This window comes from Flavimobilis rhizosphaerae, assembly GCF_014852685.1.
Taxonomy (GTDB): Bacteria; Actinomycetota; Actinomycetes; order Actinomycetales; family Cellulomonadaceae; genus Flavimobilis; species Flavimobilis rhizosphaerae.
On the sequence record NZ_JACZDF010000001.1, the window covers coordinates 689,040 to 746,710 of the forward strand.

The following is a 57,671-nucleotide window of genomic DNA, read 5'->3' on the forward strand; positions in this document are numbered from 1 at the left end:
TGGCGACGGAGGGGACGACGACGATGAACTTGGTGAACCCGCACAGCTGGTTGAGCTCGTAGACGGTGCGGAGGTAGACGTACGTCTTCCCAGTGCCGGTCTCCATCTCGACGGTGAAGTTCGTCGATGTCAGTCCTGGCTCGGGAGCGAACCCGTTGGTCTCCTGAACTGCGTGGAGGTTCGCCAGCAGCGACTCGTCGTCAAGGACGAGACGGTTCGCCACCCCGGTGTCAGCGAGCCCTTGGAAGCCGCCGTGGAGCGACGGGTGCGCATAGACGTCGAACGCACCCGTCATGACGTCCTGCCCCGCGAACAGCCCCGTCACGGCATCGATCGCGGCACGCTGATAGTCGAGGTCCGCCTCGAAGGTGAACTTCATGACCTCAGATGCTCCGGAACGTCGTGAAGCCGGCCTGCTTGATTGCGGCCTCGAGATTCAGCTTCGCGGACGAGTTCGTGAACCCCGTGTCGCGCACGACGATCGTGACGTCCGAGTCGACAGGGTTCTCCTCGCGCCACTCGACCAGCGCGCGTGCGACCTCGATTGACCGCGCGGTAGTTACGTCTTCTCCGAAGTATGCGTAGAGCGTGCCCCGACCAAGGCAATAAAGCGTCGCCCCGGCAACCTCGCGTTCCTCGACCGGCGTTGTCAGTTCGATCCCGAGGCGTAGCATCACCTCCACCAGCAAATCGTCCGTTGACCGCCCGTCGACGAGGTTGTCCACGGCTCCCAAGAGATCGATCTCGCTCGTTCCATCCCACGGTCGGAGGTTGGAATCCGCGAGCCGGTACGATCGGAAACCGATATCGAGTGTTTCAGAGTGAGACGTGCTCTCTGAGGTGAGCGCCTTCCCTGCTCGTCGGTGCCGCTCTCGTGTGATGTCAGCGATTGTGTCGAACTGATCACTCTCCACTGGCTCGTCAAGCTGCACGAGGATGTGACGACGGCGTCCACCATCTGATGCGTTGAGTGACATCACGGCATGGGCGGTTGATCCCGAGCCCGCGAAGAAGTCGAGTACAAGTGCATCAGGATTTCCTGCGGAAACGAGTGAAAGCCATCGGGAGAGCACCCGATGGTCTTTCGGGGTGTCAAACGGTATACCCTCGTCAAACAGCTTCCGCATTGCAGTGCTTGCAGCCTTCCTGTCCTGTTCGAACACGGAGGTGGCAACCTGCTGGTCCATTTCGTCGAGATAGGAAATGCCGCGAGGGATCGTGCCCTCATCCTTGCCGAACCAGATCAATCCGTCGGCAATGCGGCGACGCATCTCCGGTTCCTGAAAAAGCCATCCACGATTCGGCTTCTTTACCGGGAGTTGCGTTTCGGGATGGAGTACGTCGTAGTCCGGGCCGCCGCCTCCCGGCCACGTAATGTTGCCGTACGTGTTCATTGGGCGTCCGGTGTCGGCCTGGAGCTGGTCATATCGAGCGACGGAGTCGGTAATGACTCCGGAGTCCTTGGCCTTCTTGAGCCAGCTCTTCCATGCCGCGTTCGCGTGAGCCGTGTCGCCGCCGGACTGCTCCCAAATCTCCGCGGCAGTCTCCAGCGATTCGTCGATGCCGGACTTTCGTTCGCGCCAGCGCGTTTCGAGGGCGGACAGATGCCCCTCGTTCTTGGCGTAGATCAACATGTAGTCCGCGCCATTTGAAATGTATCGAGAGTCATTCTTTCGACCCCCTTGCCAAACGACATTTGAGATAAAGTTCTCGGCGCCAAACACCCGGTCCAGAAGCAGTTTTAGGCGTGCGTGTTCGTTATCGTCAATCGCGGCGATAAAGACTCCGGTCTCCTTGAGTAGCGCGTGCGCAACAAGTAGCCTGGGGTACATCATCGAGAGCCATTTTGCGTGCCGCGCGGAGGCGAGACGCCTGTCTTGGGCTCGATCGGATCCGTCGCCGGTCTGCGTCGTGCCCATCTCGTCGCGGTGGCCCGCTACTGCTTCGTGCTCTTGGACCGTTGACATCCGCCTATCGTCATAGACGAAATCATGGCCGGTGTTGTACGGCGGGTCGATGTAGATGACGTCGACCTTGCTCGTGTATCCACGGCGCAGAAGACGGAGGACCTCGAGGTTGTCGCCTTCGATGATGATGTTCTTCGTCGAGTCCCAGTCGACCGACTCATCCGGACGGGGGAGCAGCGTGCCTGTTGCCGGCAGCGTCGACAGTCGGCGAGCTTCGGACATGCCTACCCAGCGGAGGCCCGACGGCTCGGAGCCAGCGGGCTCGGCGTCGTCGCCCAGGAGGTCGCGCAGCACATCGAGGTCGACCTTGCCGTCCGCGACGGCATCGGGAAAGAGGCTTGCCAGAAGCGCGATGTTGCCGTCAATCTCGCCGAGCGTTGTCGCCTCGCCCACAGGAGTGAACTCGATGCTGCCGTCTGACTGGGAGGTCGTCACTTGTCATCCTCGATTGGATCGATCGGTGGAACTGTCGGCGCTGGGGGCGCGGTGAGCCTGGCCTCGAGGGCGTCGATGCTCGTACGAAGGGTACGCGCGCGGGCGTTGAGGTCGATCCTTCGCTGCATCGACGGCTCCCGTGCGGCATCTCGCGCAACAGTGGTGAGCTCGTTCGTCGCCGCGGTGATCTGTCGTCGGAGCCCGATCGCTTCGGCCGCCGACAGTGAGAGCCTGGGGAACATCCCGTCCGCGGCGACTGCTCGAACGAGGTCGTCGTGAAGCGTCCCAAGGTCGGTGCGAGAGAGGCGCGCGATGTGGAGCGATCCTGTTGCGAAGCGTTCGGGTGACGCGATCAGGTGCTCCTCAACCACGGACCTCCCCGCGTCCGTCTGGCTCAGACGGGTCAGCGCTACCGACAGGCTTGCGGTGCCTGCATTCTCGTCATAGAGGCCGAGGATCGAGGGCCGTGGCATCGACCTGTGGAGCAGCTCGGCGACGCGAACCGTGTCACGCTTCTTGGCTCCGTCAACGACGTTGATCTCGATCACCGGGATCATGTCGACGCGTCGATCAGGAGTCTCGACCGCAGCTGCCCCGACTGTTGTCGGACTGAGAACTGCGGTGATCCTGGCGCTGGAGATGACTCTGCCAAGCAGTCGAGCGTCAGCGGGTGACGACCCCTCCCACTGTGCGGTGATGTCCTTCTTCGTCAGACGATGCGACTGGCGCGCGCGATCCGGCAGCCCGAGCAGGTCCGCCACGCGCATCGACTCGGTGCTCACGGGACGATCGCCAACCATGCGACCACGTCGACTGAACCAAGCCCTGCCACCGACGCGTCGGTGCCGAGACGAGACGGAGCGGGGGAGAACACTGACGCAGCCAACGTTTGGTCACTGTGACCGGACGTCGCCGTGACCGCTGCGTCGAGGAGTGCCCTGTAGTGGGACATGTCTCGGCCGTGACGTGTGGCCTTCTCGAAATCAGCGAGCGCTTCCGAGTCAGGGTCTGTGCGGTCGAGGCCATGGCGCCGCAGCACGTCGAGTGCCAACTTCGGTTCGTCGACCTCGTGGGCAAGCACACCGTCATCACCGACGTAGGCGAGCACGTAGGGTGCGAGCGGGTATCCGGACCCGAACGGCGGCGCGCCCTCCCTCAGGCGCAGAAGGAATACCGCTCCGGGCGTGAGGCCTTCACTCGCAAGGGTTGCATCAAACCGCGCCACGCCGAACAGTGCGAGCGGCCACTCGTCAATCCGCCGGAGCTCCGCCCGGGGTCGCGACGCGGCGTCCATGCGGAAGTCCGAGAGCGTGAGGTCCGTGATCGAGAGCCCGCCGGCGAGATCCTCCATCGTGGGAGAGGCGTTCTTCAGCTGCTCGAGCTGTCGCCGCCGGTAGTCGAGATCATTCATCTCGGAGGAGTCCAGGACGTTCTCCTCGCCCGTGGCCGAGACATCCAACAGCTTCATCCGGCTCGAGACACGCCCTTCGAGATTGATGTAGGCGTCGAGGTCCTCGGTCGGCCAGAAGTTCACGAGCTGCACGCTCGTGTTCTGCGAGCCGAGACGGTCGACGCGTCCGAAGCGCTGCACGATCCGCACTGGATTCCAGTGGATGTCGTAGTTGACGACCGTGTCGCAGTCCTGAAGGTTCTGGCCCTCAGAGATCGTGTCGGTTGCGATGATGAAGTCCACGACCTCGGCATCTTTGGAACCGCCCTTCGACAGCGGCGAGAACGCAGCGAGCACCGAGTGCATGTCGCGGCGCGCCAACGCAGCCGTCGTGCGGGTCGACTGTCCCGTGATGAGTGCGACGTGTACGCCCAGCTCAGCCACCGCCCACCCGGCGATGTGCTCGTACAGGTACTCGGCGGTGTCGCTGAACGCAGTGAACACCAGCGCCTTGTGATTGCCCGCGTTGAACGGGTTCTCGACCTTGGCCCGGAGGAATGTGCGCAGCTCGGCCAGCTTGGCATCGCGAGCCGCGTCGACCCGCGTCACGTCAGCCAGGAGAGTGGTGATCGTCGCGCGGTCGGCCTCGAGGTCTTGACGCCACCGCGTGCGGTCGACGTCCTTGAGGAAGACCTTGACGTTGCCGCCCACGATGTCGTCCAGCTCGGGGTCCTCCAGGCTGAGCAGCGTCGCTGCCCCGTCATCCGTGATCGAGAGCCCGTCGCCGCCGCTCGCCACGAAGACGTCAAGCGTCTCGATCGAGGCGTCGACGACGGACAGCACCTTGGCCAGAGTGAGGGCGAACGAGTGCACGGACGACTCGAGCCGCTTGAGCAGCCCGATCCGGAGCAGGTGGACCACGTTGTCCTCACGGTCCGTCTGCACCCACTTACGCTTGCCACCTGTGCGCAGCGAGCGGTCGTAGAGCTCCGCATACTGCGCGACGTGGGCTGCGTGGACGTAGCTCGTCGGCTTGTAGGCCGCGAGAGTGAGACGCAGGATCGACCGGTTGATCTGCTCGAGCGAGCTCATCGAACCGTCGAGGTCGATGCCGGGGGAGAGGTTGATGGGCGTCAGTCGCACCGGGAACTTCCCGGTGTCGGCCACGCCGTAGTACTTCTCGATGTGCTTGCGGGACCGCGCGATCGTCAGCAGGTCCAGGAGGCGGATGTAGTCCATCCCCAGGGTGCTCACCAGCGACCTCGCGGTGCGCTGAGCCTCAGGAGCCTTCTGCCAGGCGTTGAACCTCGACTGTGCCTGCCTCAGCGTCTGACCGATGTCCTTGATGCCCTCGTGCGAGAGCGCCCCGTCGTCGCCCTCGGTTGCGAACAGCACCTGGTTGCGCAGGTCGGCAAGCCGCGTGTTGACGGGTGTCGCCGACAGCATGAGGACCTTCGTGCGGACGCCAGCACGCACGACCTCGTCCATGAGCCGCTCGTAGCGCGTCGTCCGACCGTCAACCTGCGGGTTGTTGCGGAAGTTGTGCGACTCGTCAATGACGACGAGGTCGTAGTTGCCCCACGCGATGTGCGCCAGATCGATGTCGCCGCTCATCCCGTTTGCTCGCGAGAGGTCCGTGTGATTGAGGACGTCGAAGTTGAACCTGTCGGCCACGAGCGGGTTGCGCTCGTCATTGGCGCGGAACAGCGTCCAGTTCTCGCGCAGTCGCTTCGGCGCGAGAACGAGAACGCGGTCGTTCCGCAGCTCGTAGTACTTGATGACCGCGAGGGCCTCGAACGTCTTTCCGAGACCCACGCTGTCTGCGATGATGCAGCCGTTGTGGCGCTCGAGCTTCTCGATCGCGCCGAGAACTCCGTCACGCTGGAACTTGTAGAGCTTCTTCCACACCTCGGTGTCGAAGAACCCGGTCCGGCCGCGCGCCTCCGTCTCCTCGCCCGCCTCCTCGACGAAGTCGCTGAAGAGCGACGTGAGGATGCGCAGGTAGACGGACTCCGGGGACCTGTCTTGGTAGAGCGCCCGGGCAGCGTCGAGGAAGTCCTCCTGCGCCGGCACCGAGGCCGCGTGGTGCCACGTGCGCTCGAAGTGCTCGCCGATCTGCGCGACCTGATCGACGTCAGTGAACTCGAGAGGCAGGTGAAGACTCGACGACGCGACCAGGCCGAGGCTCTCGGCCTCGATGCCAGCGCCCTGGATCGCATAAGGAGACGGCCCGTGCACCGTCGTCGAGGTGTCCCTGGTGCGAAGGTTCAGCCGTCGAGCCTGAAGTCGCTGTTCGGCCCACTCGACGAACTCCCGAGCGACCCGGTGCTGGTCAAGTCGCGCACGCAGGAGGTTCTCGTCGTCAAGACCGTTGAGAGGAAGATTCTCGGTGTTCCGACCCCACAGCAAGAGTCGCATATCAACGTCGGCGAGCTCAGCCTTGAGCGCGTCGTGAACGAAGATCGAGAACGACTCCGAGAGCGAGTCAAGCGACGTCGCATCGCGCAGATGCCGACGCAGGCTATCGAGCGGCCGATCGTCGTCGAACGTCACGCAATGCCTCCCTGGACTCACATGCGCTCGTCGTGCCGTCCCCTGTGACGGCTTGAGCGCACCGCCAGACTACCGACATCTCACGCTCGCGAGGGAACCGCGAGACCGTCCGGCAACGCAGGACGATACGGTAGGCGCCAGCCCGCCGGACCTTCCGCGACGGAATGTCGCACTCCGCATTCGCCTCCAAGGAGCCCGCCCATGTCGACGTCGCCGGTCTGGGAGAACTACATGGCGCCCGTGCTGCGCGTGCTGTCGGACGGCGTCGTACGGAAGTCCCGTGACATCGTGGAGGACGCCGCAGACCTCCTCGGGGTGAGCGCAGAGCAGCGGGCCGCGCTCATCGACTCCGGCCTGCCGCGGTACCTCAACCGCGGAAACTGGGCCCTCTCCTACCTCAAGCGGGCCGGCGCCGTCGACAGGCCTGCACGCGGGCAGTACGTCATCACCCAGCAAGGCCGTGACCTGCTCGCAGCACTTCCTGGCGGCATCACCGAGCGTGACCTCCGGGCGGTGCCGGGCTACGTCTCTCCTCGGGGCAAGGGACGAACCACGACGACGCCCGAGGCCGCGCTCGCCGCTCCGGAGCCCACGGACGAGCCGACCCTCTCGCCGACCGAGCAGATCGAGGACGGCGTCGCGCGCCTCCAGGCGGCGGTCGCCGCGGACCTTCTCGACCGTCTGCACGCGCAGTCGCCCGCGTTTTTCGAGCAAGCCGTGCTCGACCTGCTCATGGCCATGGGCTACGGCGGGACCGAAGGCCGCGCCACCCGTACCCAGCTGTCGAACGACGGCGGCATCGACGGCATCATCGACCAGGATGCCCTCGGCCTGAGCCGTGTCTACGTCCAGGCGAAGCGCTACGGCCTGGGCTCCTCCGTCGGCAGCCCAGAGATCCAGGGTTTCGTCGGGGCACTCCACGGCAACCAGGCCAACCAGGGTGTCTTCATCACGACCGCGTCGTTCAGCAAGAAGGCGCGTGACTACGCCAGCAACGTTGCCACGCGCGTCGTCCTGATCGACGGCTCACGGCTCGCGGCGCTCATGATCCGGTACGGCGTCGGCGTCCAGGTGCGTCGCACCGTCAACATCGTCGAGATCGACGAGGACTTCTTCGAGCAGCCTTACTGACATCAGGCCGCCGCCAGGTGGCTCGCGTCGAGTTCAGCGCGGACCGGCGCGCGTACGGGGCGCTGCCGTCGTCGCACGCCCCGGAAACGCAAGAACCCCGGACTCCGCGAGGGGAGTCCGGGGCCTGAACGTGCCCTCGATAGGAGTCGAACCTACGACCTTCTGCTCCGGAGGCAGACGCTCTATCCACTGAGCTACGAGGGCGTGCGCACCGTGGTGCACGAGGGACGACATTAGCACCGCGTGCCGCGCGCGGTCACATCGGTCCGGGGTCAGCTCGTGAGGGCTTCGAGGTAGAGCTCGAGGTAGGCGTAGATCTCGCGGGCGGCGGCGTCCTCGTCGCCATCGACGATCGCCTCGACGAGTTCGTCGTGCGTGTGGTCGGGGTGATCGGTCTCGACGTTGGCGCGGATCGAGTCGCCGATCGCGTCGAGGAGGTTCTCGTAGAGGTCGAGCAGCAGCGGGTTGCGGGCGGCGGCGACGATCGCGCGGTGCAGGGCGAGGTCGCTCGTCACCATGGAGTCGACGTCTCCCACGGCGAAGCTACTCTGGCGTCCCTCGTTGAGGGAGCGGAGCGTCATGACGTCGCGCTCGGTGCGGCGTCGTGCGGCGAGGCGGGCGGCCTCGACCTCGAGGCTGCGTCGGACCTCGAGGATGTGCTGCTGGTGGACGTGCTCGATCTGGCGGCCGAGCGCGACGGAGAGCTCGGAGTCGGAGAGCACGTACGTGCCGGAACCCTGGCGGCGTACGAGGAGGCCCGAGTGGACGAGGGACTGCACGGCCTCGCGGACGGTGTTGCGGCCGACGCCGAGCATTGAGGCGAGATCTGCCTCGGTGGGGATGCGGCTGCCGACGGGCCAGGTGCCGTTGATGACGGACTCGCGGAGCTGGTCGACCGTGCGATCGATGAGTCCGGTGCGGGCGGCCATGTGCGTCTCCTTCGTCGGGGTCCATGAGAAGTGAACACCGTGGGACGTCCTACGACCACCTCGGCTCACCGGGTGGACCGGAACATCCAGATCGTCACCCGCGGCGGGCTCGGATCGTGCTCGCTCCTGTGCGTGGTTCCCGGCTAGGCTGGTGAACGTGCGCGCGTCACGTCGGAGTTGTGCTCCGCGCCGCGCACACAAGGCTCGAGGAGGAGTGATGAGCACGGAGCGTCGCGGCGCCCCCGTCCGTGACGGTGCGCGGACCGCCGTCGCATCCGTCATCACGGGCATCCTCATGACAGGCCCAGTCGCGCTCGTCCTCGGAGTCGTCTCGCTCGTCGCCCGACCGGCCGCCGCGGTGCGGCGGCTCGCGGTCGTCGGGTGCGTGCTCGGGCTCCTCGGCACGGCCGGGTGGGGCGTGTGGGCCGTGAGCGTTCCGACGGGGTCCGGGACCGCCGTCGCCGCGGCCGCGCCGACACCGGTGCGGCTCGCCCTGCCGCCGACGGCGGTCGCGCTCACCGACGAGAGGTCCGCGCTCGACACCGAGACGGGTTCCCGGGCCACCGACGCCACGGAGAGCGCCAGCGCGACGGTGACGATCGAGGACCTCGACGGCAAGGGCGAGGTCCCGGTGCTCGGCACGGAGTCCGGGCTCGTGCTGAGCCTCCCGCTGGACGTCGCGGCGTTCTCGACGTCCGGCTGGACGGTCGACGGGGGCGACGGCACCACCGAGACGATGCGCGCGACGTTCACCCACGACGGCACGGCGGTCAACGTCGTTGTCACGCTGCACCCGACCGCGACGGATGCAGAGGCGGCGATCGCGAGCGCCGTCCGGGACCGGCTCACGAGCCCTGACGCGTCCGAGCGGTCGGCCCTCACCCTCCGGGACGGTGCCGAGGCGCGCCGTGTCGTCGAGGCGGGCGTCACGACGTTCGCGTGGTCGGAGTTCACTGCGAGCGTCGAGGTCGACGGCCCCTCGAAGGACGCGCGCGTCTTCGTCGACCGCTTCCTCCTCGGAACGGGGGAGCAGGGCGGTCAGCAGTCTCGCTAGGATTGCCCGGTGACTCCCGACGAGCTCTCCCACGCGATCAGTTCCGCCCTCGCCGCCGCCGTCGCTGACGGCACCCTGGCCCTGCCTGCCGAGGACCTCCCGGCGACCGTCCACGTCGAGCGACCCCGCCAGCGTGAGCACGGTGACTGGGCGACGAACGTCGCGCTCCAGCTCGCGAAGAAGGCGGGCGTCGCCCCGCGCGTCCTCGCCGAGGATCTCGCAGCGCGCCTCGGCGCGACGCCGGGCGTCGCGAAGGTCGACGTCGCAGGCCCCGGCTTCCTCAACATCACGCTCGAGGCCGCAGCGGCGGGCGAGCTCGCACGCACGATCCTCGAGGCAGGCGCGGCCTACGGCCGCGGCACGGCCGAGGCTGGCAAGAAGATCAACCTCGAGTTCGTCTCCGCGAACCCCACGGGCCCCATCCACATCGGCGGCGTCCGCTGGGCCGCGGTCGGCGACTCGCTCGCGCGCGTCCTCGAGGCGCAGGGCGCCGACGTGACGCGCGAGTACTACTTCAACGACCACGGCGCGCAGATCGACCGCTTCGCACGGTCGCTGCTCGCGCGCGCCCGCGGTGAGGAGGCGCCCGAGGACGGCTACGGCGGCCAGTACATCCAGGACATCGCCGACGCCGTCCAGGCGGACGTCGCCGCGGCGGGCGAGCCGGACCCGCTCACGCTCCCCGACGCGGAGGCCCAGGAGGTCTTCCGTGCGCGTGGCGTCGAGCGCATGTTCGGCGAGATCAAGCAGTCGCTCCACGAGTTCGGCGTGGACTTCGACGTCTTCTTCCACGAGGACTCGCTCCACGAGTCGGGGGCCGTCGAGCGCGCCATCGAGCGGCTGCGCGCCGCCGGGCACATCTTCGAGAAGGACGGCGCCACGTGGCTGCGCACGACCGACTTCGGGGACGACAAGGACCGCGTCGTCGTGAAGTCCGACGGCGACGCCGCCTACATCGCGGGCGACATCGCCTACTACCTCGACAAGCGGGAGCGCGGCTTCGACGTCGAGATCCTCATGCTCGGCGCCGACCACCACGGCTACGTCGCGCGCATGCAGGCCGTGTGCGCCGCGTTCGGCGACACCCCGAACGTCAACCTCCAGATTCTCATCGGGCAGATGGTCAACCTCCTCAAGGACGGCCAGCCACTGCGCATGTCGAAGCGCGCCGGCACGATCGTCACGCTCGAGGACCTCGTCGAGATCGTCGGCGTCGACGCCGCCCGCTACTCGCTCGCACGCTCGTCGTCGGACTCCTCGATCGACCTCGACCTCGACCTGCTCGCCCGCGCGAGCAACGAGAACCCCGTCTTCTACGTGCAGTACGCGCACGCCCGCACCGCGAACGTCGCGCGCAACGCCGCCGAGCACGGGGTCCGCCGCGAGGACGGCTTCGACCCGTCGCTCCTCGACCACGCGACCGAGGCCGCGCTCCTCGGCGCGCTCACCGAGTTCCCGCGCGTCGTCGCGCAGGCCGCGGAGCTCCGCGAGCCGCACCGCGTCGCCCGCTACCTCGAGGCCCTCGCCGGCTCGTACCACAAGTGGTACGGCGAGCGTCGCGTGACGCCGCTCGGCGACGAGCCCGTGGGCGACGAGCACCGCACGCGCCTGTGGCTCAACGACGCGACCCGTCAGGTCCTCGCGAACGGCCTCGGCCTGCTCGGCGTCTCCGCACCGGAGCGCATGTGAGCGCCGCGGCCGGCGGGCCCGTGCCCGCACAGGTGCCGGGCGGCACGTCGATGCCCGGTGAGCCGTGGCCCCGCTCGGCGCGCCGCGACGGCGACGGCGTCGTGCACGTCGCGGGCGTCGACGTCCGTGAGGTCGCCGCCGAGCACGGCACGCCCGCCTACCTCGTCGACGAGGCTGACATGCGCGGCCGCGCACGCGCCTACCGCACGGCGTTCGAGGCGGCGTTCGCCGAGATCGGCGCCGAGGTCGACGTCTACTACGCGGGCAAGGCCTTCCTCTCGACGGCCGTCGCACGCTGGATGCACGCCGAGGGCCTGCGCATCGACACCGCGTCGGGCGCAGAGCTCCTCACGGCGCTCCGCGCGGGGGTGCCCGGCGCGGACATCGGCCTCCACGGCAACAACAAGTCCGACGCAGAGATCGCGCGCGCCCTCGACGAGGGGGTCGGACGCATCATCGTCGACTCCCTCGCGGAGATCGAGCGGGTCGCAGACGCCGCCGGCGCGCGCGGTGTCACCGCGCCCGTCATGGTGCGCGTGACGACGGGCGTCCACGCGGGCGGCCACGAGTACATCGCGACGGCCCACGAGGACCAGAAGTTCGGCCTCTCCGTCACGTCACGCGAAGGTGCGGACAGCCCCGCGCTCGCGGGACTGCTCGCGGTGCTCGCACGCCCCGAGCTCACGCTCCAAGGCATCCACTCGCACATCGGCTCCCAGATCCTCGACGCGTCCGGCTTCGCGGCGGCCGCGCACAGGGTGCTCGAGCTCCGCGGCACGCTTGCCGCACGGACCGGGGTCCTCGTCGACGAGGTCGACCTCGGCGGCGGCTACGGCATCGCGTACCTGCCGGGCGAGGTCGCGCTCGACCCCGAGCGCGTCGCCAAGGAGATTGCCACGGCCGTCGCGGACGTCGCCGCGAACCTCGGCCAGCCCCTGCCGCGCTTCTCGATCGAGCCCGGCCGCTCGATCGCCGGCCCGCCGGGGACGACGCTCTACACGGTCGGCACGATCAAGCCCGTGCGCGTCGACGACACGACGACCCGCCTCTACGTGTCCGTCGACGGCGGCATGAGCGACAACGTGCGCCCCGCGCTCTACGGCGCTGCCTACCACGCCGAGATCGCGGGCCGCCTCTCGACGGCCCCGCCCGCGCTCGCGCGCGTCGTCGGCAAGCACTGCGAGTCGGGCGACATCGTCGTCCACGACGTGTGGCTGCCCGCGGACGTGCGTGCGGGCGACCTCCTGCTCGTCGCCGCGACGGGCGCCTACGGACGTTCGATGGCGTCGAACTACAACCTGGTGCCGCGCCCGCCTGTCATCGCCCTCGCCGAGGGTGGGACGCGCGTGCTCGTGCGCCGCGAGACCGAGGACGACCTGCTCGGGCTCGACGTCGGCTGACAGTGCCGGTCCGTCCACGGACGTGGACGGACCGGCACGGCCGCCCGGCCGACGCCTATCCTGTGCACGACCCCGCCGCGCCCGGCCTGGAGCGGCGGCCGATCCGGGGCGCAGCGCGCCCCGAACGAAGGAGGACCGGTGCCTGCACCGTCCAGCGCCCTGCGCATCGCCCTGCTGGGCTGCGGCGTCGTCGGCACGCAGGTCGTGCGGCTGCTCACCGAGCAGGCCGAGGACCTCGCGGCACGCGTCGGCGCCCCGCTCGAGCTCGTCGGCGTCGCCGTCCGTGACGTCGACGCCCCCCGCGACGAGGTCGTCCCGCGTGCCCTCCTCACGACGGACGCCGCCGACCTCGTGACGCGCGCCGACATCGTCGTCGAGCTCATGGGGGGCATCGAGCCTGCGCGCGGCCTCCTGCTGCGCGCGATCGAGCACGGCGCGAGCGTCGTCACCGCGAACAAGGCGCTCCTCGCGCAGCACGGCCCCGAGCTCTACCAGGCCGCCGACGCCGCAGGCGTCGACGTCTACTTCGAGGCCGCCGTCGCGGGCGCGATCCCGCTCGTGCGACCGCTGCGCGAGTCGCTCGCGGGCGACCGCGTGCGCCGCGTCCTCGGCATCGTCAACGGCACGACGAACTACATCCTCGACGAGATGACGACGAAGGGCCTCGCGTTCGACGACGTCCTGCGTACCGCGCAGGAGCTCGGCTACGCCGAGGCCGACCCCACGGCCGACGTCGAGGGCCACGACGCCGCGGCCAAGGCCGCGATCATCGCGTCGCTCGCGTTCCACACCCGCGTGACGCTCGACGACGTCGCGTGCGAGGGCATCACGAAGGTCTCGGCCGACGACGTCGCCTGGGCGACCGCGACGGGCCACGTCATCAAGCTCCTCGCGATCGCCGAGCTCACCGACGACGGCGTCGCCGTGCGCGTCCACCCGTCGCTCGTCCCCGCGACGCACCCGCTCGCGACCGTCGGCGGCGCGTTCAACGCCGTCTTCGTCGAGGCCGAGGCCGCGGGCGAGCTCATGTTCTACGGCCGCGGCGCCGGCGGTGCGCCGACGGCGTCCGCCGTCGTCGGCGACGTCGTCTCCGTGGCCCGCCACCGCGTGCTCGGCGGCAAGGGGCCCGACGAGTCGCGCTACGCCGACCTGCCGCTCGCCGCCGCCGACTCGGCCGTGACCCGCTACCAGATCCGCGTGCTCGTCGACGACCGCCCGGGCGTCCTCGCCCGCGTCGCAGGCGTCGTCGCCGAGCGCGACGTCTCGATCGCCGCGATGCGTCAGCAGGGAGAGACCGCCGACGGCGGCGCCCGCCTCGTGCTCACGACGCACTCCGCACCCGAGGCCGCGCTCGCGGCCACTGTCGAGGCCGTGCGCGCCCTCGACGTCGTCAAGGAAGTCACCTCCGTCCTGAGAGTAGAGGGAGCCTGATGGCCCACCAGTGGCAGGGAATCATCCGCGAGTACGGCGACCTGCTCCCCGAGCACCTGCGCACGCACGTCGTGACGCTCGGCGAGGGTGGTACGCCGCTCGTGCCCGCCCCCGCGCTCTCGCGCCGCACGGGCGCGCAGGTCTTCGTCAAGGTCGAGGGCATGAACCCGACCGGCTCGTTCAAGGACCGCGGCATGACGACCGCGATCTCGGCGGCCGCCGCGCGCGGCGCGAAGGCCGTCGTGTGCGCCTCGACCGGCAACACGTCGGCGTCGGCCGCGGCGTACGCGACCGCCGCGGGCATGACGTGCGCGGTCCTCGTGCCCGACGGCAAGATCGCCATGGGCAAGCTCAGCCAGGCGATCGCGCACGGCGCACGCCTGCTCCAGGTCGACGGCAACTTCGACGACTGCCTCGACATCGCGCGCAAGCTCGCCGAGGTCTACCCGGTCGAGCTCGTGAACTCCGTCAACCCCGACCGCATCGAGGGTCAGAAGACCGCGTCCTTCGAGATCGTCGACGTCCTCGGCGACGCCCCGGACATCCACTGCCTGCCCGTCGGCAACGCCGGGAACATCACGGCCTATTGGAAGGGCTTCCGCGAGTACGCCGAGGCCGGAGTCGCGTCCCGCACGCCGCAGATGTGGGGCTTCCAGGCCGAGGGTGCCTCGCCGCTCGTCAAGGGATACCCGGTCGACGAGCCCGAGACGATCGCGACCGCGATCCGCATCGGCAAGCCGGCGTCGTGGGACCAGGCGATCGAGGCGCGTGACACCTCGGGCGGCGTCATCGAGGCCGTCACCGACGAGCAGATCCTCGCCGCGCACCGCATCCTCTCAGCCGAGGTCGGTGTGTTCGTCGAGCCCGCCTCCGCGGCGGGCGTCGCGGGCCTGCTCATGCGTGCCGAGCGTGGTCTCGTGCCCGCGGGCGCGCGCGTGACGATCACGGTGACCGGCCACGGTCTTAAGGACCCGCAGTGGGCGCTGCGCACGCTCGACGGCGCGGACGTCGAGCCGCAGAAGGTCCAGGTCGACGTCATGTCGGTCGCCGACGCCCTCGGCCTCGTCTGACCATGCGGCTCGGTCACGACCACGTCCGGGTGACGGTTCCTGCGACGAGCGCGAACCTCGGCCCGGGCTTCGACTCGATGGGCCTCGCGCTCGGCCGCCACGACGTCCTCGATGTGCAGGCGCTCGGCACGGACACGACCGATGTCACGGTCGTCGGCGAGGGGGCGGGGGAGGTGCCGCTCGACGAGCAGCACCTCGTCGTGCGTGCGCTGCGCGCCGCGCTCGACCTCGTCGGTGCGCCGCAGATCGGCGTGCGCATGACGTGCACGAACGAGATCCCGCACGGCCGCGGCATGGGGTCGTCCGCGGCGGCGGTCGTCGCGGGCATCGCCGCGGCGCGCGCCCTCATCGCCGATCCGGAGGCGCTCGACGACCGTGTGGCGCTGCGTCTCGCGACGAGCTTCGAGGGTCACCCGGACAACGCTGCGCCCGCGATCCTCGGCGGCGCGACCGTCGCCTGGCAGGGCGTCGACGGAGCTCGTGCCACACGCCTCGAGGTCCACCCGGACGTCGAGCCGTGGGTGCTCGTGCCGACGGAGCGGCTCGCGACGAAGCGTGCGCGCGGCGTCCTGCCGACGCACGTGCCGCACGCCGACGCAGCGTTCAACGCGGGCCGCGCCGCGCTGCTCGTCGAGGCGCTCACACGTCGACCCGAGCTCCTGCTCGAGGCGACGGAGGACCGGCTCCACCAGGACTACCGCGGTGACGTCATGCGCGGCTCCGTCGACCTCGTCCACGCGCTGCGCGAGCGTGGGCTCGCCGCGGTCGTCTCGGGTGCAGGGCCGACGGTCCTCGTGCTCGGACGGGCGAGCGACGGCGACCTTGTCGCCGACGCCGTCGCGGAGCTGCTCGACGGTGCGCCCGCCTGGCGGGCGTCGTGCCCCGGCATCGACGCCGTCGGCGCGCACGCTGAGAGACTCTGACGCGCGCGTGCACAGGGCACGCGTGAGCGCGTTCCGCTCGTGTACCATGAGTCTGTTCCCCCGGTGATTCTCCTGAGACCGGGTGCGCCCGCGCCGCGACGCGCCGGGCAGCCACACGGGGGTGCGTCTCCGGAACGTCGCGTCGGCACCTTGCCGGCCCCTGCACGTGCGAGAGCACGGGGTAGTCACGTCCGGACGGTCAGCGCGCAGGAGACGCGCGTGGCCTCCACACCAGCGGTCGACCGCACGGGCGGCGCACCGCAACACCAGGGGAAGGGTCCTCAGTGACTGACACCACCTCCGCTCCCTCAGGCGCTCTCAGCGCGATGCGCCTCGCCGAGCTCCAGGCCGTCGCCTCCGGCCTCGGCGTCAAGGGAACCTCGAAGATGCGCAAGAGCGATCTTGTCGAGGCCATCAAGGGAGCCCGCGGCGGCGCCGCGACGGCAGCCCGCGCCCAGAAGGCTGCGCCGGCAGAGAAGCCCGCGACCGCCGCGACCACCGCACCGAGCACCGAGAAGGCAGCGGCGCCTGCGCGCGAGGAACGTGCCGAGCGTCCCGCCCGCGCTGAGCGCCCTGCCCGGGCCGAGCGACCCGCGCGGGCCGAGCGTCCCGCCGGCGACGAGCGTCCCGCCAGTGACGAGCGCCCCGCCCGCGAGGACGCGGACCGTCCGGCTCGCGCCGAGCGTCAGCGTCGCAGCGACGACGCCGAGCAGCGTGCCGAGGAGGCGCGCAAGCGGGCCGAGGCTCGGTCCGGCCAGCGTCGCGGCGACGACCGTGGCGCGGACACGTCGAAGGACGAGACTCCTCGTGCCGCGCGTGAGGCCGTCGCCGCCGACCTTGCGTCGATCGAGCGCGGCCTCGAGCGTGGCCCACGCCGTCGCGCGGGCCGCGACCAGGGCCCGGCCGACAGCCAGGGCCAGAACAGCCAGGGCCAGAACGGTCAGCCTCAGAACAGCCAGCAGGGCAAGCAGGCTCCGCCGCAGAGCCAGCAGCAGAGCTCGCAGGCCGGGCCGCGGCAGGCCGGTGAGCACCAGCAGGACCAGCGCTTCGACGACGACGAGCGGGGTGGACGCCGCCGTCGCGGGCGCGACCGCTACCGCGAGCGCGACCGCAAGCGCGGCCGCAGCCGCACGGGCAACCTCGACCTCGCGACCGAGGACTTCGAGATCCACGAGGACGACGTCCTCCTGCCCATCGCCGGGATCCTCGACATCCGCGACAACATGGCGTTCGTCCGTACGAGCGGCTACCTGCCCGGCCCGAGCGACGTCTACGTCTCGATGGGCCAGGTGAAGAAGGCCGGCCTGCGTCGCGGCGACGCGATCACGGGCGCCGTGCGCCAGCCGCGCGACGGTGACCAGATGCCGCAGTCGAACATCGCGCGTGCTAAGGCCAACGCGCTCGTCCGGCTCGACTCGGTCAACGGCGACGCGCCGTCGAAGGCGCTCGAGCGTCCCGACTTCCCGAAGCTCACGCCGCTCTACCCGCAGGAGCGCCTGCGTCTCGAGAACCCCGGGGCGACGAAGCTCACGCCGCGCGTCATCGACATCGTCGCACCCATCGGCAAGGGCCAGCGTGGTCTCATCGTCGCGCCGCCCAAGGCCGGCAAGACGATCATCATGCAGCAGATCGCGAACTCGATCGCCGTGAACAACCCCGAGGTGCACCTCATGGTCGTCCTCGTCGACGAGCGTCCTGAGGAGGTCACCGACATGGAGCGGACCGTCGACGGCGAGGTCATCGCCTCGACGTTCGACCGCCCCGCGACGGACCACACGATGGTCGCGGAGCTCGCGATCGAGCGCGCCAAGCGCCTCGTCGAGCTCGGCCAGGACGTCGTCGTGCTCCTCGACTCGCTCACGCGACTCTCGCGTGCGTACAACCTCGCGGCCCCGGCGTCGGGTCGCATCCTCTCCGGCGGTGTTGACGCGTCGGCGCTCTACCCGCCCAAGCGGTTCTTCGGTGCGGCACGCAACATCGAGAACGGCGGTTCGCTCACCATCCTCGCGTCGGCGCTCGTCGAGACGGGCTCGAAGATGGACGAGGTGATCTTCGAGGAGTTCAAGGGCACGGGCAACATGGAGCTCCGCTTGTCGCGCAACCTCGCGGACAAGCGCATCTTCCCGGCCGTCGACGTCAACGCGTCGGGCACCCGCCGTGAGGAGATCCTCATGGGCGGCGACGAGCTGAAGATCGTCTGGAAGCTCCGCCGCCTGCTCTCCGGGCTCGACCAGCAGCAGGCGATCGAGCTGCTGCTCGGCAAGTTCAAGGAGACGAAGTCGAACGTCGAGTTCCTCCTCCAGGTGCAGAAGACGACGCCGACGACCGCGCACGACGAGGACGCCGGCAAGACCGTCTGAGTCCCCGCGCACGTACGACGGAGCCCCCGTGACCGTGAGGCCGCGGGGGCTCCGGCGTACCTGCGCTGACGCGTCAGCGACGCGTGTCGATGAGCGTCGGTGCGCGGTGCTTGGCCTGGCCTCGACGGAGGGTGAAGCGGACCGTCGGCTCGTCACCCGCGTCCTCGTGCGTCGAGAACACCCACCATCGACCTGCCCACAGACCCGTCACCTGCCACCGACCGTCGGCATCGGTCTCGACGTACTCGCCCCAGCCGTCCGCCGAGACGACATAGACGGTCGTTCCGGCGAGGGGCCTCTTCGTGCGGTCGACGACCATGCCGGTGACGGTCGTGCCGCGCGCGAGCGTGATGTTCGCCGTCGTGGTGCCTGTCGTGCGGCTCGTGACGCGCTTCTTCGTGAGGACGCCCCGCTTCTGCCAGGAGAGGTCCGGCGCGTGCTCGTTGCCGTCGGCAGGGTCGGCGAGGACGACATAGCTGCCGCGGACGGCCCCACGGATCGTGTAGCGGCCGCGCTCGTCGGTGCTGGTGGCACCGAGGTCGGTTCCGTTCGCGTCGCGCACGACGACCCCGACACCCTCGTACACCTTGCCGTGGCGATCACGGACGACGCCCGAGATCGTGGCCTTGCCTGTGCGCGCAGTGAGTGCGACAGCGGAGGTCCGTCCCTTGCTCACGGTGATGCGCTTGGCGGTGTTGAGGCCGCTGATCGCGACGGAGTACTTCCCGGCAGGCACGCCGGAGAACGTGAAGACCTTGCCCCGCTGCTTCGCGGTGATGCCGACCGGGTACGTGACGCCGTCGACAACGGTCATGAGCATGACCGACTCGACGTTCGCGGTGCTCCACCAGGCCTTGGGGGCCTTGATGGTCACCTTGATCTTGCCGGTCGTCACGCGCTTGGCGGTGGCCGTGACGACCGTGGTCGTCGCCTCGGTTGTGGCGGGTGCTGCCTGGGCCGGTGCGGCCGCGCCGGCCGCGAGGGCCAGCGCGATGACGAGCGCGGCGGCGCCACGACGGGCGCGCGTGTGCCGCGCGGGAGTGTCTGGGTGCATCGAGGTGTCCTGTCTGAGGGAGGGGACGGTGGAGGGGGGTCCGGCCGCCGCACGCGGTCCGACGGCCGGTCGGACGTCAGTCGCGCAGCACGTCGAAGTGGTCGATCGCGTCGTTCCACTTGATCTTGTCGGGGAGGGTGGCGAGGTTCGCGTGGTACTGGAGCGGCTCGACGACGAGCCTCTCGTCCGGGCGGGAGGTCCGCTTGTTCACTGCTGCCCACCGGTACATCGACCGGTTCCAGACCGAGCTGATCGAGTCGCGTGCAAACCCCGTGACGACCTTTGTGCCGCCGATCTTGGCGGAGTCGAGCACAAGCCTGCTCCTCGAGGCGTTGGTGTACGCGCACATCTCGCCAGGGTCGCACGCGCCGTTGCCTGACGAGGGCATGACGCGGGGAGTGACGTACGCGGAGACGAGCCCTGCCACCGTCGACGTCTTGTAGGTGCTGCTGTGGGCGGTCCACGCGGTGATGCCGGGGATGGTCCTGAAGCCGAAGCTGCACAGCGGGTCGCGGTTGGCGCAGAAGGAGACGGTCCGGTTCTGGTCCTTGAGGAGCGAGCTGTACCTGCCCGGACGCAGGCGGTCGATTTTGGTCACAGCCTTCTGGTAGGCGAGCCAGAACTCTCTGGCCGTCGTCGAGACGGTCGCGGCGGAGCGCAGCGCACTCTCACCCGCGGTGCCGAGCCCCTTGATCTTGTCCCACTGGCTCTCCCAGACGTGCTTGCCGGACGAGTTGACGAGGTTGCCATACATGACGCTCGTGTCGTTGTTCGGGTCGGCGAGGAGGATCGTGGCCTTGACGTTTCTGACGACGTCCGTGTTGGTGCCAAAGCTGGCGAGCGCGGCATGCGTCACCCACGCGCCCTGGGAGTATCCGACGACGACGACCTTGGCGCTCGGGCAGGTCTTGCGATAGTGCGCGATGCGGTCCCGCAGCTTCGTGACGCCGGTGTCGGCGGACTTGACGTAGTTGGTGACCTCCGTGGCCGTCACTTTTTTCGGCAGGCCGGCGGCAGGGTAGTTGAGCGCTTCCTTCTTGAACGTCGTCACCCGGGTGGTGCGGTACGAGGAGGCCTTGAGGTCGCTCTCGATCCGGTTGAGAACGTTGCGGACCGTCTCGCCGTACCCGCCGAACTCCTTGATCTTCGCGTCTGTGCGCTCACCCGACCCTGCGACGCCGAGGAGCACGATGTCGGCGCACGTGGTGGTCACCAACTTGGCGGGGCCGACAGCGGCCTGGGCGGCAGGGGCCGTAGCGACACCGGCTGCGCCGAGTGCGAGTCCGGCGGCCAGTGCCGCCGAGACGATTTTCTTCATAGGTGTCTCCTCGTCGTCGGGGCAGTTCTGCCCTCGTCGATGACGAGACTAGTGACGAGTCGGCTACTTCGGAAGCGTCGGCACGTGTCCACTTTTCCCGACAGGTCAGACGCTGGGGAGGCGTGAGGGCGGGGCGACCCCCGTCGGGCCGCGCCCGCCCGTTGGCGTGACGTTCAGGCGCGCGGCAGCCCGAGGTAGCCCTGAAGGGTCTGCGCGACCTCGTCCCACGTCCAGTCACGGGCGACGCGCTCGCGGCCGGCGGCACCCATGCGCCGTGCCTTCTCGGGGTCCTCGAGGAGCTCGACGATGCGCGCGGCGATGTCGGCAGGGTCGCGCGGGTCCACGACGTAGCCGGTGACGCCCTCCTCGATCGCGTCGGGCGCGCCGCCCGAGCGGCCGACGATGACCGGCAGACCGGTCGCGGCGCCCTCGAAGAAGGCGAGGGGCAGCCCCTCGGGCTCGAGGCCCATGAGCCGGGTGCGGGACGGCATCGCGAAGACGTCGCCCGCGTCGACGTACGGGGGGACCTCGGCCCAGGGGAGCGGGCCGGTGAGGATGACGCTGTCGCCGACGCCGTGCCGGGCGACGAGCTTCTCGACGGGGCGTCGGGCCGAGCCGTCACCGACGATGAGAAGGACCGCCCCGGGCACGGAGGCGAGGACGGTCGGCCACGCGCGCACGAGCAGGTCCTGGCCCTTGCGTGCGACGAGCCGTGCGGCGCACACGACGACAGGCGCGTCGGGCGCGATGCCGAGGCGCGCACGCACCTCGGCGCCGCCGTTGTCGGGCCGGAAGCGGGTGACGTCGGCGCCCGGGTGGAGGCGGCGCATACGGTCGCGGGCCGCCGGGGTCATGGGCCGCGCGATGATGTCGCGGCACCAGTCGTTGATGAAGGTGACGTGGTCGGTCGCCTCGCCCGCGGTGCGGATGACGCGCCGCACACCGGGGACGCGTGCCCACCAGGTCTCGGCGGAGTGCGTGATGCCGACGATGCGCTGCGCCCCGGCCTCGCGCAGCGCCGGGGCGAGGAGCGCGAGCGGCGCCGACGCGCCGAACACGACACGGTCGCACTCGTAGGTCCGGAACGTCTCGAGGACCTCGCGGCGCACGCGTGCCGTCGGCAGGAGCGTCGTGCGCCGGTCGCGGACGACGGGGTAGGGGAGGGTCGCGTCGAGCTCGGCGGAGCCCGGCATCGCGGACGTGTGAACGACGACCTCGTCCGCGGGAAACCTGTCGGCGACCGCCTGGACGAACGCCTCGATCCCTCCCTGGCGGGGCGGGAAGTCGTTCGTGACGATGAGCGTCCTGGGCACCTGTCCTCCTCGGCCGGCGCGCCGCGGCGCGGCGCATCCGCACCATCGTAGGGGCGCGGGTCCTCTCGGCAGCCGGTGCGCGCCGGGCTGCGCCGACGTGAGCGGCCCCACCGCACGCACCGCGCACGAGCCTTGACGGCCGTGGCACAATGGAGCGCTGGGATTCCGGTTCACGGCCGCGAGGTGCGGGCGACCCGGGACCCTCTCACATGAGGAGAACCATGAAGAAGGACATCCACCCGGAGTACGTGGAGACCACGGTCTACTGCACCTGTGGCAACACGTTCACCACGCGCTCGACGAAGACCTCGGGCGAGATCCGCGCGGACGTGTGCAGCGCCTGCCACCCGTTCTACACGGGCAAGCAGAAGATCCTCGACACGGGCGGCCGCGTCGCGCGCTTCGAGGCTCGCTACGGCAAGAAGGCTGCCAACTAGCTTTCTCACCGACGCCGGCGGGACCACGACCGACAACCTCTCCAGGGGCAGTCGGAGCCGTGGACCCGCCGGCGTCGGCCGTTCCCGGGCCTACCGCCCGGGATCCCCCGAGCACGAGAGGCACTGATGAGCACCCCCGTCGGGCCCGAGGCCTTCGCGGCCGTCGAGCCCCTCCTCGCCGAGCACGCCGAGATCGAGCAGCAGCTCGCCGACCCCGCGGTCCACGCCGACGGCGACCGTGCGCGTACCCTCGGCCGTCGCTATGCCGAGCTCGGCCGCGTCGTCGGCGCGTACCGTGCGTGGCGCGCCGCCGAGGACGACCTCGGCGCGGCGCGCGAGATGGCCGGGGAGGACGAGGGGTTCGCCGCCGAGGTCCCCGGCCTCGAGGAGGCCGCGACGGACGCGGCCGAGCACCTGCGGCGCGTCCTCGTGCCACGTGACCCCGACGACGCGCGCGACGTCATCCTCGAGATCAAGGCGGGGGAGGGCGGCGAGGAGTCCGCGCTCTTCGCGGGCGACCTGCTGCGCATGTACCTGCGCTACGCGGAGCACCGCGGCTGGCGCACCGAGATCCTCGAGCGCACCGAGTCGGACCTCGGCGGCTTCAAGGACGTCCAGGTCGCCGTCAAGGCGCGTCGCACCGTCGCCCCCGAGGACGGCGTGTGGGCGGCCCTCAAGTACGAGGGTGGCGTCCATCGCGTCCAGCGCGTGCCCGTCACGGAGTCGCAGGGACGCATCCACACGTCGGCGGTCGGTGTGCTCGTCTTCCCCGAGGTCGAGGACGCGGGCGAGGTCGTCATCGACCCGAACGACCTGCGCATCGACGTCTACCGCTCGTCCGGCCCGGGCGGCCAGTCGGTCAACACGACCGACTCCGCGGTCCGCATCACGCACGTGCCGACCGGCATCGTCGTCTCGATGCAGAACGAGAAGTCCCAGCTGCAGAACCGCGAGCAGGCCATGCGCGTCCTGCGCGCGCGCCTCCTCGCCGCGCAGCAGGAGGAGGCGGCCGCCGCCGCGAACGACATCCGACGCTCGCAGGTGCGGACCGTCGACCGCTCCGAGCGGATCCGCACCTACAACTTCCCCGAGAACCGCATCGCGGACCACCGCACCGGCTACAAGGCGTACAACCTCGACACGGTGCTCGACGGCGAGCTCGGCCCCGTCATCGCGTCGGCGATCGAGGCCGACGAGGCAGCGCGCCTCGCCGGCACGTCCGAGTGACCATGGACCTCGCCGGGACGACACGCGTCCGGGACGCGCTCGCGCTCGCCGACGCGCTGCTCGCGGACGCGGGCGTGCCCAGCCCGCGTGTCGACGCCGAGCTGCTGTGCGCGCACGCCGCGGGCGCCGACCGCTCGGCGGTGACGACTGCGAGCCTCCTCGGCCGGACGCTCGCCGACCTCGGCCCCGACGTCGCCGACGCGTTCGCGCGGCTCGTCGCGGCGCGCGCCGAGCGCCGTCCCCTCCAGCACCTCACGGGCCGCGCCCCCTTCCGGCACCTCGATCTCGAGGTCGGGCCCGGCGTCTTCGTGCCGCGCCCCGAGACGGAGGACGTCGCACAGGTCGCGATCGACGAGGCTGCCAGCGTCGTCGCGGAGCGCGGCGACGCCCTCGTCGTCGACCTCTGCACGGGGTCGGCCGCGATCGCGCTCGCGGTCGCGACCGAGGTCCCGGGCGCGGAGGTCCGTGCGGTCGAGCTCGACGCCGACGCGCACGCGTGGGCCGCACGCAACGTCGCGCGCGTCGAGGCAGCGACCGGGGCGCGCGTCGGGCTCGTCCGGGGTGACGCCCGCACCGCGCTCCGTCACCTCGACGGCACGGTCGACGTCGTCGTCTCCAACCCCCCGTACGTGCCCTCCGACGCGGTGCCGCGCGACCCCGAGGTCGCCCGGCACGACCCCGCGGTCGCGCTCTACGGCCTCGGCGTCGACGGCCTCGAGGTGCCCCGCGGCGTCACGGCCGCGGCCGTGCGGCTCCTGCGTCCCGGCGGGCTCTACGTCATGGAGCACGCCGAGGTCCAGGCCGAGGCCGCGCGCGCGATGGCCGCGGCTGCGGGCCTCGTCGACGTGCGCACCGTCCCGGACCTCACCGGTCGCCCCAGGACGGTCGTCGCACGTCGGCCGCTCGCAGTCGTGGGAGGATCGGAGTCGTGACGCACGCGATCCTCCCCGCTTCCGACCCTCAGTCGTGGGGGCCCGCACTCGACGAGGCCGTGGCCGCCGTCCAGCGCGGAGCCGTCGTCGTCCTGCCGACCGACACCGTCTACGGCGTCGGTGCGGACGCGTTCTCGCCCGCGGCCGTCGCGGCCGTGCTCGCGGCCAAGGGCCGCGGCCGGCAGATGCCGCCGCCGGTCCTCGTGCCCGATGCCCGCACGCTCGACGGCCTCGCAACCGAGGTCTCCGACGACGTGCGTGCGCTCGTCGACGCGTTCTGGCCGGGCGGGCTCACGCTCATCTGCCGCGCGCAGCCGACCCTCGCGTGGGACCTCGGCGAGACCCACGGCACCGTCGCCCTCCGCATGCCTGACCACCCGGCCGCGCTCGCGCTCCTGCGGCGCACGGGACCGCTCGCGGTCTCGAGCGCCAACCTCACGGGGCAGGCGGCCGCGCTCGAGGTCGCCGACGCCGCCGCGCAGCTCGGCGGCGCGGTCGCGGTCTACCTCGACGGCGGCCCCGTCCCCGGGGGCGTCGCGTCGACGATCGTCGACGCGACGGGCGACGTGCCCGTCGTCGTCCGCGCGGGCGCGATCTCGCTCGAGCGGCTGCGCGAGGTTGTGCCCGGGCTGCGTGACGCGGGCGAGCCCGCGCCCGCCGAGCCGACTCCAGCCGCGCCGACTCTCGACGCGCCGTCCGCCCCGGCGGAGGGCACGGGGGACGAGACCCCCGAAGCGCTCCGGTGAGGGCCTATCTGCTCGTCGCACTCGTCGCCGCGACCGTGACCTTCCTCCTCACGCCGCTCGCGCGGTGGATCGCCATGCGCACGGGCGGGATGACCGCTGTGCGCTCGCGCGACGTCCACACGGTGCCGACCCCGCGCCTCGGCGGACTCGCGATGCTTGCGGGGCTCGCGGTGTCGTTCCTCGTGGCCTCGAAGATCGGCTTCCTCGAGGACGTCTTCGCGTCGGGGGAGGCGTGGGCGATCCTCCTCGGCGCCGGCCTCGTCGCGCTGCTCGGCGCGGCGGACGACATCTGGGACCTCGACTGGATGACGAAGCTCGCGGGGCAGATCCTCGCGGCCGGCGTCATGGCCTGGCAGGGCGTCCAGCTCATCACGGTGCCGATCGGCGGGCTGACGATCGGCTCGGGCCGCCTCTCCCTGTTTCTCACGGTCCTCGCGGTCGTCACCGCGATGAACGCCGTGAACTTCGTCGACGGCCTCGACGGGCTCGCCGCGGGTCTCATCGCGATCGGCGGCAGCGCGTTCTTCCTCTACACCTACCTGCTCACGCAGTCGACGAACCCCACGGACTACTCCGACCTTGCGAGCCTCGCGACGATCGCCCTCGTGGGCGTGTGCCTCGGCTTCCTGCCGCACAACTTCCATCCCTCGCGACTCTTCATGGGCGACTCGGGCTCGATGCTCATCGGCCTCGTCATCGCGGCCGCCGCGATCGCCGTCACCGGACGCATCGACCCGGCACGCATCTCCGAGGGCCAGTCGATCCCCGCGTTCCTGCCGATCCTCCTGCCCGCAGCCATCATCGTCCTCCCGCTCCTCGACATGGTGCTCGCCGTCCTCCGACGCACGCTCCAGGGCAAGAGCCCGTTCCATCCCGACCGCATGCACCTCCACCACCGGCTGCTGCAGCTTGGGCACACCCACCGTCGCGCGGTCGTCATCATGTACCTGTGGACGGCGGTCCTCGCGTTCGGCGCCGCCGCGCTCGTCGCGTTCACCGTGACGCAGGTGCTCGCCGGCATGGCCATCGCCTCCGTCGTCGTCCTTGCACTCACCCTCGGTCCGCTCGGCCACCACGGCCGACGCGGCTCCGCCCCCGTCACGGCCGGCGCCTCGCGGGCCTGACCGAACCAGGAGCTCTCATGTCCCAGCCCACCGATCCGTCCCCGGTCCGTGCCGCGTTCGCAGGCGTGCTCCGTGCAGTGACGCTCTTCGTCGTCGCGGTCGCCGTGCTCGGCGCGGGTGCCGGCCTGCTCGTCGGAGGGACGCCCGGCCTCTGGGGCGGGCTCCTCGGCGCGGGGGTCGCGGCGTTCTTCTCCGTGACGACCGCGGTCATCATGGTGCGCACGGCCGACAAGCCGATGCACGTGACGAACGCGTGGGTCATCGGCGCGTGGCTCGCGAAGATGCTCGTCCTGCTCGTCGTGCTCGCGCTCCTCAAGGACGCGACGTTCTTCCACAAGGGTGTCTTCTTCGTCGTGCTCGTCGTCGCGGTCGTCGGCTCGATGGCGCTCGAGATGTGGCAGCTGCAGCGTGCCCGCATCCCTGTCGTGGATCTCACACAGCGTTCCGGCACGGAGACGGGGCCTGACGCCGAGGCCCCATAGGCCGTCACTTCCCGACGATCGCACGTACGCAACCCCTGCGGGCGTGGCGATCGTCACACACAGCGGGTCCTGAGGCCTCCGGCTGCGACAGTTCGCCGCGGCTCCATACGCTAGTCTGGGACCCGATTCCGACAATGTAGTCCGACGGCCCACGTCCGCACCCGCGTGGTGTGGTATGTCGTCGACACGATCGCTGGGAGATCACCCTGTTCGCTCTGACCACTCACGGTGCCTCCGTGCTCGCAGCCGGTGACGGTGAAGGTGGAGGCTTCCACACGCCGACGCTGGCGGACTTCTTCCCCCCGGCGATCTTCTTCGAGGGCACGCCCTTCGAGTTCAACCGGATCACCCTCGTGCGCGTCCTCGCCACGTTCGTGCTCGTGACGGTCTTCGTCCTCGTCGCGCGCCGCGCGACGCTCGTCCCGGGCCGCGCCCAGGGTGCGATCGAGCTCGTCCTCGACTTCGTGCGGGTGAACATCGTCGAGGAGATCATCGGCAAGAAGACGGCCCGCCGTCACACGCCGCTCCTGACGATCATGTTCCTCGCGATCTTCGCGATGAACATCACGGGCATCGTCCCCGCGCTCAACATCGCCGGCTCGGGCGTCATCGGGTTCCCGATCGTCATGGCGGTCATCGCCTACGGCGCGTTCATCATCGCTGGCGTGCGCGCGCAGGGCGGCCTCGGCTACCTGCGCAGCGCCCTGTTCCCGCCCGGCGTCCCGTGGCCGATCTACATCATCCTCACGCCCATCGAGATCATCTCGACGTTCGTGCTGCGTCCCGCGACGCTCGCCATCCGACTCCTCGTCAACATGGTCGCGGGCCACCTGCTGCTCGTGCTCTGCTTCGCAGCGACCCACTTCCTCTTCCTCGAGGCCGCGGCCGCGTTCAAGGCGATCGGCGTCGTCACCCTCGCCGCAGGCTTCGCCTTCACGGTGTTCGAGATCTTCATCGCGATCCTGCAGGCGTACATCTTCGTCCTGCTCACCGCGGTGTACATCAACCTCTCCGAGGAAGCCCACTAAGCACCCCTCCCGGGGCAGGTCGCGGACCGACCTGCCCTCTTCACCCCCGGCCGGGAGAATCCCGGTCGTACTGGAAGGAACACACTCGTGGACATCACGACCCTCGCCGCCATCACGGGCGACATCGCGACCATCGGCTACGGCCTCGCCGCGCTCGGCCCCGCAATCGGCCTCGGCATCATGGTCGCCAAGACGCAGGAGGCCACTGCTCGCCAGCCTGAGGTCGCCGGCGCCCTGCGCACCAACATGTTCATCTCGCTCGCGGCCATCGAGGCCCTCGGCCTCATCGGCTTCGCTGCAGGCTTCGTCTTCTGACGATGGACGCCACGACCATTCTCGCCGCGACCGTGGACGGGACCTACCCGCTTCTTCGTCCCGCGACGTATGACATCGTGTGGTCGGCGGTCTGTTTCGCGATCATCGCGTTCGCGCTGGGCAAGTACGCGCTTCCCGTCTTCACGAAGATCCTCGACGAGAGGACCGCGAAGATCGAGGCCGGTCTCAACTTCGCCGACGAGGCGAAGGCGATGGCCGAGACTGCGGCCGTCGAGCAGGAGCAGCTGCTCCGCGAGGCACGCGCCGAGGCCGCCCACGTGCGGGACTCCGCCCGCAACGAGGCCACGGCCATCGTCGCCGAGGCCCGGGCCAAGGCCGCGGCCGAGGCAGAGCGGGTCCTCGAGGCTGCTCAGCGCCAGATCGACGCGGAGCGCCAGGCTGCAGCGGTCACGCTGCGTGCCGACGTCGGCACCCTCGCGACCGAGCTCGCCTCGAAGATCGTGGGCGAGTCCCTCGAGGACGTCGCGCGCCAGTCGCGCGTCGTGGACCGCTTCCTCGACGAGCTCGAGGCGTCCGCCCTCACCACCGCCAAGGAGAAGTGATGCGGGGTACCAGCCAGCGTTCGCTGGAGGCCGTGCGCGCCGGGTTCGCCCCGGTGCTGCGCGCCGCCGGCGAGGGCGCCGCTGAGCTCGGTGAGCAGCTGTTCACCGTGCTCGACGCGCTCGACGGATCCGCCGCGCTCCTGCGCGCCCTCGCCAACCCGGCGCGCGACGCCGCGTCGAAGGCAGGGCTCGTGCGGGGCGTGCTCGGCGGGAAGGCCGACGACCGTGTCGTCGACGTCCTCGTCGAGCTCGTGGCCCAGCGCTGGTCGGCGGACGCCGACCTCGCGCAGGCCGTCGAGGATCTCGCGGTCGGGGCGACCCTCGCGTCGGCCCAGGCCCGGGGAACGCTCGAGACCGTCGAGAACGAGCTCTTCACCCTCATGAGGTCGCTCATCGGCTCCCCGTCCGACGTCCGCTCGATGCTCTCCGCGCCGCACGTCACCGAGTCCGAGAGGATCCGTCTCCTCGAGACGATCCTCGACGGCCGCGGCGACGAGGCCACGCGCCGGCTCGCCCGCCGTGCCGTCGGTCTGCGGCGCGGGCGTCGGTTCGTCGCCACGCTCAGCTGGTACATGGAGATCGCTGCTGGCATGCGTGACCGCCTCGTCGGTCTCGCCACCGTCTCCGTGCCTCTCACGGAGGCGCAGACGGACCGGATCGGTTCGCTGCTCGCCCAGGCGTACGGCAAGCCCGTCCAGCTCAACGTCGTCGTCGACCCCTCGGTCGTCGGCGGCCTGCGCATCCAGGTCGGCGACGACGTCGTCGAGGCCACCGTGCTCGCACGGATGGTCGACGCCCGCCGCCGCATGGCGAGCTGACCACCGCGCCGCAGGCGCACCCCCACGCATCCGCGGCCCGGCAGGGTCCGCACACTGAAGATCGCACGACCGCCACAGGCGGTCATGACAGGAGAGATCAATGGCTGAGCTGCAGATCCGGCCGGAAGAGATCCGTGCCGCGCTGGACAGCTTCGTGAAGTCCTACGAGCCGACGGCCACCGCGAGCGAAGAGGTCGGCCGCGTCACGCTCGCGGGCGACGGCATCGCCCGCGTCGAGGGCCTGCCCGGCGTCATGGCGAACGAGCTGGTCCGCTTCGAGGACGGCACGCTCGGCCTCGCCCTCAACCTCGAGACCCGGGAGATCGGTGTCGTCGTCCTCGGCGAGTTCACCGGCATCGAGGAGGGCCAGACGGTCCACCGCACCGGCGAGGTCCTCTCGGTCCCCGTCGGCGACGGCTACCTCGGCCGCGTCGTCGACCCGCTCGGCACCCCGATCGACGGCCTCGGCGAGATCGTCACGACGGGCCGCCGCGCCCTCGAGCTCCAGGCTCCCGGCGTCATGGACCGCAAGTCGGTCCACGAGCCGCTCCAGACGGGCCTCAAGGCGATCGACGCGATGATCCCGATCGGCCGCGGCCAGCGTCAGCTCATCATCGGCGACCGCCAGACGGGCAAGACCGCGATCGCGATCGACACGATCATCAACCAGAAGGCCAACTGGGAGACGGGCGACCCGACCAAGCAGGTCCGCTGCATCTACGTCGCGATCGGCCAGAAGGGCTCGACGATCGCGTCGGTCCGTGGCGCTCTCGAGGAGGCAGGTGCGCTCGAGTACACGACGATCGTCGCGGCTCCTGCCTCTGACCCCGCGGGCTTCAAGTACCTCGCGCCCTACACGGGCTCGGCCATCGGCCAGCACTGGATGTACGACGGCAAGCACGTCCTCATCATCTTCGACGACCTGTCGAAGCAGGCCGAGGCCTACCGCGCCGTCTCGCTCCTCCTGCGTCGTCCGCCGGGCCGCGAGGCCTACCCGGGTGACGTCTTCTACCTGCACTCCCGTCTGCTCGAGCGCTGCGCCAAGCTCTCGGACGAGATGGGCGCGGGCTCGATGACGGGTCTGCCCGTCATCGAGACGAAGGCGAACGACGTCTCGGCGTACATCCCGACGAACGTCATCTCGATCACCGACGGTCAGATCTTCCTCCAGTCGGACCTCTTCAACGCGGACCAGCGCCCCGCGGTCGACGTCGGCATCTCGGTGTCGCGCGTCGGTGGCTCGGCTCAGGTCAAGGCCATGAAGAAGGTCTCGGGCACGCTCAAGCTCGACCTCGCCCAGTACCGCTCGCTCGAGGCCTTCGCGATGTTCGCCTCCGACCTCGACTCAGCGTCGAAGGCACAGCTCACCCGTGGTGCTCGCCTCATGGAGCTCCTCAAGCAGGGTCAGTACTCGCCGTACCCCGTGGAGGACCAGGTCGCCTCGATCTGGGCCGGCACGAAGGGCAAGCTCGACGACGTCCCGCTCGAGGACGTGCGCCGGTTCGAGGCCGAGCTCCTCGACCACCTCCGCCGCAACACCGAGGTCCTCACGACCATCGGCTCGACGGGCAAGCTCGAGGACTCGACCGAGGAGGCGCTCGGCGCCGCGATCGACGACTTCCGGCTCAGCTTCCTCAAGGGCGACGGCACCCCGCTCGTCGGTTCCGAGGAGTCCGACGAGGTGACCCCGGTCGAGCAGGAGCAGATCGTCAAGCAGAAGAAGGCCTGACGATGGCGGGCTCGCAGCGCGTCTACCGGCAGAGGATCCGGTCGACACAGTCGCTCAAGAAGATCTTCCGTGCGATGGAGCTCATCGCGGCCTCACGCATCGGCAAGGCCCGGGCGAAGGTCACCGCGGCGACGCCGTACACCGAGATGCTCACGCGTGCGGTGTCCGCGGCGGCGACCCACGGCGCGACTGAGCACCCGCTGCTCTCGGAGCGCACGGACACGAACCGCGTCGCGGTCCTGCTCGTCACGGCGGACCGTGGCATGGCTGGCTCCTACTCGGCGGCGGTCATCCGTGAGGCCGAGACGCTCATCGAGCGTCTCGAGTCCGAGGGCAAGGAGGTCGACCTCTACGTCACCGGACGTCGCGCCGTGTCCTACTACTCGTTCCGCAACCGCGAGCTCGCCGGACAGTGGACGTCGCAGTCGGACGCACCGGACGTCGAGACCGCCAACGACATCGCCGACCGGTTGCTCGCGGCGTTCCTGGCGCCTGCCGAGGAAGGCGGCGTGGGCGAGCTCCATGTCGTCTACACGCGGTTCGTCAACATGGTGACGCAGAAGCCGCGCATCGTGCGGCTGCTTCCTCTCGAGGTCGTCGAGGGCGTCGAGGCGCCCGGCAAGAACGAGGCCCTGCCGCTGTACGAGTTCGAGCCGTCGGCCGAGGCCGTGCTCGACGCGCTCCTGCCGCGGTACGTCCGTCGCCGCATCTACACCGCGCTCCTGCAGTCGGCAGCCTCCGAGCTCGCCGCCCGGCAGCGCGCGATGCACACGGCGACCGACAACGCCGAGGATCTCATCCGCAACTACACGCGTCTGGCCAACCAGGCGCGTCAGGCTGAGATCACCCAGGAGATCTCCGAGATCGTCTCGGGCGCCGACGCCCTGGCGGCGTCATGAACCTGACGCCCCGAACCCACGTTGCAAGCATCGACCCCGTCGGGCACCTGCCCGTCACTGTGAAGCGAGGCCAGCAGTCATGACCGCCACCACTGTCGACACCGGCGCTGCCGGCGCGAAGACCCCCGGCGTGGGGCGCGTCGCCCGCGTCATCGGCCCCGTCGTGGACATCGAGTTCCCGTCGGACCAGATCCCCGAGCTCTACAACGCGCTCCAGGTCGACATCGACCTGACGTCGCAGGGCGAGGGAGAGAAGAAGTTCACGCTCAACCTCGAGGTCGCCCAGCACCTCGGCGACTCGATGATCCGTGCGATCGCCCTCAAGCCGACGGACGGTCTCGTCCGCGGCTCGGAGGTCCGCGACACGGGCGCCCCGATCTCCGTGCCCGTCGGGGACGTCACCAAGGGTCACGTCTTCGACGTCACCGGTGAGGTCCTCAACGCCCAGCCCGGCGAGCAGATCGAGATCACCGAGCGCTGGCCGATCCACCGCAAGCCCCCGGCGTTCGACCAGCTCGAGTCGAAGACGACGATGTTCGAGACCGGCATCAAGTCGATCGACCTCCTCACCCCGTACGTCCAGGGTGGAAAGATCGGCCTCTTCGGTGGTGCGGGCGTCGGTAAGACGGTCCTCATCCAGGAGATGATCTACCGCGTCGCCAACAACCACAACGGCGTCTCCGTGTTCGCCGGCGTCGGTGAGCGCACGCGTGAGGGCAACGACCTCATCCAGGAGATGACCGAGTCGGGCGTCATCAACCAGACCGCCCTCGTCTTCGGCCAGATGGACGAGCCGCCGGGCACCCGTCTCCGCGTCGCGCTCTCGGCCCTCACGATGGCCGAGTACTTCCGTGACGTGCAGAAGCAGGACGTCCTCCTCTTCATCGACAACATCTTCCGCTTCACGCAGGCCGGCTCCGAGGTTTCGACGCTCCTGGGCCGCATGCCTTCGGCCGTCGGTTACCAGCCGAACCTCGCGGACGAGATGGGTCAGCTGCAGGAGCGCATCACCTCGACGCGTGGTCACTCGATCACGTCGCTCCAGGCGATCTACGTCCCCGCCGACGACTACACGGACCCGGCCCCGGCGACGACGTTCGCGCACCTCGACGCGACGACCGAGCTGAGCCGTGAGATCGCCTCGCGCGGTCTCTACCCGGCCATCGACCCGCTGACGTCGACGTCGCGCATCCTCGACCCGCGCTACGTGGGCAAGGACCACTACGAGACGGCGACGCGCGTGAAGTCCATCCTCCAGCGCAACAAGGAGCTCCAGGACATCATCGCGATCCTCGGTGTCGACGAGCTCTCGGAGGAGGACAAGACCGTCGTCGGTCGCGCCCGCCGCATCCAGCAGTTCCTCTCGCAGAACACCTACATGGCCGAGCAGTTCACCAACGTGCCCGGCTCGACCGTTCCCCTCACGGAGACGATCGAGGCGTTCCAGAAGATCGCGGACGGCGAGTTCGACCACATCTCCGAGCAGGCGTTCTTCAACATCGGTGGCCTCGAGGACCTCGAGCGCAACTGGGCCCGCATCCAGAAGGAGTACGGCGTCTGACGCCGTCCGCCTCCTGATCGAGCCGACACACGCTAGGAGCTCACATGGCTGAACTTTCCGTCGACGTCGTCGCCGCTGACCGGGCCGTCTGGTCCGGCACGGCTCGATCCGTCACCGCGCCAGCGCACGACGGGTCGCTCGGGATTCTCGTGGGGCACACGCCCCTGCTCGCTCTGCTCGGCGCGGGGGCGGTCATCATCCGTCCCGCGTCGGGCCCCGAGCTCGAGATCTCGGTGACGGGCGGATTCCTGTCCGTCGACTCCGACCAGGTCACGGTGGTCGCCGACGAGGCGACTCTCGTCACCGCCTGATCACGCACGAGGGCGGCCGTCATGGGGGAGTGGTTCCGGTGGATGCTCGTCATCCTCGGTCTGCTCGCAGTGGCGGCCGCCCTCGTCGTCGTCCTGCGCCTTCGAGCGCTCGAACGACGAGTGGGCTCCTTCTCGTGCGCCGTGGCGCCCGCCCACGCCCCCGCCCCGAGCGCGCCCCCGCGCGTCGGGATCGCGCACTACGGCGTCGGTCGCCTCGACTGGTACCGGCGCTGGTCGCTCTCCCTGCGTGCTGACCGCACGTGGAGCCGGAGCGAGCTCGAGGTGGACTCGCGCGAGCTGGTCCCCGGGTCGCAGGACCGCTACCGCGTCCGCTGCAGCTATCGTGGGGAGCCGCTCGTCCTCGAGATGTCGTTCCCCGCGTACGCGGGACTCACCTCGTGGCTCGAGTCCGCACCGCCCTCCGACGGCGGCGTGGTCTCCTGACCGCGTGGCGCTCCTCGGCGCCCGGCGCGGCCGAGCGTTGCCCGTCATCCCCGAGCCTGAGGACGTCGTGAGACTCGTCATCGCGGACTGTGCCGCGCACTACACCGGCCGCCTCTCGGCCCACCTGCCGCTCGCGCGGCGCCTCGTCGTCGTCAAGGCGGACGGCTCGGTGCTGCTGCACTCCGACGGCGGCTCCTACAAGCCGCTCAACTGGATGAGCCCGCCGTGCACGCTCGTCGTCTCGGAGCCCGACGACGACGAGGCGGCCGCAGGTCTCACCGCGGTGTGGGACGTCCAGCACACAAAGAGCGACGACCACCTGCGCATCGAGATCTATGAGGTGGTGCTCGACACGACCGCGGACCTGGGCATCGACCCGGGACTCGTCAAGGAGGGCGTCGAGGCGCACCTCCAGGCCTTGCTCGCGGAACAGATCGAGCTGCTCGGGCCCGGGCACACGCTCGTCCGGCGCGAGTACATGACGGCGATCGGTCCGGTCGACATCCTCGCGCGTGACCCGCGCGGCGGGTCGGTCGCGATCGAGATCAAGCGTCGGGGCGAGATCGACGGCGTCGAGCAGCTCACCCGCTACCTCGACCTGCTCAACAGGGATCCCCTCATCGCGCCGGTCCGCGGAGTGTTCGCGGCCCAGCAGATCAAGCCGCAGGCGCGCGTGCTCGCGACCGACCGCGGGATCGAGTGCCTCGTGCTCGACTACGACGCGATGCGCGGGGTCGACGACGTCGACGCGCGTCTCTTCTGAGTGGAACCGGGACCTCGGGACTGGCGCTGGGCGCCGCTCCGGGGCGAGAATGGCAGCATGGCTAACAAAGTGGTGCTGCGTGGTCGGGTCCTCACGGGGTCGACGGAGATCCCGGACGGCGTCGTCGTCCTCGACGGACCGACGATCGCGTTCGTCGGTGAGGTGAGCGAGGCGCAGGCGGCAGGCCACGACCTCGCCGGCGCGCGGGCCGTGCCCGTCGTCACGCCGGGCCTCGTCGACATCCACTGCCACGGCGGTGGCGGCGCGAGCTTCCCCGACGCCGAGGACGCCGCGACCGCGATGGCCGCTGTGCTCGAGCACCGGCGTGCCGGCACGACGACGCTCGTCGCGTCCCTAGTCACGGCGGCGCCCGAGACGCTCCTGCAGCGCTCGGGCGTGCTCGCCGAGCTCGCCGAGGCCGGGGAGATCGCGGGCGCGCACCTCGAGGGCCCGTTCGTCTCGGTCGAGCGCTGCGGCGCGCAGGACCCGGCCCTCATCCAGGAACCGTCGGCTGACCTCGTCCGCGAGGTCGCGCAGGTCCTCGGTCGGTACTTCGTGACGATGACGATCGCCCCGGAGAAGGACGGCAACGTCGGCGAGGGCGGGGTCACCGAGGCGCTCATCGACGCGGGCGCCCTCCCGAGCTACGGGCACACGGACGCGGCCGCGGGCGAGATGCGCGTTGCCCTCGACGAGGCGCACGAGCGCCTCGCGACGCCGGGCGTGCGCTCGGCACGGCCGACGATCACGCACCTCTTCAACGGCATGCGGCCCCTCGCGCACCGCGAGGCGGGCCCGATCGCCGACTGCCTCTCCGCGGCCGCACGCGGTCGGGCGGTCGTCGAGCTCGTTGCGGACGGCACGCACGTGCACCCCGCACTCGTGCGGGACGTCATCGAGATGGTCGGCGCCGAGAACGTCGCGTTCGTCACGGACGCGATGGCAGCCGCCGGCATGGCTGACGGCAGCTACCGGCTCGGTTCGCAGGACGTCACGGTCGCCGACGGCGTCGCCCGCCTCACGGTCGGGGGCGCGATCGCGGGCGGTACTGCCCGGCTCAGTGACGTGCTGCGGCGCACGGTCCGGGGCGGTGTGCCGCTCGTCGACGCGGTGCGCTCGGCGACGCACACGCCGGCGACGGTTCTCGGCCGCACGGACGTCGGTCGGCTCGAGGTCGGCGCGCGCGCCGACGTGCTCCTCCTCGACGACGGGCTGCGCGTCCTCGACGTCCTCCGCGGCGGCGAGCTCGTCGCACAGGCCTGACGGCGGCCCCAGGAATGCCGCCAACCGGCCGCCGCGCCCGCACCCCGACTGGTAGCGCTTGAGCACAGCGCTGGGTGTGCTGGGGTGCTACGAGTCGGGTCAGGGGTGCAGCGGGGTGAGGTTTGCGAGGCGGACGCCCGACGGGACGCGCGTGAGGACGTCGACCGGGCCGGCCGACAGCACCGCGCGGGCGTCGTCCGAGAGATCCACGGCCGCCGTCGTCCAACCGTAGCGGGGCTCGGGGCGGGTGCCCGCCGGGCACGGCACGTCGCCGAGGTGCACCCACGGCGCGCTCGTCCCGGTGGGTCGCGCCCACAGGCTCGTCGGGCGGGAGGATCCCGGCCCCGCGACCGTGAGGCGGAACCCGGTCGTGCCCGCGAGGTCGAGCCGGTCGTGGCGTAGCTCGCCATCGCGTGCGCCGGGCGCGACCTCGGTCGCCCAGCCCTCGTCACGCGTGCGCTCGGACGTCACCATGCGCGCGTGCTCGCTGAAGGCGTGCGCGAGGACGATAGTGGGTCGCCGCGGCGCGGGCACCTCGCCGCGGACCTCGAGCGTGTCGCGCAGCGGGAGGTCGGCGGCGCTCGGCCCGGCCGCGATCGTGTACCGGCCCGGCTGCAGCCGGAACGCCCCGACGTGGAGGTCCGGGTCGGCACCGTCGGGGCACGCGCTCTCGAGGGCGGTGTCCCACACGGCGAGCCGTGCGGGGTCGACGGTGAGTGTCACGGTGCGCCGCTCACCCGGCGCTAGGGTCACGCGCTGGGCTGCCAGGAGCAGGCGACGTGGTGCAGGGACGGGAAGGTCGGGCGACAGGCCGTAGACCTGGACGAGCTCGTCCGCGTTGCGGGTGCCGTCGTTCGCGACGGTGACGGCGACCGTGACGGGGGTGACGAGACCGTGGTCGCGGGATCCCCACGGCGCCGGAGCCTCGACGCCGAGCGCGCCGGGCACCGTGAGGGCCATGTCGATGTAGCGCACCTGGCCGTACGTCAGGCCGTGACCGAAAGCGAACGCAGGCTCGACGTCGGTCCACCGGTACGTCGCCCGCGCCGTCCGGACGTCGTGCTCGAGGAGGGGGCCTGCCTGCGCGGCGTCGCGCGGCCACTGTTGCGTGAGCCGACCTGACGCGCCGACGTCGCCCGTGAGGACGTCGGCGAGGCCCCGCCCGTGCTCGGAGCCGCCGTGCGCGGACCACACGACTGCGGCTGCGTCGTCGACCGCGGGCCCGAGGACGTAGGGGTACGACGAGACGATCGTCAGCACGGCACCGGGGTGCTCGTCGCGGGCGGCGCGCCAGATCTCGACGGCGTGCTCGGGCAACGAGAGATGCGGGCGGTCCTCGGTCTCGCGACCGGCGAGGTGGGGGTCGTTGCCGACGACGACGAGGACCGCGTCGGCGCCGCGGGCGGCCTCGGCGACCGCCGCGTGGCCCGCGACGACGGTGCGGACGACGAAGCGCTCGGCGTCGTCGGGCGTCGTCGCGTCGGCGACGAGCAGCCCTGAGCCGTGCTGGACGCGGAGCCAGCGCCCCGACGCGACGTGCTGGAGCGCCCAGGTGCCGTCGGGGGCGACGTGCCGGCGGAAGGACTCCTGGACGGTCCAGCCGCCGATCCGCTCGGCGTCGGCGGTGATGATCCAGCCGGCACCGCTGAGGAGGAGCTCGGACGTGCACGAGCGCAGGGAGAGGAGCCCGTCGCCCCAGTCGGTGACGTCGAGGTGCGTCGCGGGGGAGGCGGTGGCGTGGTCGGCGACGAGCGTGCGGTCGTCCTGGACGGCGAGGTACCGTCCGGACGACGTCGCGCGGAGTGCGATGCGGTCGGCGCCGTCGGCGACGACGACGTCGGCGTCGGCGAAGCGTTCCGTGAGGGCGGTTGCGAGCCCGACCGCGGACAGGGGCGTGCCGGAGTACCAGTCGTGGAGCACGCGGTCGGCGAGCGGTCCGACGACGGCGATCCGGCGGGCATCGGCGGGCAGGGGGAGGGGAGCGGTGCCGCCCGCGGCGTCGTTGCGCAGGAGGACGACGCCGCGCGCCGTGACGTCGCGCGCGAGCGCGAGATGGGCGGTCGTGCCGAGCGTGTCGGCGGACTCGTCCCACGTCGTGTCCTCTGAACCCTCGCCCGCGCGCAGCCGCAGCTCGAGGACGCGGGCGGCCGCGCGGTCGACGTCGTCGGGCGTGAGGATCCCGGCGTCGAGCGCGGCGCGCAGGCGTGCGAGCGTGGGGGCTGTGTCGGTGTCGTTGTCGGTGAAGGAGTCGACCCCGGCGCGCAGGCACGCCGCGTGGGACGCGACGTGGTCGGGGTAGAAGCGTTCACCCGTGACGAGGTTGCCCGGCGCGGCGGCGTCGGAGACGACGGTGACGGTGCCGGACGCCCAGGACCGCATCTCGTCGAGGAGGCCGCGCGCGACGTGCGCGGGGCGGCCGTTGACGAGGTTGTATGACGGCATGACGGCGCCGGCGACCCCCTCGGCGAGCGGGCGCCGGTAGGCGGGGAGCTCCCACTCGTGGAGCGCACGCAGGGGCAGGTGCGAGCTCGTCACGGCACGGTCCGTCTCGTTGCCGTAGCCGAGGAGGTGCTTGAGCGTGGGGACGGTGCGCCACGTGGCGCCGTTGCCGCGCAGGCCGCGGCAGTAGGCGGTCGCGACGTCTGCTGTGACGTGGGGGTCCTCGGAGTAGCCCTCTTCGTTGCGGCCCCAGGCGGGGTGGCGCAGGGGGTTGACGACGGGTGCCCACACGTTGAGGCTCACGGTCGGGTCGGCCGCGTGCTTGGCGCGCACCTCGCGTCCCGTCGCCTCCCCGACGCGGCGGACGAGGTCGTCGTCCCACGTGGCGGCGAGTCCGACGGGCTGGGGGAAGACTGTCGCGTCACCGAGCCAGGCGACGCCGTGGAGGGCTTCGGTGCCGGTGTGAAAGGCGTCGAGGCCGAGGGGCCCGAGCGGGGGGACGTGCTGGTGGAGGAGGCTGAGCCGCTGCTCGGGGGTGAGTGTGCGCAGCATCTCGACGGCGCGTCGCTGCGTGGCGTCGGGGTGGGGAGCGGTGCGGTGAGGGGTCTCGGTCACGTCGGGTCCTCGGGACGTCGGGCGCTGGCATGACGGATCGAAGCGTTTCGACTTCATCGTCGTGCCGCGGGAGCGTTCTCATGATGCCACAGGCGCCACGCGCAGCACAGAAGATTGACGCACTTCAGCCCGGTTCAAGCGCTCCAAGCTCGTCGCGACGGACGTGGACACCTCTTGCGCGCGGTGCGGGATGCCCCTACTCTCGCGGTGAAACGCTTCGACAGCGCCGACGGAGGCGTTCGACGCGAACGTGCGGCAACGGTGCCGCCCGAGGCCCCAGTGCAGGGAGAGGTGGAAGGTCGATGAGGACCAGAGCAACAAGAATGTCGCGGTGGAGTGGCGCCGTCGCCGTCGTGGGAGCGCTCTCGCTCGTCGCGGCGTGCAGCGGCGGGTCCGGCAAGTCCCCGGCAGCAGCGCCCTCGACGAAGCCCGCGGACCAGATCGCGAAGGCCACCAACCTTCCGGCCTACGTCCCCGTCCAGTACGTCGAGCCCGACTTCCCCGGTGTCGCGGGCTCGACCGCCGGCTTCTCGAAGGTTCCCGAGACCTTCGTCACTGCGTTCCCCGAGCCGCCCGGCAAGGGCGGGTCCTACACCGCGATGACACCCCTGTGGGGCACGATCCCGCCGACAAAGGGCAACAAGTACTTCGAGGCAGTCAACGCCGCGATGGGCATCGACCTCACCTTCCAGATCTCCGACGGCAACACCTACGGCGACAAGCTCGCCGCGGTCCTCGCCTCGCCCAAGGACGTCGCTGACTGGGTAACGATCCCCGGCTGGAACATCCCGCCCCGCTTCGGCCAGGCCGTCGGCACGATCTTCACCGACCTCACGCCCTACCTCGCGGGCGACAAGGTCAAGGCATACCCCAACCTCGCGAACATCCCCACCGACGCCTGGCGGGCGTGCATGTGGAACGGCAAGCTCTACGGCCTGCCCTTCCCCGGCGAGCTCATCAACGACGCGACGTTCTACCGCGCGGACCTCCTCCCAGAAGGCACGGAGCTCCCCACCGATGCCGACTCCTACCTCACGTTCCTCGACTCGCTCACCGACAAGGACGCCAACCGGTGGGCCGCGAACGACCTGTGGATCACAGCGACCCAGCTCTTCGGTGTCGCCCCCAAGTGGAAGCTCGAGGGCGACAAGCTCGTCCACCGCGTCGAGACCCAGGAGTACCGCGACGCCCTCGAGTGGATCGCCAAGGTCTACGCCCAGGGCTCGATCCACCCCGACGCGGTCGCCTCGACCGGCGACGGCAAGGAGCGCTTCGAGAGCGGACAGGTCCTCGTGACCTCCGACGGCCTCGGCGGCTGGCACGAGGCGCTCGGCCGCCAGCTGCCCGTCAACCCCGACTACGACCAGCAGCCCATGCCCGTCATCGCAGCCGACGGCGGCACCCCGACGCTCTTCAAGGCCGGCGCCGCCGGCATGTGCTCCTACCTCAAGCAGACCGACAAGCCGGGCGCGATCGAGGAGCTGCTCTCGGCCGCCGACGTCCTCGCCTCGCCGTACGGCACCGAGGAGTTCCAGCTCATCAACCACGGGGTCGAGGGCGTCCACTACACGCTCGACGAGAACCGCCTCCCCGTCCCGACGGACGAGGCCGCCAAGGAGATGCAGCCGACCTACATCTTCCTCGTCGACCCGCCGATCGTGAACGCAAAGGTCCAGTACCCCGGCTACGTCGAGGACTACACCTCGTGGATGGCCGAGGCCGCACCAGCGGTCCAGGAGCCCCTCTTCTACGGCATGCAGATCACCGAACCGGCGCAGTACGCCTCGATCGGCAAGCCGATCGAGGACCTCGAGAAGGACATCGCACGCGGGCGCAAGACTCTCGCCGACCTCGACGCCGCGATCGAGACGTGGCGGAAGTCCGGCGGTGACGAGCTGCGCGCGTTCTATCAGGAGATCCTCGAGCTCCAGAAGGTAGAGGCAGGCAAGTAATGCGTTCGAACGCCGTGGCGGCCCCCACGGGCGCCCCGGCCGCGCACGAGACCCCCGGCCCGGCACAGACGCCGGGCCGGGGGACCCGTCCGGGGGGCCGCGCCGCACCACGCAAGGTCCCGCTGCGGCTCAGGCTGCGCCGGGACAGGTCGCTCCTGCTCATGTGCTTGCCGGGCGTGCTTCTCCTCGGGCTCTTCGCGTACGTCCCCATGCTCGGCAACGTCATCGCCTGGCAGGACTACTCACCGTATGTCCCGTTCCGGGACTCGCCCTGGGTCGGCTGGGACAACTTCGTCCGGGTGCTCGGCAACCCGCTGTTCCTCGACGCCGTCCGCAACACGCTCGCGATCACGGCCTTCCAGCTCGTCTTCTACTTCCCCGTGCCGATCGCGCTCGCGCTCCTGCTCAACTCCGTCGTCACCCCCTGGGTGCGCACGACGATCCAGTCGATCGTCTACCTGCCCCACTTCTTCTCGTGGGTGCTCGTCGTGACGATCTTCCAGCAGCTCCTCGGCGGAGCCGGCCTCGTCAACCGGGTCCTCGCCGAGCGCGGGCTCGAGGGCTTCGACCTCATGACGAACCCCGACACGTTCCTCGTGCTCATCACCGCACAGTCGGTGTGGAAGGACGCGGGCTGGGGCATCATCATCTTCCTCGCGGCGCTCTCGACCGTCGACCCGGCGCTCCACGAGGCCGCCGTCATGGACGGCGCCGGAGCGCGGCGACGCCTGTGGCACATCACCCTGCCCGCCCTGCGGCCGACGATCATCCTCCTGCTCATCCTCCGCCTCGGCGACTCGCTCACCGTGGGGTTCGAGCAGCTCATCCTCCAGCGCGCCGCGGTCGGCGCGGAGGTGTCCGAGGTCATCGACACCTACGTCTACTACCAGGGCGTCGTCTACGGTGACTGGTCCTTCGCCGCCGCCGCAGGTCTCGTCAAGGGGCTCGTCTCGCTCGCGCTCGTCCTCGGCGCGAACAAGCTCGCCCACGTCTTCGGAGAGTCCGGGGTGTACAAGCGCTCATGAGCATCGACAACGACACCGGCCAGGCCATGTCACGACCCGACGCCGTCCCGTTCCCGGCCCCGCCGCGCGCGGGCCGGGCACCGCGCCGGCGGCGGCGCTCCCGCCACCGCCCGGTGTGGGAGGGCGTGCCGGGACCCTTCACGCAGGCCGGCAAGGGCATCGCGCTCGCGGCGATCGTCCTGGCCGTCCTCTTCCCGCTCTACACCGTCGTCCTCACGTCGATCTCGACGCAGGCCGACGTCAACCGCTCGGGCGGCATGGTCGTCGTACCCGGGCAGATCTCGTTCGCGGCGTACGAGCAGATCCTCTCGGGCGGCATCGTCACGCGCGCCGCGATCGTCTCTGTCGGCGTGACGACGGTCGGCACCCTGCTGTCGACGATCGTCTCGATCCTCGCCGCCTACGGGCTCTCGCGCCCCGGCTCGGTGCTCCACCGGCCGATCCTCTTCACGTTCCTCATCACGATGTTCTTCGGTGCGGGCATGATCCCGACCTACCTGCTCGTCTCGGGGCTCGGCCTCATCGACAGCTACTGGTCGCTCATCCTCCCGGGGGCGGTGAGCGCGTTCAACGTCCTCATCCTGCGGAACTTCTTCATGGGGGTCGACCAGGCGATCCTCGACGCCGCGCGCATCGACGGCGCGGGGGACTGGCGCGTGCTCGGGCAGATCGTCGTGCCCATGTCCGGCGCCGCGATCGCGGTCGTCGCCCTGTTCTACGGCGTCGGCTACTTCAACGCGTTCTTCAACGCGATGCTCTACATCAACGACAACACGAAGTGGCCGCTCCAGCTCGTGCTGCGCTCCTATGTGCTTCAGGGCGTCGCGCTGCCGGGCGGCGGCGGCACGGCGGACGTCGTCACGGGCGCGGTCTCGGGCCTGCCCGTGAAGATGGCGATCATGGTCCTCGCGATCCTGCCGATCCTCGCCGTGTACCCGTTCGTGCAGCGGCACTTCACCAAGGGCGTGATCTTCGGCGCCATCAAGGGCTGACGGGCGAGTCCCGTCGTCCCGCGCGGTGGTTCCCCCGACCGCCGCACGGGCCACGACGGCCCCGGACCGCGAGGTCCGGGGCCGTCGCGCGTCGCTCAGCCGAGGGGGCGCGTCGAGCCGCGGTCCGTCAGCGTGGGCGTGAGCAGGCGGGTCTCGGCCGGCTCGTCCCCGTCGACCCGTGCGAGCACCATGTCGACCGCGACGTGTGCGACGCGCTCGGCGGGGATGTCGAGGCCCGTCACCGGCACGGCCTGCCGTGCGGCGACCTCGGGCGGGCTCACCGTGACGACCGAGACGGCCTCGGGGACGGGCCGCCCGCTCGCGACGAGATGCGTGACGACGTGGCCGAGCGCCGCCTCGTTGTGGACGACGACGCCCGTGATGCGGGGGTCTGCGGCGAAGAGCGCCTCGACGGCCGCGACGGACTGCTCCGGCGAGCCGTCGCAGTCTTGCGCGACGAGGGACGCCCCGGCGGCCTGCGCGGCGTCCGCGACGCCGCGGTCGAAGCGCACCGCGAACGACGTGCCGCGCTCGCGGACGGCGCCGGGGTGCCCGACGTAGCCCAGCCGACGGTGGCCGAGGTCGGTGAGGTGTCGGACCGCGGCGCGGCCGGCGGCCTCGAAGTCGAGGTCGACGCACGAGAGCGTGCCTGGTTCCTCGGGCAGGCCGATGAGGACGGTGGGCTGGCGCAGCCGTGCGAGGGCTTCGAGTCGCTCGTCGTGGGTCTCGACGTCCATGACGACGATCGCGTCGACCATCGAGCCGGCGCCGACGCGCTCGGCGCCGCGGACGTCGTCCTGCGTGAGCAGGAGGACGTCGTGGTCGTAGTGCCGCGCGCGCAGCACGACGCCCGCGACGAACTGCATGATGACGCCGACGTCGACGCCTGCCCGCAGCGGTGCCATGAGGGCGATGACGTTCGTGCGGGCGGAGGCGAGGGCGCGCGCACCGGCGTGCGGGCGGTAGCCGAGGCGGTCGACCGCCGCCTCGACGCGGGCGCGGGTCGGGGCGGAGATCGTGCGCTTGCCTGAGAGGACGTAGGACACGGTCGAGACGGAGACGCCCGCCTCGCGGGCGACGTCAGCGATCGTCACGGACATCGGGGGCCTCCAGCTCCGGGTCGGCGACCGAGAGGTCGGCGTCGAGTGCCACGGTAGCGCCTGCGGGCACGGGCACCGTGCGGCACGCCCCGTGGTGGCGGACGTGCAGCACGGTGTCGCGGGGGCCGCCGCGGAGCGTCGCGCGCACCAGCCGCCCGGCCTCCCAGACCATGTCGACGACGACGCCGCCCGGGACGGCGACCCCGTGGACCTCGCCGTCCGGCCACTGCGACGGGAGTGCGCCGAGGAGGTCGAGCCGTCCGGGGACCGTGCCGACGAGCATCTCGAGGACGCCTGCCGTGAGCGCGAGGTTGCCGTCGACCTGGAACGGCGGGTGTGCGCTGAGGAGGCTGGGGTAGAGGCCGCCGCGGTGGGCGCCCGCGTCGTCACGGGCGGGGCGGACGGCGCGCGCGACGTTGGCGGCCGCGGCGTCCGCGCGGCCGAGCCGCGCCTCGAGCGCGGTCCGCCACGCGAGGGCCCATCCGGTCGACTCACCGCCGCGGTCCTCGAGCGTCCGGGCGGCAGCGGCCGCGAGGTCGGGGCGTGCGACGGTGTCGAGCGTCGCAAAGGGGAAGAGCCCGACGAGGTGCGTCGTGTGGCGGTGGTGCGGGTCGACGGCGGTGACGTCGGTGCCCCACTCGGCGAGCGTGCCGTCGGGGGCGACTCGCTCGGCGGGCAGGCGTGCTGTCCGTCGTGCCAGCTCGCCGAGCCACGCGGGCGCGGGGTGCAGGACGTCGGCGCACGCGTCCGTGAGGACGCGCAGGAGGATGCCGTCGGACGTGGGGACGGGACCGAGCGCGGCGGGGAGCCCGTCGGGCGCGACGTACGTGTTCTCGGGCGAGGTCGCGGGCCATGGCAGGGGGCGACCGTCCGGTCCGGGTGCGAGGCGGTCGAGGGCGTACGTGGCGGCGCCCTCGAGCAGCCGGGCGAGGCGGTCGCGCGGGACGGTGCCGGGTGCGAAGGCGTCGAGGCGCCACAGCTCGCAGACGAGCCACACGCCGCCGAGGTCCCACTGGGCCCACGACGGGTCGCCGTGCCCCGCACCGACGGGGGCTGCGTGGCCCCACGCGTCGGAGTTGTGGTGGGCGACCCAGCCGCGGGCGCCGTAGAGGGTCCGGGCGGCCTCGGCCCCGGGGCCTGCGGCGATGCGCTCGAGGAGGTCGAGCACCGGCTCGAGCGACTCGTCGAGGCGGCCGGGACCCGCGGGCCACAGGGCGGCCTGGAGGTTGACGTTGAGCGTGTAGGCGCTCGACCACGGCCCGGGCAGCTCGGCGTTCCACATCCCCTGGAGGTTGGGCGGCAAGCCGCCGGGGCGGCACGACGCCGCGAGCAGATATCTGCCGAGGTGGACGGCGAGGGTGACGAGCGTCGGGCTCGCTCCCTCCCGCAGCAGCGCGTCGGTCGGCACGGGCTCGGGCGGGGGGCTCCCGAGGCGGAGGGTCGTGCGGTCGTACGTCCCGCCGTGCGCGACGGTGTGCGCGGCGTGGAGGCGCGCCGCGAGCCGGGCGGCGTCCGTGCCGGCGGCCGTGCGTGCGTGCGCGAGGGCACGGGCGACGGGGTCGGGCTCGGTGCCGGGGGGCAGCGGGCGCGGCGGCCGGGAGGTCGCGGTCGCGACGACGAGCGTGTGGTGCGTCGCGGGCTCGAGGTCGAGGACGTCACCGTCGGCGCGCGCGAGCGAGCCTGGGGCGCGGACGACGAGGGCGCTCGTGCGCCCGTCCGGGGCGTGGCGGACGGGTTGTGCGGCGGTCTCGTGGCCGGGGGCGACGTCGACGGGGAGGTCGCGGACGTCGACGAGCGTCGGGGCGTCGTCGGGTCGTTCGCCACGGGGCGGCAGGGGGCGGGCGGCGTCGTCGTGCGCTCGCAGGAGCGAGGAGGCTCGCACGCGGAGGCTGACGGGACGGTCGGCGGCGAGGGCGTGGACGAGGAGTCCCGTCGGGAGGTCGACCCAGGTCGCGTGCGCGACGTGTGTGCCGTCGGCCGCAGTCCAGCGGTGCGTGACTGTCGCGGTGCGGAGGTCGAGCTCGCGGCCGCCGTCGGCCGGTTCCGGGAGCTGGTTGCCGGTGGCGTCGAGCACGTCGACCGTGAGGGTCCCGAGGGGGAGGTAGGCCTGGGCCCAGGACGTCTGGAGGTCACGCGCACGGTGTTCGGCTGTGCGGACGTCTCCTGCTGCGAGGGCGGCGCGGACGTCGGCGAGGTGGCGCGGGTCGCGTGCGCGCGCCGTGGCGAGCGGGTCGGGGTGGGGGCCGGACCAGGCGGTGACGTCGACCACGTCGAGCCGTTCGCCGCCGGGGGTGCCCCAGCAGGACGCGCCGCGGTGCCCGTTGCCCACGGGGAGCGCCTCGACCCAGCGCCGGGCGGCGGTGCGCAGCGCGACGACGTGGTGGGCGGCGGGTAGTCCACGGTCCGGTGCATGGGGGATGGGTGAGGGGGTGGGGACCACGTCGTCTCCTGTCGAATCGCCTCGAACAGAGCGGTCGGAGCATCGCCCTGGACACCCGTAGTGTCAAGCACTACCGTAGGCGAAGCGCTTCGACACCGGCAACGAGCGCTGCCGGAAGTCCGACCTACCGAGGAGACCGCCGATGACGACGGGCACGCGCCCCCGCGCCACCTGGGCGCGCTCGCTGCGCTACGGCGGCGACTACAACCCCGAGCAGTGGCCCCGCGACGTGTGGGCCCAGGACGTCCAGCTCATGCAGGAAGCGGGCGTCAACCTCGTCACCGTCGGCGTCTTCTCGTGGTCGACGTACGAGCCCCGGCCCGGCGCGCGCGAGCTCGACTGGCTCGAGGACGTCTGCGACCTCCTCGGCGACGCGGGCATCGGAGTCGACCTCGCGACCCCGACCGCCTCGCCCCCGCCGTGGCTCGGGGTCCTCCACCCCGAGACGCTCCCCGTCGACGCCGACGGCGTCCGCCTGTCGCCCGGCTCCCGCAACCAGTTCAGCCCGGCCTCGCGCGTCTACCGCGCCCACGCCCTCGCCATCACGCAGGACGTCGTCGCGCGCATGGCAAGGCACGAGGCCGTCGAGATGTGGCACGTCGGCAACGAGTTCGGCCAGGTGTGCCACGGCGAGGAGTCGGCGGCCGCCTTCCGTGCCTGGCTCGCCGCGCGCTACAACGACATCGGCACTCTCAACGACGCCTGGGGCACCGCGGTCTGGTCCCAGGGCTACGCGTCCTTCGACGAGATCGCTCCGCCGCGCCGCGCGCCCTACCACCTCAACCCCGCCCAGGAGCTCGACTGGCGGCGCTACGCCTCCGACCAGCTCCGCAGCCTCTTCCGCGAGCAGAAGGCCCTCATCCAGAAGCACGACACGATGCGGCCCGTGACGACGAACTTCATGGGGTTCTTCCCCGGCATCGACCCGTGGAGCTGGGCCGACGACGTCGACCTCGTCGCCGACGACGCCTACCCGGACCCCGCCGACCCGCAGGCCGCCGCCGACGCCGCACTCACGGGCGACCTCGTGCGCGGGCTCGGTCGCGGCGCGCCGTGGCTCCTCATGGAGTCGGCGACGAGCGCCGTCTCGTGGCGCGAGCACAACCTCCCGAAGACACCGGCACGCTCACGCCGCGACGCGCTCCAGGCCGTCGCGCACGGTGCCGACGGCGTCCTCTTCTTCCAGTGGCGCGCCGCGCGCACGGGCGCCGAACGCTTCCACTCCGCGATGCTCCCGCACGCGGGTGCGGACACACGGCTCCACGCGGGTGTCCGACGCCTCGGCGCCGACCTCGCCCGGCTCGACGCAGTCGTCGGGGAGCGCGTCCCCGCACACGTCGCGCTCGTCGTCGACTGGCCCTCCCGCTGGGCCGCGTCGACCGTCGCCCGCCCCACCGCGCGGCTCGACGAGCACGAGCGGCTGCGCGCCTGGCACGCGGCGCTGTGGCGCCGCTCGTACGCGACCGACGTCGTCGCACAGGACGGCGGGCTCGACGGCTACGACCTCGTCCTCGTCCCTCAGCTCCACCTCCTCACACAGGCCGGGGCGGACGCGCTGCGGCGCGCGCTCGCGCGCGGCGCGACCGTCGTCGTCGGGCCCTTCACGGGCGTGGTCGACCCGACCACGGCCGTGCACGGCGGCCCGAGCCCCGCCCTCCTGCGCGACCTGCTCGGCGGTGGCGCCGAGGAATGGGTCCCGCTGCCGGACGGCGGAGTCGCGCTCACGCCTGGTCCGGCATGGCCGGGCGGTCCCGCGCCGCGCGCCCACACGTTCGGGGAGCTCGTGAGCGTCGACGGCGCCGAGGTGCTCGCGACCGTCACCGAGGGCCACCTCGCCGGCGCGCCGGCGCTCCTGCGGCGGCCCGTGGGACCGGGCACGCTCTGGTACCACGCGGTCGTCCTCGACGACGACGCGCTCGCCGCGACCCTCCTGGCCGCGGCGGACGCCGCCGGTGTGGAACCCGTCGTCGCGGACGTGCCCGACGGCGTCGAGGCCGTGCGCCGCGGCCCCGTGACCTTCCTCCTCAACCACGCCGACAGCCCTCGTGCCCACGCCCTCGCGGCGCCCGCGCACGACCTGCTGTCGGGCCACGACCTCGACGGCGAGATCCTCCTCGCCCCCGACGACGTCCTTGCGCTCGTCGAGCACCCGCACCCCTCCGAGCGAACGGACCACACCTCATGAAGTTCACCGACGGCTACTGGCAGGCACGCGCGGGCATGCACCCGCAGTTCGCCGCCCACGCGTACGACGTCTGGCCCGGCGAGGGCACGCTCACCGCGTACGCGCCGACGAAGCGCATCGAGACGCGCGGCGACGTCCTCAACCGCACGATGCTCACGGTCGAGTACTCCGCGCCGATCCGGGACGTCGTCACGGTGAAGGTCACCCAGCACGCCGGTGCGCTCGACCGTGGGCCGCACTTCGAGACCGCGCGGGAGGACGGCCACGTCCCGGACGTCGTCGTCGGCGACGACGTCGCGACCCTCACGTCCGGGGACCTCTCCGTCCGGGTGCACCGCGGCGACCACTGGCAGGTCGACTTCGTCGCGGGCGGGCGCGTCCTCACGAGCTCGCTGCCGAAGTCGCTCGCCGTCGTCACGGACGACGACGGTCGCACCTACCTCCACGAGCAGCTGACGCTCGGGGTCAACGAGCACGTCTACGGCCTCGGCGAGCGCTTCGGGCCCGTCGTGAAGAACGGGCAGACGGTCGACGTGTGGCAGGCGGACGGCGGCACGTCGTCCGAGCAGGCGTACAAGAACGTGCCCTTCTACCTCACGGACAAGGGCTACGGCGTGTTCGTCGACCAGCCCGAGCTCGTCTCGTTCGAGGTCGCCTCGGAGGTCGTCTCCCGCACGCAGTTCTCGGTCGAGGCCCAGTCGCTCACGTACCACGTCATCCACGGCGCGACGCCCAAGGCGATCCTCGAGCGCTACACCGCGCTCACGGGCCGGCCCGCGCGCGTGCCCGACTGGTCGTTCGGCCTGTGGCTGTCGACGTCGTTCACGACGGAGTACGACGAGGCGACGGTCACGGGCTTCATCGACGGCATGGCCGAGCGTGACCTGCCGCTGTCGGTGTTCCACTTCGACTGCTACTGGATGCGCGAGTTCAACTGGTGCGACTTCGAGTGGGACCCGCGGACCTTCCCGGACCCCGAGGGCATGCTCGCTCGCCTCAAGGCGCGCGGGCTGCGCGTGTGCGTGTGGATCAACCCGTACATCGCGCAGCGTTCGCCCCTCTTCCGGGAGGCCGCGGACGCGGGCTACCTCGTGAGGCGTCCCGACGGCTCCGTGTGGCAGTGGGACATGTGGGTCGCGGGCATGGGGCTCGTCGACTTCACGAACCCTGAGGCGGCGGCGTGGTACACGGGCAAGCTCGAGCGGCTCATGGACATGGGGGTCGACGCGTTCAAGACGGACTTCGGTGAGCGGATCCCCACGGACGTCGTCTGGCACGACGGTTCCGACCCGGCGCGCATGCACAACTACTACGTGCAGGCGTACAACCGGGCGGTGTTCGAGATGCTCGAGCGGCGCTCGGGCGTGGGTGAGGCGGTGCTCTTCGCGAGGTCGGCGACGGCGGGCGGCCAGCAGTTCCCCGTGCACTGGGGCGGCGACTGCTTCTCGACGTTCTCGGCGATGGCGGAGTCGTTGCGGGGCGGGCTCTCGCTCGCGTTCTCGGGCTTCGGCTACTGGAGCCACGACATCGGTGGGTTCGAGGGGACGGCCGAGCCCGCGGTGTTCAAGCGGTGGCTCGCGTTCGGGCTGCTCTCGTCGCACTCGCGCCTCCACGGGTCGACGTCGGTGCGCGTCCCGTGGGCGTTCGACGACGAGGCGGTCGACGTCACGCGGCTCTTCACGCGGCTCAAGCTCTCGCTCATGCCGTACCTCGGACGGGTCGCGGGGGAGGCGCACGCGGCCGGGACGCCGATGGCGCGTCCGATGCTGCTGGAGTTCCCCGAGGACCCGGCGGTCGCGACGCTCGAGACGCAGTACATGCTCGGTGACGCGCTCCTCGTCGCCCCGGTCTTCTCGCACGAGGGCGAGGTCTCGTACTACGTGCCCGCCGGCACGTGGACGCACCTCCTCGACGGGCGGACGCTCGAGGGTGGCCGGTGGGTGACGGAGTCCTACGGCTTCGACTCGCTCCCGCTGCTCGTGCGGCCGGGCACCGTGCTGCCCGTCGGGGCGCGCGACGACTCGCCCGAGTACGACTGGGCGGACGGCGTGACGCTGCGGCTCTTCGAGATCCCCGACGGCTTCGACGAGGTCGTCGTCGTGCCGTCGTCGCAGGCGACGGGTGGCGAGGCGACCGAGTTCCGGGTCGTTCGTGAGGGCGCCGAGATCCGAGCGACGTCGTCGAGCGTGAGCCCGTGGCGGCTCGAGCTCGGCGGGCGTCTCGTGGAGGCGGCGTCGGGCACGGCGGCCCTCGCTCTCTGAACCCGGCGGCGGCTGCGGCCGTCGCCCTGGCCGCCGTTCCCCCGCGGCGGCCGACCCGGCTGGTCCGGCGCTGCCGGACCAGCCGGTGCTTCGCCTTGGTCGAAACGTTCCGATACCCTGGGGTGGGGCTTGAGCCCACGACCACCGTCTGACACCGTGGGCCCGGGACCCGTCCGCATCTCGAAGAGGAGACCACGCTCGTGACCGACCCCCGCACCTTCCCCGCCGACTTCCTCTGGGGCACCGCGACCGCCTCGTACCAGATCGAGGGCGCCGCGACCGAGGGAGGACGCTCCCCGTCCATCTGGGACACGTTCTCCCACACGCCCGGCAAGGTCCTCGGCGGCGACACCGGCGACGTGGCCGTCGACCACTACCACCGCTGGGAGGAGGACGTCCAGCACCTCGCCGATCTCGGTGTCGGTGCCTACCGCCTCTCGATCGCGTGGCCCCGCGTCCAGCCCGACGGCCGCGGCGAGCTCAACCGCGAGGGCGTCGAGTTCTACTCGAAGCTCGTCGACGCGCTCCTCGCACGCGGCATCAAGCCCGTCGTCACCCTCTACCACTGGGACCTCCCGCAGGTCCTCGAGGACGCCGGCGGCTGGCGCAACCGCGAGACCGCCGAGCTCTTCGGCGAGTACGCGCGCCACATGGCGCGCGAGCTCGGCGACCGCGTGGCCATGTGGACGACGCTCAACGAACCGTGGTGCGCCGCGTTCCTCGGCTACGGCAACGGCCAGCACGCACCCGGGATCACCGACGACCTCGCGGCGCTCGAAGCCTCCCACCACCTCAACCTCGCGCACGGCCTCGCCGTGCGCGCGATCCGTGACGAGCTCGGCGAGGACGCGCCCGTCTCCGTGACCCTCAACCTTCACGTCGTGCGGCCCGCCGACCCCGAGAACCCGGGGGACGTCGAGTCCGCGCGCCGCATCGACGCGGTCGGCAACCGCATCTACACGGGCCCCATGCTCGAGGGCGCCTACCCGGACGACCTCCTCGCCGACACTTCCTCGATCACGGACTGGTCCTTCGTCCGCGACGGCGACCTCGAGACGATCCACCAGCCGCTCACGTCGCTCGGCGTCAACTACTACGACGTGACGATCGTCGCAGCGCCCACGGGCGAGCCCGTCGGCGACCACCCCACGCCGTGGGCCGGCTGCCGGGACGTCGTGTGGGCCGACCGCCCGGGCGAGAAGACCGCGATGGGCTGGGGTATCGACGAGACGGGTCTCACCGAGCTCCTCACGAACCTCTCGGCGCGCTACCCCGGGCTCCCGCTCATGGTCACCGAGAACGGTGCCGCGTTCGACGACGAGGTCTCGGCCGACGGCGCGGTCCACGACCCGCGGCGCATCGACTACTACGCGCGGCACGTCGAGGCCGTCGGCAAGGCGCTCGACGCGGGTGCCGACGTCCGCGGCTACTTCGCGTGGTCGCTGCTCGACAACTTCGAGTGGTCGTTCGGTTACGAGCGTCGCTTCGGGATCATCCGCGTCGACTACGACACGCTCGAGCGCACGTGGAAGGACTCCGCGCACTGGTTCCGCGAGCTCGTGACGACGGGCACGCCGCCAGCGCTCCCGTACACCCCCGCACGCTAACCCCCCGACCCCCGCCCCCCGCCCCCCGCCCCCGCCCCCCGCCCCCGCCCCCCGCCCCTCACAGGAATCCGCGCAGATGGTCAGTCCCACTGGCCATCTGCGCGGAATCCTGTGTCCGCGGGGGCGGGGCGGGGGCGGGGCGGGGGTGGGGGTGGGTCAGGCCGGGACCCGCTCCGCGAGCCACGCGAGCTGGCGCGGCGCCATATGACCTCCGCCGCCCTCGTGGCCGTTCCACGGCCACACGACGATCTCCTTGTCCGTGCCGGCGTACGCGTTGAACGCTGCGTAGATCGTCGACGGCGGACACACCATGTCCCGCAGCGCTGCCGACGTGAGGAGGGGCGCGGTTGCCCGACGCGCGTGCGTGACGCCGTCGAAGTAGGCGAGCGTGCGGAACGCCTGCTCCTCGTGGCCACGGTTGACACTGAGGTACTGGACGATCTCTTGGTACGGGAACGCGTCGGTGAGGTCGACCGCGCGGCGGAAGTGGCAGAGGAACGGGACGTCGGCCATGACCCCGGCGAGCCCCTCGGCGAGGCCCGCGGCGGCGAGCGCGAGGCCGCCGCCCTGCGAGCCGCCGGTGACCACGATCCGGGTCCCGTCGACCTCGGGCATCGCGCGGGCGGCGTCGACCGCGAGCACCGCGTCCGTCTGGAGGCGACGCAGGTAGTGCTCGTGAGGGTCGAGGATGCCGCGGGTCATCTGCCCGGGCGACGCCGGGCCGTGGCCGACGGGGTCGGGGGTGTCGCCGCCGTTGCCCCAGGAGGAGCCCTGGCCGCGGGAGTCCATGAAGAGGTGCGCGTAGCCCGCGTTCGCCCAGAAGAGGTGCTCGGTCGGCAGGCCTCGGCCGCCCCCGTAGCCGTTGTACTGGACGACGGTCGGCAGGGGGCCCTCGGCACCCGCCGGGAGCGTGAGCCACGCCCGGACGGGGTGGCCGCCGAACCCGGAGAACGTCACGTCGTAGGAGTCGACCGCGCGCAGGCCGGTCGGCACGCGCGTGCGTTCGGGCACGGTGGCGAGGTCGCGCGCACCCGCGAGTGTCGTGGCCCAGAACTCGTCGTGGTCGGGGGCCTCGCCGACCTCGTCGGGTCCCGGTGCGTAGGCCTGCAGCTGGTCGGTGGGCAGGTCGAAGAGAGCCATCGCGTCCTCGTCGTCGGTTCGTCCGGGCGCCGTCGTCGGCGCGCGCGCACGTCCAGGGTAGGGGAGGTGTGGGAGCGCTGACGCGGACGGGGCGGGCGTGTCGTGCGGGGTGGCGCTCGGCGTGTCGCTCCTCGGCGTGTCGGGGCCGGGCGGGTGAGATCCGGGAGGCAGGCCCGCGGTGTCCACCGCCTGTGGACGACGCGCGTGCACCGGGTGGGGACGGGTGTCCGGCGCGGACCGGGGAGGCCGGCCGGCGGCCACCGGACGGCCCTCCGCCGCGATTGTCCGAGGCTCGTGGCAGGGTGGCGGTAGGAGCGCGACGGAGGGTGCGGAGCGCGGCCCGCGCCGCCGTCCACAGGCTTCCCACACGTCTGTCCACCGTCCGGCGGACATGGGATGACACCGATGTAAGTCACAACACCTAGGGGTTGTGGCCACGGCCGACCACTAGGTGTAGTGTTGCCGACGTCGGTGCGAGCCCGGGTCTCCGGAGCCCGCCCGGAGAATCACACGAACGTCGTTCAGCCGCCGCCCGCGGCCGGACAGTCCGAACGAGGGGATCCGACTGATGAGCATCACGGTCTACAGCAAGCCGGCCTGCGTGCAGTGCGACGCCACCTACCGCGCGCTCGACAAGCGCGGCATCGACTACACGGTCGTCGACATCAGCCAGGACCTCGAGGCCCTCGAGATGGTCCGCTCGCTCGGCTACATGCAGGCTCCCGTCGTCGTCGCCGGCGACACCCACTGGTCCGGCTTCCGCCCCGACCAGATCTCGGCCCTCGCGACGCAGGCCGCCACCGCCGTCGCCTGACGGCGCGACCGCCCGGTGCACCTTGCGAGGTGCGCCGGGCATCCCCGTACCCGGAGGTGCCCGTGGCCGCACTGGTCTACTTCTCGAGCGTCTCAGGGAACACCCACCGCTTCGTCGAGAAGCTCGGGCTCCCCGCTCGGCGGATCCCGCTGCTGCGGACCGACGAACCACTACGCGTCACCGAGCCGTACGTGCTCGTCGCCCCCACCTACGGCGGCGGCAACGGACGCGGAGCAGTTCCCAAGCAGGTGATCCGTTTCCTCAACGACGAGACCAACCGATCACTCATCCGCGGCGTCATCGCCGCAGGCAACACCAACTTCGGTGAGGCGTACTGCCTCGCCGGGAAGATCATCTCCGCCAAGTGCGAGGTGCCGTACCTGTACGGCTTCGAGCTCCTGGGGACGAGCGAGGACGTCACCCGCGTCCGCGAAGGATTGAGGCAGTTTTGGCAACGACAGTCACGGAGAACGGCATGACGGCCCTCGAGCAGGAGTCCGAGATGGACTACCACGCGCTCAACGCGATGCTCAACCTCTACGGCCCGAACGGAGAGATCCAGTTCGAGAAGGACCGTGAGGCCGCGCGGGCGTTCTTCCTCCAGCACGTCAACCAGAACACGGTGTTCTTCCACTCGCTGCGTGAGCGTCTCGACTACCTCGTCGAGCACCACTACTACGAGAAGAGCGTGCTCGACCAGTACTCGTTCGAGTTCATCACGCAGCTCAACGACCTCGCGTACTCGAAGAAGTACCGCTTCGACACGTTCCTCGGCGCGTTCAAGTACTACACGTCGTACACGCTCAAGACGTTCGACGGGAAGCGCTACCTCGAGCGCTTCGAGGACCGCGTCGTCATGACCGCCCTCGCGCTCGGCGCAGGCGACGAGGCCCTCGCGACGAACATCGTCGAGGAGGTCCTCGCGGGCCGCTTCCAGCCCGCGACCCCCACGTTCCTCAACGCCGGCAAGGCGCAGCGCGGCGAGCTCGTCTCGTGCTTCCTCCTGCGCATCGAGGACAACATGGAGTCGATCTCGCGCGGCATCAACTCCTCGCTCCAGCTCTCGAAGCGGGGCGGTGGCGTCGCGCTCCTCCTGTCGAACATCCGCGAGTCGGGCGCGCCCATCAAGAAGATCGAGAACCAGTCGAGCGGCATCATCCCCGTGATGAAGCTCCTCGAGGACTCGTTCTCGTACGCCAACCAGCTCGGCGCGCGTCAGGGCGCGGGCGCGGTCTACATCTCCGCGCACCACCCGGACATCATGCGGTTCCTCGACACCAAGCGCGAGAACGCCGACGAGAAGATCCGCATCAAGACGCTCTCGCTCGGCGTCGTCATCCCCGACATCACGTTCGAGCTCGCACGCAAGAACGAGCCGATGTACCTCTTCTCGCCCTACGACGTCGAGCGCGTCTACGGCGTGCCGTTCGGCGACATCTCCGTGACGGAGAAGTACCAGGAGATGGTCGAGGACTCCCGGATCCGCAAGACGAAGATCAACGCGCGCGAGTTCTTCCAGACGATCGCCGAGATCCAGTTCGAGTCGGGCTACCCGTACATCGTCTTCGAGGACACGGTCAACAAGGCGAACCCCATCAAGGGTCGCATCAACATGTCGAACCTCTGCTCGGAGATCCTCCAGGTCAACACGCCGACGACGTACAACGAGGACCTCTCGTACGATGAGATCGGCAAGGACATCTCCTGCAACCTCGGCTCGCTCAACATCGCGCGCGCCATGGACTCCCCGGACCTCGGCCTCTCGGTCGAGACCGCGATCCGCGCGCTCACGGCGGTCTCGAACCAGTCGCACATCTCGTCGGTCCGCTCGATCGAGGTCGGCAACGACTCCTCGCACGCGATCGGCCTGGGCCAGATGAACCTCCACGGCTACCTCGCCCGTGAGCGCATCTTCTACGGTTCGGAGGAGGGCATCGACTTCACGAACATCTACTTCATGACGGTGCTCTTCCACGCGCTGCGCGCCTCGAACCGCATCGCCATCGAGCGGGGCGAGACGTTCGGCGGGTTCAAGGACTCGGCGTACGCGTCGGGCACCTTCTTCGACAAGTACACCGAGCAGGAGTGGAAGCCCGCAACGGCCCGCGTCGCCGAACTCTTCGCGGCCGCGGGGCAGCACATCCCGACGCAGGACGACTGGCGCGAGCTCAAGGCATCGGTCATGGAGCACGGCATCTACAACCAGAACCTCCAGGCGGTGCCGCCGACCGGCTCGATCTCGTACATCAACCACGCGACGAGCTCGATCCACCCGATCGCGTCGAAGATCGAGATCCGCAAGGAGGGCAAGATCGGGCGCGTCTACTACCCGGCGCCCTACATGACGAACGACAATCTCGAGTACTACCAGGACGCGTACGAGATCGGCTACGAGAAGATCATCGACACGTACGCCGCCGCGACGCAGCACGTCGACCAGGG

General features: G+C 70.9%; 46 protein-coding genes and 1 tRNA gene (2 of these 47 cut by a window edge). 34 read left to right on the forward strand and 13 right to left on the reverse strand.

The annotated features are described in order from the left end of the window. The 4 genes in view from IGS67_RS02925 to IGS67_RS02940 are tightly spaced (at most 4 nt apart) and all read right to left on the reverse strand, a layout consistent with a single transcriptional unit that may run on beyond the window. On the reverse strand, nucleotides 1–379 hold the 5' portion of the coding sequence (locus tag IGS67_RS02925; RefSeq protein ID WP_192277620.1) for a restriction endonuclease. It extends 2,717 nt beyond the left edge of the window; only the first 379 of its 3,096 coding nucleotides appear in the window; the start codon lies at nucleotides 377–379; its stop codon lies off the left edge, out of view. 4 nt (nucleotides 380–383) lie between these two features. Beyond that, on the reverse strand, nucleotides 384–2,402 hold the full coding sequence (locus IGS67_RS02930; protein ID WP_192277622.1) for a site-specific DNA-methyltransferase: 2,019 nt from the start codon (nucleotides 2,400–2,402) through the stop codon (nucleotides 384–386). Continuing rightward, on the reverse strand, nucleotides 2,399–3,184 hold the full coding sequence (locus tag IGS67_RS02935; protein ID WP_192277624.1) for a DUF4391 domain-containing protein: 786 nt from the start codon (nucleotides 3,182–3,184) through the stop codon (nucleotides 2,399–2,401). The genes IGS67_RS02930 and IGS67_RS02935 overlap by 4 nt, the downstream gene beginning before the upstream one ends. After that, nucleotides 3,181–6,345 carry a helicase-related protein gene (locus IGS67_RS02940; protein ID WP_192277626.1) on the reverse strand — a complete coding sequence of 1,055 codons (3,165 nt, stop codon included), beginning with the start codon at nucleotides 6,343–6,345 and terminating at the stop codon, nucleotides 3,181–3,183. Before IGS67_RS02940 ends, IGS67_RS02935 begins: the two co-directional genes overlap by 4 nt. Nucleotides 6,346–6,546: 201 nt before the next feature. On the opposite strand from IGS67_RS02940, the gene IGS67_RS02945 reads away from it, so the two are divergent. Beyond that, nucleotides 6,547–7,476 carry a restriction endonuclease gene (locus tag IGS67_RS02945; RefSeq protein ID WP_192277628.1) on the forward strand — a complete coding sequence of 310 codons (930 nt, stop codon included), beginning with the start codon at nucleotides 6,547–6,549 and terminating at the stop codon, nucleotides 7,474–7,476. Between the two features lie 131 nt (nucleotides 7,477–7,607). Here IGS67_RS02945 and IGS67_RS02950 read toward each other — a convergent pair. Beyond that, nucleotides 7,608–7,680, reverse strand: a tRNA-Arg gene (locus IGS67_RS02950). 68 nt (nucleotides 7,681–7,748) lie between these two features. Further along, on the reverse strand, nucleotides 7,749–8,405 hold the full coding sequence (locus tag IGS67_RS02955) for a FadR/GntR family transcriptional regulator (RefSeq protein ID WP_192277630.1): 657 nt from the start codon (nucleotides 8,403–8,405) through the stop codon (nucleotides 7,749–7,751). Between the two features lie 217 nt (nucleotides 8,406–8,622). Here IGS67_RS02955 and IGS67_RS02960 point away from each other — a divergent pair, with 217 nt between their 5' ends. The 7 genes from IGS67_RS02960 (at nucleotide 8,623) to rho (ending at nucleotide 18,332) form a co-directional block, all read left to right on the forward strand. Continuing rightward, on the forward strand, nucleotides 8,623–9,459 hold the full coding sequence (locus IGS67_RS02960; protein ID WP_192277632.1) for a DUF4190 domain-containing protein: 837 nt from the start codon (nucleotides 8,623–8,625) through the stop codon (nucleotides 9,457–9,459). A 9-nt stretch (nucleotides 9,460–9,468) separates the two neighbouring features. Next, nucleotides 9,469–11,148 (forward strand): arginine--tRNA ligase, encoded by a 1,680-nt coding sequence (argS, locus tag IGS67_RS02965; protein ID WP_192277634.1) that lies wholly within the window; start codon nucleotides 9,469–9,471, stop codon nucleotides 11,146–11,148. A 50-nt stretch (nucleotides 11,149–11,198) separates the two neighbouring features. Further along, entirely contained in the window at nucleotides 11,199–12,548 is a 1,350-nt protein-coding gene (gene lysA / locus IGS67_RS02970) for a diaminopimelate decarboxylase (RefSeq protein ID WP_192277890.1), read from the forward strand. A gap of 138 nt (nucleotides 12,549–12,686) precedes the next feature. Next, nucleotides 12,687–13,979, forward strand: coding sequence for a homoserine dehydrogenase (locus IGS67_RS02975; protein ID WP_192277636.1), 1,293 nt, complete (start codon nucleotides 12,687–12,689; stop codon nucleotides 13,977–13,979). Next, entirely contained in the window at nucleotides 13,979–15,049 is a 1,071-nt protein-coding gene (gene thrC, locus IGS67_RS02980) for a threonine synthase (protein WP_192277638.1), read from the forward strand. The genes IGS67_RS02975 and thrC overlap by 1 nt, the downstream gene beginning before the upstream one ends. A 2-nt stretch (nucleotides 15,050–15,051) precedes the next feature. Then, nucleotides 15,052–15,972 carry a homoserine kinase gene (gene thrB, locus IGS67_RS02985; protein WP_192277640.1) on the forward strand — a complete coding sequence of 307 codons (921 nt, stop codon included), beginning with the start codon at nucleotides 15,052–15,054 and terminating at the stop codon, nucleotides 15,970–15,972. A 284-nt stretch (nucleotides 15,973–16,256) separates the two neighbouring features. Then, a complete protein-coding gene (gene rho, locus IGS67_RS02990) occupies nucleotides 16,257–18,332 on the forward strand; it encodes a transcription termination factor Rho (RefSeq protein ID WP_192277642.1) in 2,076 nt (691 codons plus the stop codon). Nucleotides 18,333–18,405: 73 nt separating this feature from the next. On the opposite strand, the gene IGS67_RS02995 is transcribed toward rho, so the two are convergent. The 3 genes from IGS67_RS02995 to IGS67_RS14280 all read right to left on the reverse strand — a co-directional run bounded on the left by IGS67_RS02995 (nucleotide 18,406) and on the right by IGS67_RS14280 (nucleotide 22,017). After that, on the reverse strand, nucleotides 18,406–19,386 hold the full coding sequence (locus IGS67_RS02995) for an MSCRAMM family protein (RefSeq protein WP_192277644.1): 981 nt from the start codon (nucleotides 19,384–19,386) through the stop codon (nucleotides 18,406–18,408). A gap of 76 nt (nucleotides 19,387–19,462) precedes the next feature. Continuing rightward, nucleotides 19,463–20,704: a cutinase family protein gene (locus tag IGS67_RS03000; protein ID WP_192277646.1), complete on the reverse strand. Its 1,242-nt coding sequence runs from the start codon at nucleotides 20,702–20,704 to the stop codon at nucleotides 19,463–19,465. Between the two features lie 173 nt (nucleotides 20,705–20,877). Further along, entirely contained in the window at nucleotides 20,878–22,017 is a 1,140-nt protein-coding gene (locus tag IGS67_RS14280; RefSeq protein WP_192277648.1) for a glycosyltransferase family 4 protein, read from the reverse strand. 221 nt (nucleotides 22,018–22,238) lie between these two features. On the opposite strand from IGS67_RS14280, the gene rpmE reads away from it, so the two are divergent. The 17 genes from rpmE to IGS67_RS03090 all read left to right on the forward strand — a co-directional run bounded on the left by rpmE (nucleotide 22,239) and on the right by IGS67_RS03090 (nucleotide 36,659). Next, nucleotides 22,239–22,454 carry a 50S ribosomal protein L31 gene (gene rpmE, locus IGS67_RS03010; protein ID WP_102507654.1) on the forward strand — a complete coding sequence of 72 codons (216 nt, stop codon included), beginning with the start codon at nucleotides 22,239–22,241 and terminating at the stop codon, nucleotides 22,452–22,454. Between the two features lie 126 nt (nucleotides 22,455–22,580). Beyond that, nucleotides 22,581–23,681 (forward strand): peptide chain release factor 1, encoded by a 1,101-nt coding sequence (gene prfA / locus IGS67_RS03015; protein WP_192277650.1) that lies wholly within the window; start codon nucleotides 22,581–22,583, stop codon nucleotides 23,679–23,681. A 2-nt stretch (nucleotides 23,682–23,683) separates the two neighbouring features. Next, on the forward strand, nucleotides 23,684–24,613 hold the full coding sequence (prmC, locus tag IGS67_RS03020; protein ID WP_192277652.1) for a peptide chain release factor N(5)-glutamine methyltransferase: 930 nt from the start codon (nucleotides 23,684–23,686) through the stop codon (nucleotides 24,611–24,613). Further along, entirely contained in the window at nucleotides 24,610–25,359 is a 750-nt protein-coding gene (locus IGS67_RS03025) for an L-threonylcarbamoyladenylate synthase (RefSeq protein ID WP_328741378.1), read from the forward strand. Before prmC ends, IGS67_RS03025 begins: the two co-directional genes overlap by 4 nt. Continuing rightward, nucleotides 25,356–26,483 carry an MraY family glycosyltransferase gene (locus IGS67_RS03030; RefSeq protein WP_192277654.1) on the forward strand — a complete coding sequence of 376 codons (1,128 nt, stop codon included), beginning with the start codon at nucleotides 25,356–25,358 and terminating at the stop codon, nucleotides 26,481–26,483. The genes IGS67_RS03025 and IGS67_RS03030 overlap by 4 nt, the downstream gene beginning before the upstream one ends. A 17-nt stretch (nucleotides 26,484–26,500) precedes the next feature. Further along, a complete protein-coding gene (locus IGS67_RS03035; protein WP_192277656.1) occupies nucleotides 26,501–26,965 on the forward strand; it encodes a hypothetical protein in 465 nt (154 codons plus the stop codon). A gap of 236 nt (nucleotides 26,966–27,201) precedes the next feature. After that, nucleotides 27,202–27,993, forward strand: coding sequence for a F0F1 ATP synthase subunit A (atpB, locus tag IGS67_RS03040; protein ID WP_328741379.1), 792 nt, complete (start codon nucleotides 27,202–27,204; stop codon nucleotides 27,991–27,993). 87 nt (nucleotides 27,994–28,080) lie between these two features. Beyond that, on the forward strand, nucleotides 28,081–28,308 hold the full coding sequence (atpE, locus tag IGS67_RS03045; RefSeq protein ID WP_328741380.1) for an ATP synthase F0 subunit C: 228 nt from the start codon (nucleotides 28,081–28,083) through the stop codon (nucleotides 28,306–28,308). Between the two features lie 2 nt (nucleotides 28,309–28,310). Then, nucleotides 28,311–28,871: a F0F1 ATP synthase subunit B gene (locus IGS67_RS03050; RefSeq protein ID WP_192277658.1), complete on the forward strand. Its 561-nt coding sequence runs from the start codon at nucleotides 28,311–28,313 to the stop codon at nucleotides 28,869–28,871. Then, nucleotides 28,871–29,689 carry a F0F1 ATP synthase subunit delta gene (locus IGS67_RS03055; RefSeq protein WP_192277659.1) on the forward strand — a complete coding sequence of 273 codons (819 nt, stop codon included), beginning with the start codon at nucleotides 28,871–28,873 and terminating at the stop codon, nucleotides 29,687–29,689. The genes IGS67_RS03050 and IGS67_RS03055 overlap by 1 nt, the downstream gene beginning before the upstream one ends. 100 nt (nucleotides 29,690–29,789) lie before the next feature. Beyond that, on the forward strand, nucleotides 29,790–31,418 hold the full coding sequence (gene atpA / locus IGS67_RS03060) for a F0F1 ATP synthase subunit alpha (RefSeq protein ID WP_192277661.1): 1,629 nt from the start codon (nucleotides 29,790–29,792) through the stop codon (nucleotides 31,416–31,418). 2 nt (nucleotides 31,419–31,420) lie between these two features. Beyond that, nucleotides 31,421–32,317 (forward strand): F0F1 ATP synthase subunit gamma, encoded by an 897-nt coding sequence (locus IGS67_RS03065; protein WP_192277663.1) that lies wholly within the window; start codon nucleotides 31,421–31,423, stop codon nucleotides 32,315–32,317. Nucleotides 32,318–32,396: 79 nt separating this feature from the next. Continuing rightward, nucleotides 32,397–33,878, forward strand: a complete 1,482-nt coding sequence (gene atpD / locus IGS67_RS03070; protein ID WP_192277666.1) for a F0F1 ATP synthase subunit beta — start codon at nucleotides 32,397–32,399, stop codon at nucleotides 33,876–33,878. Between the two features lie 44 nt (nucleotides 33,879–33,922). Beyond that, entirely contained in the window at nucleotides 33,923–34,189 is a 267-nt protein-coding gene (locus IGS67_RS03075) for a F0F1 ATP synthase subunit epsilon (protein ID WP_192277668.1), read from the forward strand. Nucleotides 34,190–34,210: 21 nt separating this feature from the next. Next, entirely contained in the window at nucleotides 34,211–34,633 is a 423-nt protein-coding gene (locus IGS67_RS03080) for a DUF2550 family protein (RefSeq protein WP_192277670.1), read from the forward strand. 67 nt (nucleotides 34,634–34,700) lie between these two features. Then, entirely contained in the window at nucleotides 34,701–35,396 is a 696-nt protein-coding gene (gene nucS, locus IGS67_RS03085) for an endonuclease NucS (RefSeq protein WP_192277898.1), read from the forward strand. A gap of 57 nt (nucleotides 35,397–35,453) precedes the next feature. Then, nucleotides 35,454–36,659 carry an N-acetylglucosamine-6-phosphate deacetylase gene (locus tag IGS67_RS03090; RefSeq protein ID WP_192277672.1) on the forward strand — a complete coding sequence of 402 codons (1,206 nt, stop codon included), beginning with the start codon at nucleotides 35,454–35,456 and terminating at the stop codon, nucleotides 36,657–36,659. Nucleotides 36,660–36,758: 99 nt separating this feature from the next. Here IGS67_RS03090 and IGS67_RS03095 read toward each other — a convergent pair whose 3' ends face one another. Continuing rightward, nucleotides 36,759–39,713 (reverse strand): glycoside hydrolase family 3 C-terminal domain-containing protein, encoded by a 2,955-nt coding sequence (locus IGS67_RS03095; RefSeq protein ID WP_328741381.1) that lies wholly within the window; start codon nucleotides 39,711–39,713, stop codon nucleotides 36,759–36,761. A gap of 302 nt (nucleotides 39,714–40,015) precedes the next feature. On the opposite strand from IGS67_RS03095, the gene IGS67_RS03100 reads away from it, so the two are divergent. The 3 genes from IGS67_RS03100 to IGS67_RS03110 are packed head-to-tail and all read left to right on the forward strand — an operon-like array spanning nucleotide 40,016 to nucleotide 43,682. After that, nucleotides 40,016–41,665: a type 2 periplasmic-binding domain-containing protein gene (locus IGS67_RS03100; RefSeq protein WP_192277676.1), complete on the forward strand. Its 1,650-nt coding sequence runs from the start codon at nucleotides 40,016–40,018 to the stop codon at nucleotides 41,663–41,665. Beyond that, entirely contained in the window at nucleotides 41,665–42,690 is a 1,026-nt protein-coding gene (locus IGS67_RS03105; RefSeq protein WP_192277678.1) for an ABC transporter permease, read from the forward strand. The genes IGS67_RS03100 and IGS67_RS03105 overlap by 1 nt, the downstream gene beginning before the upstream one ends. After that, complete coding sequence (locus tag IGS67_RS03110) at nucleotides 42,687–43,682, forward strand: carbohydrate ABC transporter permease (protein ID WP_192277680.1); 996 nt, start codon at nucleotides 42,687–42,689, stop codon at nucleotides 43,680–43,682. The genes IGS67_RS03105 and IGS67_RS03110 overlap by 4 nt, the downstream gene beginning before the upstream one ends. Nucleotides 43,683–43,777: 95 nt before the next feature. Here the strand turns inward: IGS67_RS03110 and IGS67_RS03115 are convergent, their stop codons facing one another. Continuing rightward, nucleotides 43,778–44,782 (reverse strand): LacI family DNA-binding transcriptional regulator, encoded by a 1,005-nt coding sequence (locus tag IGS67_RS03115; protein WP_192277682.1) that lies wholly within the window; start codon nucleotides 44,780–44,782, stop codon nucleotides 43,778–43,780. After that, nucleotides 44,763–47,222: a glycosyl hydrolase family 95 catalytic domain-containing protein gene (locus tag IGS67_RS03120; protein WP_192277684.1), complete on the reverse strand. Its 2,460-nt coding sequence runs from the start codon at nucleotides 47,220–47,222 to the stop codon at nucleotides 44,763–44,765. Before IGS67_RS03120 ends, IGS67_RS03115 begins: the two co-directional genes overlap by 20 nt. Nucleotides 47,223–47,364: 142 nt before the next feature. Between IGS67_RS03120 and IGS67_RS03125 the strand changes: the two genes are divergently transcribed. The 3 genes from IGS67_RS03125 to IGS67_RS03135 all read left to right on the forward strand — a co-directional run bounded on the left by IGS67_RS03125 (nucleotide 47,365) and on the right by IGS67_RS03135 (nucleotide 53,275). Continuing rightward, nucleotides 47,365–49,407 carry a beta-galactosidase gene (locus IGS67_RS03125; RefSeq protein ID WP_192277686.1) on the forward strand — a complete coding sequence of 681 codons (2,043 nt, stop codon included), beginning with the start codon at nucleotides 47,365–47,367 and terminating at the stop codon, nucleotides 49,405–49,407. Further along, entirely contained in the window at nucleotides 49,404–51,668 is a 2,265-nt protein-coding gene (gene yicI / locus IGS67_RS03130; protein WP_192277688.1) for an alpha-xylosidase, read from the forward strand. The genes IGS67_RS03125 and yicI overlap by 4 nt, the downstream gene beginning before the upstream one ends. A gap of 200 nt (nucleotides 51,669–51,868) precedes the next feature. Next, nucleotides 51,869–53,275 carry a GH1 family beta-glucosidase gene (locus IGS67_RS03135; protein ID WP_192277690.1) on the forward strand — a complete coding sequence of 469 codons (1,407 nt, stop codon included), beginning with the start codon at nucleotides 51,869–51,871 and terminating at the stop codon, nucleotides 53,273–53,275. Between the two features lie 156 nt (nucleotides 53,276–53,431). On the opposite strand, the gene IGS67_RS03140 is transcribed toward IGS67_RS03135, so the two are convergent. Continuing rightward, on the reverse strand, nucleotides 53,432–54,415 hold the full coding sequence (locus tag IGS67_RS03140; RefSeq protein ID WP_192277692.1) for an acetylxylan esterase: 984 nt from the start codon (nucleotides 54,413–54,415) through the stop codon (nucleotides 53,432–53,434). A 568-nt stretch (nucleotides 54,416–54,983) separates the two neighbouring features. Here IGS67_RS03140 and nrdH point away from each other — a divergent pair. The 3 genes from nrdH to nrdE all read left to right on the forward strand — a co-directional run. Continuing rightward, the gene (nrdH, locus tag IGS67_RS03145) at nucleotides 54,984–55,229 is read left to right on the forward strand and encodes a glutaredoxin-like protein NrdH (protein WP_192277694.1); all 246 of its coding nucleotides are present in this window, start codon (nucleotides 54,984–54,986) and stop codon (nucleotides 55,227–55,229) included. 62 nt (nucleotides 55,230–55,291) lie between these two features. Continuing rightward, a complete protein-coding gene (nrdI, locus tag IGS67_RS03150) occupies nucleotides 55,292–55,708 on the forward strand; it encodes a class Ib ribonucleoside-diphosphate reductase assembly flavoprotein NrdI (protein WP_192277696.1) in 417 nt (138 codons plus the stop codon). Then, a protein-coding gene (nrdE, locus tag IGS67_RS03155) for a class 1b ribonucleoside-diphosphate reductase subunit alpha (RefSeq protein WP_192277698.1) crosses the window boundary here: on the forward strand, nucleotides 55,705–57,671 show its 5' portion. 166 nt of this gene lie beyond the right edge of the window; only the first 1,967 of its 2,133 coding nucleotides appear in the window; the start codon lies at nucleotides 55,705–55,707; its stop codon lies beyond the right edge, outside the window. The genes nrdI and nrdE overlap by 4 nt, the downstream gene beginning before the upstream one ends.

What these genes read in the sequence shown, in the direction of transcription:
- IGS67_RS03090 (WP_192277672.1), top strand. Translation starts at nt 35,454, where the DNA reads ATGGCTAACAAAGTGGTGCTGCGTGGTCGGGTCCTCACGGGGTCGACG.
- yicI (WP_192277688.1), top strand. Translation starts at nt 49,404, where the DNA reads ATGAAGTTCACCGACGGCTACTGGCAGGCACGCGCGGGCATGCACCCG.
- IGS67_RS02995 (WP_192277644.1), bottom strand. Translation starts at nt 19,386, where the DNA reads ATGCACCCAGACACTCCCGCGCGGCACACGCGCGCCCGTCGTGGCGCC.
- rpmE (WP_102507654.1), top strand. Translation starts at nt 22,239, where the DNA reads ATGAAGAAGGACATCCACCCGGAGTACGTGGAGACCACGGTCTACTGC.
- atpD (WP_192277666.1), top strand. Translation starts at nt 32,397, where the DNA reads ATGACCGCCACCACTGTCGACACCGGCGCTGCCGGCGCGAAGACCCCC.
- IGS67_RS03140 (WP_192277692.1), bottom strand. Translation starts at nt 54,415, where the DNA reads ATGGCTCTCTTCGACCTGCCCACCGACCAGCTGCAGGCCTACGCACCG.
- IGS67_RS03080 (WP_192277670.1), top strand. Translation starts at nt 34,211, where the DNA reads ATGGGGGAGTGGTTCCGGTGGATGCTCGTCATCCTCGGTCTGCTCGCA.
- nrdH (WP_192277694.1), top strand. Translation starts at nt 54,984, where the DNA reads ATGAGCATCACGGTCTACAGCAAGCCGGCCTGCGTGCAGTGCGACGCC.
- lysA (WP_192277890.1), top strand. Translation starts at nt 11,199, where the DNA reads ATGCCCGGTGAGCCGTGGCCCCGCTCGGCGCGCCGCGACGGCGACGGC.
- IGS67_RS03105 (WP_192277678.1), top strand. Translation starts at nt 41,665, where the DNA reads ATGCGTTCGAACGCCGTGGCGGCCCCCACGGGCGCCCCGGCCGCGCAC.
- thrC (WP_192277638.1), top strand. Translation starts at nt 13,979, where the DNA reads ATGGCCCACCAGTGGCAGGGAATCATCCGCGAGTACGGCGACCTGCTC.
- IGS67_RS03100 (WP_192277676.1), top strand. Translation starts at nt 40,016, where the DNA reads ATGAGGACCAGAGCAACAAGAATGTCGCGGTGGAGTGGCGCCGTCGCC.
- IGS67_RS03035 (WP_192277656.1), top strand. Translation starts at nt 26,501, where the DNA reads ATGTCCCAGCCCACCGATCCGTCCCCGGTCCGTGCCGCGTTCGCAGGC.
- IGS67_RS03055 (WP_192277659.1), top strand. Translation starts at nt 28,871, where the DNA reads ATGCGGGGTACCAGCCAGCGTTCGCTGGAGGCCGTGCGCGCCGGGTTC.
- IGS67_RS03050 (WP_192277658.1), top strand. Translation starts at nt 28,311, where the DNA reads ATGGACGCCACGACCATTCTCGCCGCGACCGTGGACGGGACCTACCCG.
- prmC (WP_192277652.1), top strand. Translation starts at nt 23,684, where the DNA reads ATGGACCTCGCCGGGACGACACGCGTCCGGGACGCGCTCGCGCTCGCC.
- IGS67_RS03065 (WP_192277663.1), top strand. Translation starts at nt 31,421, where the DNA reads ATGGCGGGCTCGCAGCGCGTCTACCGGCAGAGGATCCGGTCGACACAG.
- IGS67_RS03125 (WP_192277686.1), top strand. Translation starts at nt 47,365, where the DNA reads ATGACGACGGGCACGCGCCCCCGCGCCACCTGGGCGCGCTCGCTGCGC.
- IGS67_RS02945 (WP_192277628.1), top strand. Translation starts at nt 6,547, where the DNA reads ATGTCGACGTCGCCGGTCTGGGAGAACTACATGGCGCCCGTGCTGCGC.
- atpA (WP_192277661.1), top strand. Translation starts at nt 29,790, where the DNA reads ATGGCTGAGCTGCAGATCCGGCCGGAAGAGATCCGTGCCGCGCTGGAC.
- thrB (WP_192277640.1), top strand. Translation starts at nt 15,052, where the DNA reads ATGCGGCTCGGTCACGACCACGTCCGGGTGACGGTTCCTGCGACGAGC.
- prfA (WP_192277650.1), top strand. Translation starts at nt 22,581, where the DNA reads ATGAGCACCCCCGTCGGGCCCGAGGCCTTCGCGGCCGTCGAGCCCCTC.
- IGS67_RS02960 (WP_192277632.1), top strand. Translation starts at nt 8,623, where the DNA reads ATGAGCACGGAGCGTCGCGGCGCCCCCGTCCGTGACGGTGCGCGGACC.
- IGS67_RS03000 (WP_192277646.1), bottom strand. Translation starts at nt 20,704, where the DNA reads ATGAAGAAAATCGTCTCGGCGGCACTGGCCGCCGGACTCGCACTCGGC.
- IGS67_RS03075 (WP_192277668.1), top strand. Translation starts at nt 33,923, where the DNA reads ATGGCTGAACTTTCCGTCGACGTCGTCGCCGCTGACCGGGCCGTCTGG.
- IGS67_RS03115 (WP_192277682.1), bottom strand. Translation starts at nt 44,782, where the DNA reads ATGTCCGTGACGATCGCTGACGTCGCCCGCGAGGCGGGCGTCTCCGTC.
- IGS67_RS03110 (WP_192277680.1), top strand. Translation starts at nt 42,687, where the DNA reads ATGAGCATCGACAACGACACCGGCCAGGCCATGTCACGACCCGACGCC.
- IGS67_RS02955 (WP_192277630.1), bottom strand. Translation starts at nt 8,405, where the DNA reads ATGGCCGCCCGCACCGGACTCATCGATCGCACGGTCGACCAGCTCCGC.